The following is a 57,199-nucleotide window of genomic DNA, read 5'->3' as shown; positions in this document are numbered from 1 at the left end:
AAGCTGGTGAAGCGGAAGCGGCGCTGCAACGCACGCTCGGCCTCGCGCGTGGCCACCAGCACGGCAACCTGACCGTCGAGGGCCTTGTCGAGTTCGGGCACGATCACCGCCAGATCGTCGGATTCGGCCAGCCGCCACCAGTCACCCGCGAGCAGCACCATCGAAAGCGGGTGAACGCCCGCCACCGCGTCGAGCGTCTCGGCATCGACAAGGGCATAGCCATGGCGCGCGATCAGCGAGGCCAGCAGCGGCGAATGGGCCGTGCGGTCAGGGGCGGTACTGGCGGGCGCCACATCTGTCGGCACAGGAGAGGGAACGGGGGCATTGGGGATCATCGGGTCGGCTCCGGGAAGGGTAGCAAATGGTCGGGAAGATGGGGCTCGCGGGCGAGCAGGTCGGCAAAGGCGGCGTCGAGATCGACCGGTTCGCCGCGCAGCAAAGCATCGAGCGCACGGACGGCAGAAACGGCCTGAAGCGCGCTTTCCTCGTCCATCGTCTCGCGCGCGGCGTCGAGGAAGGTCATCAGCCAGGTGCCCGGCGCCACAGCGCCCACCAGCGCCATGTCGATATGGTGCAACGGGCCGTCAGGGTCGCAAGGATTGCGGCACAGCGCCACGCCGCTCCCCATCTCGACCACCTGCATGGGCAGCCCCACGCACATCAGAGCATGACCCGCAAATTGGGGCCGCCCAGAATCGCGCGCAGTTCGGCCTCGTGGGCTTCGGCGCTGGGCGGGCCGGCCCACTGGTCGCCTTCGAGCACGCGGGTATCCCCCAGACGCGGCGCCACCGCGTCGTCGGGGCGCTCTTCCTCATAGCGCTCGATCACCATTTCGAGGCTGCCCAGCCCCTGTTCGGGCGCGAGGGGCTCCGCACGCAAGGTGGCATGAACCCCGCGCGCGGCCAGCCAGTCGAGCGCAGCAGCAATCGCCACGTCCATCTTGGCCTTGACCGTATCACGCAGCGAGCCGCCGAAGTCCTCGATCTCCTCGGGCTGGACACCCACGAGCAGGAGTTCCTCGGGCGCCTCGCCCATCATCTCGGCCATGGCCAGAACTTCCTGGAAGCCCGTCTGGTGGAGAGAGACCTTCTTGGCGCCCATGAAGCTGGGCACATCCGCGCCCTCGACCAGCTTGAGCGTGGCGGGCGGCAGGCCATAGTCGACCGCATCGAAGACCACGAGCATGTCCGCGTCGCGAATGTCCTGCACGAGGTAGATGCCCTGCGTGCCGCCATCGGCGAGCCGCACATTGTCATCGAACGACCAGTAGCGGTGGAGATGCTCGACCGCGCGGACGCCAAAGCCCTCGTCGGCCCACAGAAGATTGCCAATACCCAGAATCAGCACGCTGGGCCGTGCATCAGGCCGTTCATGGGCCCGTTCATGGGGCAGTGTCGCTTGCATCGGTCTCTTGCTCCCCAGCCCGCCCCCTTTGCGGCGCGCGGAAGGAACGGGCCGGGAGGTCGGGTCTGTCTTGCGCCCCTTTTGGGAAAGGGCATGATCGGCAAGAGAGGTAAGCAAGGGCGATGCCAAATCAGCACCACGCCAAAAAACACCGGATCAGGCAGGTGGAAACAGAGCATCCATCGGCACTGCACGTTTTCCTTCCACTCTGCGCAGGCCATTTCTCCATCGCAAATACGATCAAACACTTTCCACCATGGAAAGGAATAATGGAAACCTGATTTCCAGTTCGACACAAAAAAGGGGAGCCAGATGGCTCCCCTCCTTCCACATCCCGCCCCATTCGGTACAGGGGGGTAGCGCAAGTCGATCAGTCGATCGGCGTGACCTTGCGGTTCTTGCGCCAGCCCGAGATCATCGAGGTGATGATCGCCTCGCGCGAGAGAATGTCCTCGCGCACGGCGGCATAGATGTGCATCAGCACGAAGATCACCATCGCCCACATGCCGAAATGGTGCAAAGTGTGGATGGTGAAGCTGTTGCCGCCAACCAGCAGCAGCACCGGCCCGGTGAAGACGGTGTGGATCCAGCCCGCGCCTTCTCCCTCGCCATAGAGGGCAAAGCCGGTGATGATCATGAAGATCACGACCCACATGAACATCACGTGCATCGAGATGATCGCCAGCGGGTTGTGCCCGATATAGCGGCGGGGCGAATGCTCGGCCTTGAGGTAGCTCACCGACTCAAGCCAGACCCCGCGCCAGAACTTGCGCGAGAAAAACGGCGGCCGGATGATTTCCCGCGAGAAATAGTTGCCCACGAAGCTCCAGTAGAGCCGGAACAGGATCCCCACCGCCATGATCTGGCCGCAGGCAAAGTGGATGAAACGGATCCAGCCGAACAGGTAGTGCGCCGAAGGCTCCCCCGTCAGCGCCGGAGGCGGCGATCCGATCAGGTAGCCGGTCAGGAACAGCCCGACGATCGCGGCAGCATTGATCCAGTGCCAGGCGCGCACGGGCGCCTCGTAGACATAAACCATGCCGTCACGGGTAATTTCCGCGTCGATTTTTGAGGATTTGATGAAACGCTTGGCCATCACGCCCTCCCCGGATCAGGCTGCGAGCAGCGCGAGCCCGGTCGCACCGAGCGCGAGGCCCGCCACCACACGGCCCTGCGCGCGCGCAAAAATGCTGCGGCCAGCCAGCCAACCGGCAGCATGGAGCAGCGCCGAAGAAGCCAGGAAACCGGCAAAATAGGCCGGCAGCGAACCGGTCGCCTCAACCCCGTGGGCCATGCCATGGAGCAGGCCCGTTGCCGCGATCAGCCCCAGCGCAAGGCGCGAGGGCAGTTGCGCGGCCATGACCAGCATGGCCCCCAGGATCAGCACCGAGGCGGCCACCATGGTTTCCAGACCCGGCACCGCCCCGACGGCGACACCAAGGCCAGCCCCGGCGGCGAGCGCCGCCATGAAGGCCACCGGCGCCTGCCAGGCCTGACGCGACGAGCGCGTGGCAGCCCAAAGGCCCACGGCGACCATCGCAGCCAGATGGTCGACCCCGGTGAACGGATGGATCAGCCCCGACAGCAGCGTGCCGTCGTCGTGGCCGGGGTGCGCGAGCGCGGGCGTGGCGCTGGCCAGCAGGGCCGGCGCTGCGATCATCATCTTGGAAAACTTACGCATATCTCAAACTCCCTTGGCGTCTTGCGACACCACCGCTCAGCGCACTTTGACTTCGGCCAGTTCCTTGCCGTCCGGCCCCATCACGTGGGTCGAACAGGCCAGGCACGGGTCGAAGCTGTGCAGCGTGCGCAGGATTTCGACCGGCTCTTCGGCGCGCTCCACCTTGGTGTTGAGCAGCGAGGCCTCGAAAGCCCCGATGTTGCCCTGGTTGTCGCGCGGCGACCCGTTCCAGGTGCTGGGCACGACGCACTGGTAGTTGTCGATCTTGCCCTTCTTGATGCGAATCCAGTGGGCGAGCGCACCGCGCGGCGCTTCGGAGAAGCCCACGCCCTTGACTTCGTCGGGCCAGGTCGAGGGATCGAACTTGGCGGTGTTGGCGGTCGCCGTGTCGCCCGCCTTGATGTTGGCGATCAGCTTGTCGAGGAAGTACTTCTGCTTCTCGGCAGCCCACTGCGCCTCAAGCGCGCGCGCGGCGGTACGGCCCAGCGTCGAGAACATCGCTTCCATCGGCACGTCGAGCGCGCGCAGCAGGCCATCGACCTGCTCCTTGATGTCTTCGCGGCCCTGCTGGTAGCCGATGATGTAGCGCGCAAGCGGCCCCACTTCCATCGCATGGCCGCGCCAGCGCGGGGCCTTGATCCAGCTGTACTTGGCGCTTTCGTCGAGTTCCTCGATGCGGGTCGAGGTGCCCTTGGCGTTCTTGCCCAGTTCGTAGTGCGGCTCGGTCACGCCGTCCCACGGGTGGAGGCCCTTGCTCTCGTCCTCGTACTTGTACCAGCTGTGCGGCACGAATTCCTGGATCTGCTCGGGATCGGCGAGATCGACCGGGTGGATCTCGGACAACTTGCCATTGATGATCGCGCCGTGCGGCATCAGCAGGTTCGACGGGCTGTAGTCGTTGGCCTTGTCGGGAATGCAGCCATAGGCCATCAGCGACTTGTTGGCGATGCCGCCACCATAGAGCCAGTCCTTGTAGAACCCGCCGATGGCGATCACGTCGGGCACATAGACGTTCTTCACGAAGTCGATGCAGCGCTGGGTGATCGAGATCACGTAGTCGAGGCTCGCCATGTTGATCGGCGCGCCCGCGGCCATGTCGCCATCGAGGTTGATGGCGCAGGGAACCCCGCCCACCAGCCAGTTGGGGTGGATGTCCTTGCCGCCGAAGATCGTGCGCACGCGCATGATTTCCTTCTGGAAATCGAGCGCTTCAAGATAGTGCGTGACGGCCATGAGGTCGGCTTCGGGGGGAAGCTTGTAGGCCGGGTTGGTCCAGTAGCCGTTCTTGAAGGGCCCAAGCTGGCCGCTTTCGACGAACTTGCGCAGGCGCGTCTGCACGTCGCGGAAATAGCCGGGCGACGAATTGGGATGCGAGGGCGAGACGCTCTGCTGGAGAACGCTGGTCGCCTTGGGATCGGCCTTGAGCGCGTTGACCGGGTTCACCCAGTCGAGCGCATGGAGGTGGTAGAAGTGCACCAGGTGGTCATGCACCTGAAGCGAGAGCTGCATGATGTTGCGGATCGAGTTCGCGTTCTCGGGAATGTCGATCTTGAGCGCGTTTTCGACCGCACGGACGCTGGTGAGCGCGTGGGTGCCGGTGCACACGCCGCAGATGCGCTGGACGAAAGCCCAGGCGTCGCGCGGGTCGCGGCCCTTGAGGATCACCTCAAGCCCGCGCCACATCGTGCCGGTCGAAACGGCGTTGCGAATGATGTTGCTGCTGTCGATGTTGACTTCGCAGCGCATGTGCCCCTCGATGCGGGTGACCGGATCGATGACCAGTCGTTTGCCGCCATTGTCGAGGGTAAAGCCGTTGGGGGTGGCAAGCGTCGTCATCAGTCCTGTCCCTCGAAATCGTGGGTTTTCGTGCCTTCATGGGCCGCATCATCGGCGGCGGGAGGCGTCATGTTGCGGGCCGCAGCGTTTTCGCGCGCGTGCTTGACCGCCGTGACGGCGGCATGGGCGGCCGTGGCCAGCCCCACCGTACCGGCCGCCGCGACACCGATGGTGTCGGCATTGCCCTCGATGCCGAAGCCCGAGACGGTTTCGAGGCGGTTGTAGAACGAGCCCTTGTCCCAGAAGCCGTCTTCCGAGCAGCCGATGCACGGGTGCCCGGCCTGGATCGGGAACGAGAGACCACCGTTCCAGCGCACCGTCGAGCAGGCGTTGTAGGTCGTCGGGCCCTTGCAGCCGACCTTGTAGAGGCAATAGCCCTTGCGCGCGCCCTCGTCGTCGAAGTGCTCGACGAACTGGCCCGCGTCGAAGTGCGGGCGGCGATAGCACTTGTCGTGAATGCGCTGCGAATAGAACATCTTGGGGCGCCCCTGAAGGTCCAGCTCGGGGAAGCGCTCGAAAGTGAGAATATAGGCGATGACCGCGGTCATCACTTCGGCGATCGGCGGGCAGCCGGGCACCTTGATGATCGGCTTGGCCGGAAGGCCGGGCACCTTGTGGATCGGGGTGGCCTGCGTGGGATTGGGCCTCGCGGCCTGAACGCAGCCCCAGCTCGCGCACGAGCCCCAGCTGATGATCGCCTTGCAGTGGTCGGCGGCTTCCTTGAGCTGCTCAAGGAACGGACGCCCGCCGATGATGCAGCTCATGCCTTCCTGGTTGAGCGGCGGATTGCCCTCGACCGCGAGGATGAAGTTGCCATCGTACTTCTCGATGGTTTCCTTGACGATGGCTTCGGCCTGGTGGCCGGCGGCGGCCATCAGCGTGTCGTCATAGTCGAGCGAGATCATCGAAAGGATCACGTCCTTGGCCAGCGGATGGCCCGAACGGATGAAGCTTTCCGAGCAGCACGTGCATTCCAGACCGTGCATCCACAGCACGGGAATGCGCGGCTTGGTCTCCATCGCATTCTGGATTTCGGCGGCATAGGCGGGCGGCAGGCCAAGCGCCGCGGCGGTCAGGCTACAGAATTTGGTGAAGCTGCGCCGGGTGATGCCCTGTCGGCGCATCACGTCATAGAATGTCTCGGTGGCCATGCGTACCTTTCCTCGCACGGCGGGCCTCAGGGGAGGATTGGCGGCCCGCTCCATGTCTTCGATTGACAGAAGTCAAAGCAATTGCCGTGCCAGATGCGCCCAAGCCCGGAACTTGGCCGATGCGCTGTTGCAAAACACTCTCAGTTGATCACCTTCCTTCCACCACCGGCAAGCAACCTTCCATGCCCGGCTCCCAGTGCGCCCGCCCCCGGAAAGACCGTGACCGGCCCGTTACAAACGCGACCGGCCCCGCCAAAACTGGCGTTCCAAAACAGAAACCTGGCCCCTTCATGCAAAAAGAGCGCGTCCCCCATCGCAGGGGAACGCGCTCTTTTTGATGACGGAGCAGGGGCGCACCGGTCAGGACCGGCACGCACCCCGCACCGGAATTACCGGAGGTCGAGAACCACGCGACCTTCGATCTGGCCCTTTTCCATGCGCTCGAACACTTCGTTGATGTCTTCGAGGCGGGCGGTCTCGACCGTCGCGCGGACCTTGCCGTCCGCCGCGAAAGCCAGAGATTCCTGGAGGTCAAGGCGCGTGCCCACGATCGAACCACGCACGGTGATGCCGTTGAGCACGGTGTCGAAGATCGGCAGCGGGAAGTCGCCCGGCGGCAGACCGTTGAGCGCGACAGTACCGCCGCGCGCAGCCATGCCCAGCGCCTGTTCGAAGGCCTTGGGCGAAACCGCCGTCACCAGCACGCCCTGTGCGCCGCCGCAATGGGCCTGCACGAAGGCCGCCGGATTTTCCTTGAGCGGGTTGACGGTCAGTTCGGCGCCCAGACGCGTCGCCAGTTCGAGCTTGGCATCGTCGACATCGACCGCAATCACCTTGCGGCCCATGGCCTTGGCATATTGCACCGCGAGGTGCCCGAGGCCGCCGATGCCCGAGATCGCCACCCAGTCACCCGGCTTGGTGTCGGTGACCTTGAGGCCCTTGTAGACGGTCACGCCCGCGCACAGAATCGGCGCGACTTCGACCAGATCGAGGCCAGCCGGAACGTGGCCGACATAGTCCGCCGCCGCCAGCGCATATTCGGCGAACCCGCCATTGACCGAATAGCCCGAGTTTTCCTGCTCGTGGCACAGGGTTTCCCAGCCGCCCAGGCAGTGCGTGCAGTGGCCGCAGGCCGAGTGCAGCCAGGGAACGCCGACCAGATCGCCTTCCTTGACGTTGGTCACGCCGGTGCCCAGCGCCACGACATGGCCGATGCCTTCATGGCCGGGAATGAACGGCGGCTTGGGCTTGACCGGCCAGTCGCCATGAATGGCGTGAAGGTCGGTATGGCAGACGCCGCACGTCGCGATCTTGACCAGGATCTGTCCGGGGCCCGGGGTGGGCACGGGCACTTCCTCGATCACCAGCGGCTTGCCGAATTCGTGCGCCACCGCGGCTTTCATCATCTTCGTCATTGCAGCATCTCCATTGCCCTGCATTGAAACTGTAAATGTACATCCGAAACGGACAAAACATTGGGATCCGTCAACGACCGGCCCCTCGCCTGCCTCCCTCCGGCTTGAATCGCGCCAGTTCCCGGTTCACTCCGGCGGTTCAGTCCATCGCCCCGAAGGCGCCAGCGCGAAAATCGGCGTAAGCCTGGTGAATTTCCCCGACCGTGTTCATCACGAACGGCCCATGCGAAACGATCGGTTCGACGATGGGCGCAGCGTGGCCGAACAGGATCACGCTGTCTTGCTGCGCAGCAATCGTGACCCGCGCGCCGGGCGTCAGTTCGACGAGGTGGAACGCACGCGCGCTCTCGCCCTCAACCACGACCTCGCCCGACACGACGTAGAAAAACACATCACGCCCGGCGAGCCCCTCGAACACGAGCCTCCCGCCCGCCGCGATGGATGCAAACGTCATGAACACGCCGGTCAGCGAGTCCACCGGCCCCGTCATCCCGCCGCGCGTGCCGGACACGAGATGGACTTTCGCCCGCCCCTCATCCTCGACAAGAACGGGCACCTGATCGGCCTGAACCCCGACATAGCGCGGCGTGGTCATCTTGAGGCGCGCGGGCAGGTTCACCCAGAGTTGCAGGATTTCGAGCGGGCCGCCCTTGCGCTTGAAGTCCTCCGACGAGATCTCGGCATGGATCAGCCCGCTTCCCGCCGTCATCCACTGGACGCCGCCCGCATAAATCGTGCTTTCGTGGCCGCCGGTATCGCGGTGGGTCAGTTCGCCTTCGAGAATGAAGGTCACCGTCTCGAAACCGCGATGGGGATGCGGCCCGAACGGCAGCCCCCGGTTGGGCGCGCCATAGACCTGCGGCCCATGGTGGTTGAGGAACAGGAACGCCCCCAGATTGGGCAGGGCCGGTCCGGGCAACGGGCGATGGGTGACCAGATCGCCGATGTCGTCACGCAGGGCCGGATGCAGCCGGTGGATTGTGCAGGGAATATCCATGAGGGAGGCGGTATGACCTTGTTTCAATGAAGCATCCGATGACAACGGCTCATTCCCCGGAGGGATGCCCGGCCTGCCACGCCGCGAAGTCGGGCCGCTCGAACTGGAGCGAGGCGTCGTTCCGGGCATACCAGCCGCGCCCGTGCATCCGCGCCACCAGATCCATCGCCATCGTATCGACATGAAGGCGCGCGGGATCGACAAAACGGTCGGCGATATGGAAACGGAGCACTTGCCCCAGAACCACCGTGGTCTTGCCCGCCTCGGTCGCCTGGAACAGCCTGCACTCCATGGCCACCGGCGCGCTGGCGATGCGCGGGGGCGCCACGAGGCTGGAGGGCACCAGATCGAGCCCGGCATGGGCCGCCTCGTCAAAGCCGGGCGGGGCATCGATGGCGGTGAAATTCATCAGCGGGGCATCGGCCTGCGACACCAGGTGGACGACGAATTCGCCGGTTTCGAGAATGTTGGCGGCGGTGTCCTTGTGGGCGCCATCCGGGCGGCGCATCAGCCCCATGGCCAGAAGCGGCGGATCGGCCGAGACCATGTTGAAGAAGCTGAAGGGCGCGGTATTGCACGCCCCCTGCCGCGACAGACTGGTGATCCAGGCAATCGGGCGCGGCGTGATCGAGGCGCTCATCAGCTTGTAGCGGTCCGCCCCGGACAGGACAGAAAAATCGAACTCCACGGACCAAAAGCCTCCATCGCCCCTGCGTTGCCAACAACTCTGGCCCGACAGAAGGCGCGCCGTTGCGCCACCTGCCGGGCAAGAGCTAGGCACGGGGAACGAAAAGACAAGGGCGCGCAAGATGTTGCACAGCCCCTCCTGTCTTCAGAACGAAACACGTCCCTTCAAAAAGAAGCTGCGTCCGGGCTCGGGATAGCCATCCGCGAGCGAATAATTGTCGTCAAACAGGTTGCGCACCCCCAAACCGAGCTGCAAACCCTTGCGCACGGTGTAATCTACTGAAATATTTCCCAGAACATAGGACCCGGTGCGCAAATAGGTATTTTGCGAGGTGACCAGCGGCGACCACTGGCTTGACGCGACCGCAATGTTGGGCATCACGTCGAGCCCGGCCAGCGGAGTCCAGCGCAGATAGGCAAAGCCCTTGTGCTCGGGCACCCCGGTCAGCATGAAATTGGGCACCCGCGTCGTCGCCTCGGCAGCCGTGATCGTGAAATCGCGGTGGGTCCAGGTGTAGTTGCCGCCCAGTTCGAGCGAGGGCAGAAGCTTCGCCGAGACATTGAGTTCGAGCCCGTAGTAATCGCCATCGCCCAGATTCTGGCGCTGCATGGTGGTGCCGGTGAAGCCCTCGGGCTGCACGGCGACAATGGCATCGGCGACATGGCTGTAGAACGCCGCGCCCTCGACATTGACCCCGCCAAAATCGTGGCTTGCGCCCAGATCGACATTGGTCGCCCGCTCAGCCTTGAGCGTGGGGTTCGAGGCCGCCGTGCCGAACTGGGTGCTGAAACGCTCGAACAGGGTGGGAAAGCGCACGCGCGAGGACACGCTGCCATGGACCCGTGTGGCCCGGTCAACCGTCCAGACCAGCTGCGCCTGCCCGTTGAGCGCGCCGTCGTTACGCAGCGGATAGTTGATCAGCGCGCCATTGGCATAGTCCTGCGCCTTGATCAGGTTGCGCCAGTCGTAGCTGCCACCCAGCGTCAGTTCGACCGCAGGGGTGATCGACAGATGGTTTTCGAGCGCGAGGCTCCAGGTGTCCTCGCTCGTCACCTGCTGCGGCTCGGTCGCGCCCGAGGGGAAGCCCTGCTGCCACTCGATATGCCGGTCGCGGCGATAGAACAGGGCAAGGCTCAGCTTGTCTGCCGGGGTCAGCGCCACGTCGAGTTCGCCCGATCCGCCCCAGGCCTTGTCGGCATAATAGCTGTTGAACGCATAGCCGCGCGTCTGCGTGGTCTGGGTGATGCCATCCCACGACGAGAGCAGGTTGTCGAACGAGTTGAGATAGGCTCGGGTCTTGAAGGTCGCCTTGTCGCCCAGCGCCGTGGTCGAGAGGAAATAGAGGCTGTCGATGTTCCAGTAGGGCCAGGTCCAGTAGCGCTGGCTCGACGCCAGACTGGTGACCGGCAGCGGCGCGTTCTTGTCACCTTCCTGACGGGTGTAATTGATGCTGTATTCATCGGTCGCATTGGGGGTGAAGCCGATCTTGGCGTTCACGCGCCAGTCGCCGCTGCGCGAAAAGGCACGGTGCCCTTCGGGCTGGGGCGATCCGGCGACGGCGCGATAGCCGCCCGCCAGATCCCAGTGATCGGTGAAATTGCGCGCGATGGAGGCTTGCGCATACCACTTCTCGTGCGCCGTCCCCAGCCGGGCATAGACCGAATAGCCGCCATATTCGCCCTCGTGGCCAAGGTTGAGCTGGCCACCGGCCTCCCCCTCGAAGGCGCGGGTCGGACGCGAGGTGACCAGATTGATCGCCCCGCCCATCGCGCCCGGTCCGTTGAGCACCGAGGCATAGCCCTTGGCCACCTGCACTTGCGCAATGTCGGTCGTCAGGAAGCGCCCGAAGTCGAGCCGGTTGTCGGCGGGCAGGTAGACGCGGATGCCATCGATCGAGAGCGGCACCTGAAAGCGGTCGAACCCGCGCACGAAGATCAGCCGTTCGTTGCGCGTACCCCCGCTGTTGCCCCCGGTCACACCGGGCAGGAGGTTGACCGCATCGTCGAGCGTGACGCGGGCAAAGGCGCGCATGGCCGCCGCGGTCAGGGTCTCGCTGCCGATCTGTGGCCCTTGCGGCGCGGTCGCGGTGACCACGATCTGGCCCAGCGCGAAAGCCTTTCCGTCGGTCGCCGCCGAGGCGGCATCATCGGCCCCAGTCGCCGACTCAACATCCGACCCGGTATCCGGCGCCATGTCGGCGCGCGCCTGAACGATACCCGGCATGGCGAGGCTGGCGCAGATCGCCAGAGACGCGAATTTCATGAAAGCCCCCTCATGTTATGGTCATTCGGCGCAAGCACATGCTATATCCCGCAATGCATAGCAATCTGCTATATTCCAAGAAACACAGCAAGCCGAAGGACCACCATGCATCCCCCCAGCCATGCCCTTCTCCGCCTGTCCGCCTCGGCGCTGGCCACGTTATTGGCGCCATGGGCCGGCCTGGCCATGGCGCAGGACATGCCCGCCACCACGCCTGCCCCGGCGCCCGCCTGCGCGGCTGAACCGGCCGCCCCGCCGCCCGCCTTCGCCGCGTGGAGCAATGCCACCGCGATGGACGCCGCCACCGACGAACCCGGCCTCGCCATGGCCTCGCTCGCGCCGGGTGAGGCCGAAAAGCTGACCCTGCGCCCCACGCCCGACGTGCATTACCTGCTCCGCCCCGAAAAGCCGGGCGGGACGGTCAGCTTTGGCGGCATGGTCCGCCTTCAGGTCGCCAAGGCGGGCACCTATCGCGTGGCGCTCGGCTCGGGCGCGTGGATCGACCTGCTGCGGGCGGGCAAGCCGCTGGTCTCGGCAGCCCATGGCCACGGCCCGGCCTGCACCGGCATTCGCAAGATCGTCGATTTCGCGCTCGATGCAGGCGATTATGTCCTGCAAGTCGCCGCCAATGGCACGCCCGAGGTCACCGTGCTGGTCGTGCCGCAGGACTGACTTCCCATGCGCCTCGCTTCATTCTCGCTCGCCGCACTGGCAGGCGCCCTCGTGCTCGCGCCCCGTGGCGGGCAGGGAACGCCGGTTCCCGCCCCCCATTCTCTTGTGGCCGCGCGCGTCGAACTGGGGCGGCGACTGTTCTACGACGCCGATCTCTCGGCCAATGGCACGATGGCCTGTGCCACCTGCCATGAACAGCGCCACGCCTTTGCCGATGGCAATACCACCCATCCGGGCGTGACGGACGAACCCGGCCTGCGCAATGTGCCCGGCCTCGCCAATGTCGGGCGCTTTGCCCGCCTGACCATGGCCGATCCGGCGATGACCACGCTCGAACGGCAGGTCGAAACGCCGTTGTTCGGCACCCATCCGGTGGAAATGGGGATGAAAGGCCGGGCGAGAGAATTTGCGCGACGCCTGGGCGGACAGGCCTGCTACAAAGCGATGTTCGCGCGCGCCTTTCCCGCGCAGCAAGGCCGGATCGATACGGGCACCCTCGCCCTCGCCCTCGCCGCGTTCGAGCGCACGATCACCGCAACCCGTGCCCCCGTGGATCAGGGGCCCCTGCCCCCTGCCGCAAAGGCGGGCAAGGCCCTGTTCGCGCGCCACTGCGCGGCCTGCCACGCCGGGCCGGACTTCACCGACTTTGCCTATCATCGCATCGACCTGACGCCCGATCAGGCCGAACGCGGACTGATGGACGCCACCGGACGCGAGGCCGACCGGGGCGCCCTGCGCACCCCCTCGCTGCGCAATGTCGCCCTTACCGGCCCCTGGTGGCACGATGGCAGCGCGCCGAGCCTTGCAAGCGCGATTGCCCGCCACCACCTTGATCTCGCGCCCGGCGCCACCGCGCCGCTGATCGCCTATCTGGACGCGATGACCGATCCGACGCTGATGACCCGCGCCGATCTGGACATGCCCGCCACGGCCTGTGGGCAGCCGCTATGACAAATCCTCATGCCACGATGAAAATCACATAGTGGTGTGACATCCTGCTTGCGCATCACATTCCGATGTGACAAACGGCACCCATGTCCACTGACCTCATCGAACGCGTCCGCAAGCTCGTCGTCGAGGGCGGCATGTCGCGCGCCGGGCTCGCCCGCGCCGCCGGCCTCCACGCCAACACCTTGCGCGAATGCACCTCGCCCGGCTGGAACCCCACCGCCGACACCCTCGCCAAGCTCGAACGCGTGCTTTCCGAAGGCGACGAAGGCCCCGCCATCGCCACCATCGAGGAAATCATAGAGGAAGCCCGCAACGGGCGCATGTTCATCCTCGTCGACGACGAGGACCGCGAGAACGAGGGCGACCTCATCATCCCCGCGCAGATGGCCACGCCCGATGCGATCAACTTCATGGCCACCCACGGGCGCGGCCTGATCTGCCTGACGCTCACCCGCAGCCGCGTCGAGGAACTCGGCCTCGAACTGATGAGCCGCCACAACGGCACCCGCCACGAAACCGCCTTCACCACCTCGATCGAGGCCCGCGAGGGCGTCACCACCGGCATTTCCGCGCACGACCGCGCCCGCACCGTGACCGTCGCCATCGATCCGTCCAAGACCAAGGCCGACATCGTCACCCCCGGTCACATCTTCCCGCTGATCGCGCGCGACGGCGGCGTTCTCGTCCGCACCGGCCATACCGAAGCGGCGGTCGACATCGCGCGGCTCGCCGGGCTCAACCCGTCGGGCGTGATCTGCGAGATCATGAAGGACGACGGCACGATGGCCCGCATGGACGACCTCGTCCCCTTCGCGCGCCGCCACGGCCTCAAGATCGGCACGATCCGCGACCTGATCGCCTATCGCCGCCGCCACGACCATCTTGTCGAGCGCATTGCCGACGTGCCGTTCACCTCGGACTATGGCGGCGACTGGCGCGTGCTGACCTATCGCAACAAGGTCGACGGCACCGAAAGCCTCGTCCTGCAAAAGGGACAGGTCGAAGCGGGCAAGCCCACGCTCACCCGTGTCCATTCGTTCTCGGCGCTCGACGACCTGCTCGGCCGCCCCGGCGCGCGCAAGCGCACGCTCCAGCGCGCGATGGACGAGATCGGCCGCGAGGGCGCAGGCGTGATCGTGCTGCTTTTCCCCAGCGCCGACAGCGACCCCCTGCGCGGCGGCGCGCCCAAGGAAGACATGGACTTGCGCGTCTATGGCATCGGCGCCCAGATCCTCGCCGACCTCGGCATCCAGGACATGATCCTGCTCACCAATTCCCACCGTACGCTTGTCGCGATCGAAGGCTATGGGCTGACCATCGCGGGCGAACGCCCGATTCCTGCGGAGTAAGTCTCTTGGCCAAGTTCCTCATCGTCGAAGCCCGCTTCTACGACCACCTCAACGACAAGCTGGTGGCCGGCGCGCGCGCCGCGCTCAAGGCAGCGGGCCACAAGGCCGAAGTCATCACCGTGCCCGGCGCGCTCGAAATCCCCGCCGCCATCGCGCTGGCCGAAGGCAGCGGCGACTATGACGGCTATGTCGCCATCGGCGTGGTGATCCGGGGCGAAACCTACCACTTCGAGATCGTCGCGGGCGAAAGCGCGCGCGGGATCATGGCGCTGACGATGGACGGCATCGCCATAGGCAACGGCATCCTGACGGTCGAGAACGAAGAGCAGGCCCTCGTCCGCGCCGACCCGGCCCAGAAGGACAAGGGTGGCGAAGCGGCCAAGGCGGCTGTCGCGCTCTACGACCTCAAGCAGAAGTTCGGCTGAACATCCCAGCCTGCAAGCGCATGAAAAAGGCCGGGTGGTTTCCCACCCGGCCTTTTTTTGCGTCCTTGATCCGAAAAGATCAGATCAGGCGGCCAAAGCAGCCCTTGCCCGCATAGCGCGCGGCCAGGCCCAGTTCTTCCTCGATGCGGATGAGCTGGTTGTACTTGGCAAGCCGGTCCGAACGGGCGAGCGAGCCGGTCTTGATCTGGCCGCAGTTGGTGGCAACCGCGAGGTCGGCGATGGTCGCGTCCTCGGTTTCGCCCGAACGGTGCGACATGACGGCGGTATAGCCCGCGCGCTGCGCGATGCTCACGGCTTCGAGCGTTTCGGTCAGGGTGCCGATCTGGTTGACCTTGACCAGCAGCGAGTTGGCCAGACCCTTGCCGATGCCCATCTGGAGGCGCTTGGGATTGGTCACGAAGAGGTCGTCACCCACGAGCTGGACGCGCTTGCCGACCTTGGCCGTCAGCGCGGCCCAGCCTTCGAAGTCGTCTTCGCTCATGCCGTCCTCGATCGAGAGGATCGGATAGGCGTCGCACAGCGCGGCAAGATAGTCGGCCATGGCTTCGGGGCTGAGCGAGAGGCCTTCGCCGCTGATCTCGTACTTGCCGTCGCGGAAGAATTCGGTCGCCGCGCAGTCGAGCGCGAGCACCATGTCCTCGCCCGGCTTGAACCCGGCCTTTTCGATCGAAGCCATCACGAAGTCGAGCGCGTCGCGGGTGCTGGCAAGGTTGGGGGCAAAGCCGCCTTCGTCGCCGACCGCGGTGGCCAGACCCTTTTCATGGAGGCCCTTCTTGAGGGTGTGGAACACTTCCGCGCCCCAGCGGACGGCTTCGGCCAGGCTCGGCGCGCCGACCGGCATGATCATGAATTCCTGGAAGTCGATCGGGTTGTCGGCATGTTCGCCGCCGTTGATGATGTTCATCATCGGCACGGGCAGGACATGGGCCGAAACGCCGCCGACATAGGAATAGAGCGGCAGGCCACGCGCATCGGCAGCCGCCTTGGCCACGGCCAGCGAGGTACCCAGAATGGCGTTGGCGCCGATGCGGCTCTTGTTCTCGGTGCCGTCAAGCTCGATCATCGCCATGTCGATGTCGCGCTGGTCTTCGGCGTCGAGGCCGAGCAGGGCTTCGGCGATCTCGTCGTTGACGGCTTCGACCGCCTTGGTCACGCCCTTGCCCAGGAAACGGCTCTTGTCGCCATCGCGCAGTTCGACGGCTTCGTGCGCGCCGGTCGAGGCGCCCGAGGGCACGGCAGCACGGCCAAACGAACCGTCATCGAGAAGAACGTCGACTTCGACAGTGGGATTGCCCCGGCTGTCCAGGATTTCGCGGGCGTGAATGTCGATGATCACGGTCATGGAATCGGCTTCCTCTTTGCTTTCGGGTATAGGGCTTTCAAGTGCAGGCTCACCCTTAAACCCGCTTCGGGCAGCGAACGACGGCATAAGTTTCTCTGAACTCCGGCCGGCTTGGCCGGCTCCTATCGGCTGGAACCTTGCCAAGCAAGCCGCGTTGGCTTGTAAGAGGCCGAGTTGCGACAAATAATGGTGCAGCGCAGCGCAAGATGTGCCACCGCAGCGCCATGCCCGTCCATGCCGGTGCCCGGCAGGTCATTGTTGCACACGAATTTTCGATTCCGGCAGGCCGCCCTGCCCAGAGAGAAAGGAATTCTCATGGCCGACTCCGAACCTGAAAACGCGCTCGCCACAACAGGCGCCGTGACCGGAAGTGGCCCTGGCACTGCCCTGACCCCGGCCCCGACTCCCGCTCCAGCCCCCGCCACCGCATGTGGCAAGGCCCGCGAGATGGTGGGCGGCATCGTGGACAAGGCCGCCGACACCGCCATCGACTGGACCGAGGAAGCCAAGGCCATCGCCATCGAGGTCAAGGATGTCGCCATCGACAAGGGCGCCCACTTCGCCCACGAGGGCAAGGCCTATGCCAGCGACGCGCTTGCCTATGTCGGCCAGGCCCTGGCGGGCGTGACCGAGACGCTCGACCAGAAGTTCGGCGTGAAGTACGGCGACATCGCCCGCACGGCGGCCCGCTCGGCCGAGGAAAGCGCCGACAAGCTCGCCTCCAGGGACTTTGCCGAACTGGGCGAGGATATCAAGGATCTGGTCCGCGCACGGCCCGTCGCCGCGCTGGGCGTGGCCGCTGTCGCCGGCTTCCTCGTCGCCCGGATGTTCCGCAGCAAGCCGCAAACTGAAACCGCACAGGCCGAAGCGCCCGAAGCCAAGGCTGCCGATGCCAGCCAAACCCCTGCCGCCCCCGAAGCGGAAGCCGACAAGAATGCCTGAGGCCATGATTGCAATGCAAAAGACCACACTCGCGGGGGTTGCCCGCGCATGACCCAGGCCACTGAACCCGAGGCACAGCCCCGGCAACCGGACACGCAGGACGCCCCCGCCTCGCTGGCAGACCGCATCCGCGCGATCATCAGCCATGGCGAGGAAGTCTTCTCCGCCGAGATCGCCCTGCAAAAGGCACGCGCGGGCATCCTCGCCAGCCGTGGCAAGCGCGTGGCCATCGGCCTCGTTCTGGGCGCCGTGTTCGGCGCCCTGCTGGCAATCGCGCTGGTGGTCGGCCTGCTGCTCGCGCTGGCCCCGCTGATCACCCCGTGGGGCGCGCTGGGCGTTGTCGGGCTGGCACTGGCGCTGATGGCGGCGCTGAGCCTGCTGGTTGCCCGCCACGCCTTCAACGAGGCACGTGACCTGCTGCTGGGCCAGCGTAATGCCACCAAGGACAATCTGGACACCACCGGGAAGGAGGCTGGCCAATGAGCATCGAGCAAACCCTGCGCGAAGCCGAAGCCGAACGGGCCCGCGCGTGGCAAGGCCTGCGTGACGAAGTGAGCAGCCTGCGTCAGGACCTGACCGACCGACCGATCCCCCAGCGCCTGCGCGAACGCGCGATCGACAAGATGGTCGACGCCATCGACGGCGCGGGCACGATGGTTCGCGACAATGCCCCCGCGCTGGGCACGACGCTCGCCCTGCTCGCCGGTTGGTCGCTGCGCCGCCCGCTCCTGCGCGCGGCAGGCTGGCTGTGGGAACGCCGCCCCTTCGCCAAGCGTTGACACGACAAAGCTCATCCGGAGATTCATGGTGACCGAAGAAACCCCGACCACTGGCCCGACCACCTCTATCGTGCCGACCTCGCCCACCGGCGACACCCGCGCAGTCGAACCCACCCCCATCGAAAAGGCCCGTGCCAAGGCCGCCGAACTGGGCGGCAATGTCCGTCAGGCTGTCGAGCAGCATCCGATGGCCGCCCTTGCCGGTGGCCTTGCGCTTGGCCTCGTGGTGGGCGGCGCCATTCTGGGTGGCCGTGCCATGCGCCGCCGCAAGGCTTCGCCCATCGCCGCGGCAGCAACTGCCGCAGGCCTCGGCAAGAAGGCCACGGCCCTCGCCGCCTTCGCCGCCGACGTGGCGAGCAGCTATGCCCACAAGGCGGGTGACGCGGGCCGCGAAGGCATTCACAAGCTCGAAGACCTGAGCCACGACACGGGAGCGCGCCTGCACGAACGTTCGGTCGAAGCCCGCAAGATCGCGGGCGAACTGGCCGAAGTGGCCACCCACGCCGCGCGCGACGCTGCCGAATTGGCAATCTCCCGCGCGAGCGAACTGGCCGCCCGCCTCAAGCACTGATATCGTTTCTCATTATACAGCCGGAAGGCCAAAAGGTCAGATTTTCGCAAGCGGCGGCGCGCATCTTGCAAGCCATCCGATGCCTGCCCCCTTGCGAACCGGGCCATATTTTGCCATCGGCATGGCTGCATCCCCCAAGGAAGGGCCACAATGCAGAAACTCCATCTTGTGATGGGCGGCCGGGTCAAGGACCCGCAGACCCTCGAATTCGTCGATCTCAAAGCCATCGATCTCGTCGGTGTCTACGAAGACTATGCCTCTGCCGAAGAAGCCTGGCGCTCCGCTGCCCAGCGTACGGTCGATGATGCCGAAATGCGCTATGTGGTGGTCCACCTCCACAAGCTGCTCGATCCGGCCCAGCCCGAAGACTGAGCTGTCCTTCACGGACATGAAAAAGGCCCCGGAAACATCGGTTTCCGGGGCCTTTTTGCGTTCTGTCGAAACGAGATCAGATGAACTCGATCTTCTGGACGAGGTAGCACTTGTCGCCCGAAGGAACCGTCACTTCGACCTCTTCGTCGACCTTGCGGCCGATCAGCGCGCGGCCCAGCGGCGAGCTGTAGCTGATCCGGCCACGCTTGGCATCGGCCTCGGCCTGGCCGACGATCTGGTAGCGCACGGGCTTGTCATCGTCGTCGAGCAGGGTCACCGTCGCCCCGAACACGATGCGATCGCCCGAAAGCGTCGTGGGGTCGATGATGTGGGCGCGGCTGATCTTGTCTTCCAGATCGGCGATCGTCGCCTCGACCTGGCCCTGGCGTTCCTTGGCGGCGTGATATTCGGCGTTTTCCGAAAGATCGCCGTGGGCACGCGCTTCCTCGATGGCATCGACGATTCTGGGACGCTCATCGCGCAGCAGCTTGAGCTCGGCGGTCAGCTTTTCGTAGCCTTCCTGGAGCATCGGCAGCTTTTCGACACTGGCCATCCGTAGTCCTTCTCTTTCCATTCCCTGCCCCGGCAGCGGGCACACAGGAAAAACGTTCCCCTGCCAGACCGGTCAAACCGGCCTGGCCCTCATTGGCCGCTGCGGAAGGGGAACACAAATGCGGTCAACGATAATAGTCTTGCAGCGGCTTCACTTCAAGTTCGGCACTGCGCAAAGCCTCGATCGCTTCGGCCGCGGCCACCGAAGCGGTGGCGGTGGTGAAGTAGGGCACCTTGCCATTGAGAGCCGACCCACGGATCGATTGCGAGTCCTTGTGGCTCTGCCAGCCTTCGGTGGTGTTGAAGATCAGGGCAATCTTGCCGTCGATGATGCGGTCGACGATGTGCGGACGGCCTTCGGCCACCTTGTTCACCAGTTCGACCTCGACGCCCTCGGCCTTGAGGAAACGCGCGGTCCCGCTCGTCGCGACAATCTTGAAGCCCATGTTCGCCAGCTTGCGCACGCCGGGCAGGACGACCGCCTTGTCGGTATCCTTGACCGAGACGAACACCGTCCCTTCGAGCGGCAGGCGCATGCCCGCACCCAGCTGGGCCTTGGCAAAGGCCACCGCAAAGTTGCCGTCGATGCCCATGACCTCGCCGGTCGACTTCATCTCGGGCGAAAGCACCGGATCGACGCCGGGGAAGCGCGCGAACGGGAACACCGCTTCCTTGACCGCCATATAGTCGATGTCACGGCGGATTTCCGGCAGGTCGGCCAGACGCTCGCCCGCCATCACGCGTGCGGCATACTTGGCCACCGGCTGGCCCACAGCCTTGGCCACGAAGGGCACCGTGCGGCTGGCGCGCGGGTTCACCTCGATCAGGTAGACCTCGCCATCCTTGACCGCGAACTGGATGTTCATGAGGCCGCGCACGCCCAGCGCCTGGGCCAGCAGGACGGCCTGACGCTCCATTTCGGCGATGATTTCGGCAGGCAGGTTGTAGGGGGGCAGCGTGCAGGCGCTGTCGCCCGAGTGGATGCCCGCTTCCTCGATGTGCTGGAGCACACCGGCCACGCGCACGGTCTCGCCATCGGCCAGCGCGTCGACATCGCATTCGATGGCGTCGCGCAAGTACTGGTCGATCAGCACCGGGCTGTCACCCGAGACCTTCACGGCAGTCGTGATATAGTCTTCGAGCTGGGCCTGGCTGTCGACGATTTCCATCGCACGGCCACCGAGCACATAGCTCGGACGCATCAGCACCGGGTAGCCGATGCGGCTGGCCACCGCGATGGCTTCCTCGCGGCTGCGGGCAATGCCGTTGGCCGGCTGGCGCAGCTTGAGCTTCTCGACCAGAGCGGCAAAGCGCTCGCGGTCTTCGGCAAGGTCGATGGCGTCGGGCGACGTGCCCAGGATCGGGATGCCCGCGTCTTCGAGCGCCTGTGCCAGCTTGAGCGGGGTCTGCCCGCCAAACTGCACGATCACGCCGACCAGTTCGCCGTTGGACCGCTCGATGTCGAGGATTTCGAGCACGTCTTCACCGGTCAGCGGCTCGAAGTACAGACGGTCCGAGGTGTCGTAGTCGGTCGAGACGGTTTCGGGGTTGCAGTTGACCATGATGGTCTCGAACCCGGCTTCTTCCAGTGCAAAACACGCATGGCAGCAGCAATAGTCGAACTCGATCCCCTGGCCGATACGGTTGGGACCGCCGCCCAGGATCACGATCTTGCGACGGTCGCTGGGGGCCGCCTCGTTCTCCGGCTCGCCGAACAGGCCGCCTTCGTACGTCGAGTACATGTAGGGCGTAACCGCCTCGAACTCGGCCGCGCAGCTGTCGATGCGCTTGAACACCGGGCGCACACCCAGCTTGTGGCGCAGCGCGCGCACTTCCGCTTCGCTCGTCGCGCCGGCCATGGCCGTCACGATATCGTGGACGAGGCCCGAGCGCGCATGGTTGGCGCTGCCCTTGAGGTGGGCCGAACGCACCGCCAGCTTGGCGAGGCGCTTGTCCGAGAAGCCCATGGCCTTGACGCGGCGCATGCCCTGCGCCGTGACGGGCAGGCCATTGGCGATGATGTCCTCTTCCTCGGCGATGATCTCGGCGATGTGACGCAGGAACCACGGCTCGTACTTGGTGACGGCGTGAACGTCCTCGACCGAAAAGCCCTCGCGGAAAGCCTGGCCGACGACGAGCAGGCGCTCGGGCGTGGCGCGGCTGAGCGCGGCGTTGATCTCGTCGCGCGAGGCGCCTTCGAGTTCGTCGTAGCGGTTGAAGCCGTCGAGCCCGGTTTCGAGGCCGCGCAGCGCCTTCTGGAGCGATTCCTTGAGGTTGCGGCCAATCGCCATGACTTCGCCGACCGACTTCATCGCCGTCGAGAGCAGCGGCTCGGAACCCTTGAACTTTTCAAAGGCGAAGCGCGGGATCTTGGTGACGACGTAGTCGATGGTCGGCTCGAAGCTGGCAGGCGTCGCGCCGGTGATGTCGTTGGTGATCTCGTCGAGGGTATAGCCGACGGCCAGCTTGGCCGCGACCTTGGCGATCGGGAAGCCGGTGGCCTTCGAAGCGAGCGCCGAAGAACGCGACACGCGCGGGTTCATCTCGATCACGATCAGGCGGCCATCCTTGGGATTGACCGCGAACTGTACGTTCGAACCGCCTGTTTCCACACCGATTTCACGGAGCACCGCGATCGATGCATTGCGCATGATCTGGTATTCCTTGTCGGTCAGCGTGAGCGCCGGGGCCACCGTGATCGAGTCGCCCGTGTGCACGCCCATCGGATCGACGTTCTCGATCGAGCAGATGATGATGGCATTGTCGTTCCGGTCACGGACGACTTCCATCTCGTATTCCTTCCAGCCGAGGAGCGATTCCTCGATCAGGACTTCGGTCGTCGGCGAGGCTTCGAGACCGCCGCGCACGATCTTGATGAACTCGTCCTTGTTGTAGGCAATGCCGCCGCCCGTGCCGCCGAGCGTGAAGCTCGGACGGATGATCGAGGGCAAGCCCGTGGTTTCGAGCACCGCGAGGGCTTCCTCGACCGTGTGCGCCACGCCCGAACGCGCCGATTCGAGGCCGATCTTGTCCATCGCATCGCGGAACTTCTGGCGGTCTTCGGCCTTGTCGATGGCTTCGGCATTGGCGCCGATCATGGTCACGTCATACTTTTCGAGCGTACCATCCTGCGCGAGCGCGAGCGCGGTGTTGAGCGCGGTCTGCCCGCCCATCGTCGGCAGCACAGCGTCCGGGCGCTCCTTGGCGATGATCTTGGCGACGACCTCGGGGGTGATCGGCTCGACATAGGTGGCGTCGGCCATTTCCGGGTCGGTCATGATCGTCGCCGGATTGGAGTTCACCAGGATGATGCGGTAGCCCTCTTCCTTGAGCGCCTTGACCGCCTGCGTGCCCGAATAGTCGAACTCGCAGGCCTGGCCGATGACAATCGGCCCGGCGCCGATAATCAGGATCGAGGAGATGTCAGTGCGCTTGGGCATACGAGGGCCTTTATTCTTGGTTCTTGCGACCGCCGTGCCGGGCACGGCTTGAAGTGTTCAATGGTTTTTCAGCGTTTCCGGGCGGTTAGCCCAGCATTCCGACAAACTTCTCGAACAAGTAGAAACTGTCTTGCGGTCCGGGCGAAGCCTCGGGGTGATATTGCACGCCAAAGGCCTTCTTGCCCGCAATGGCGATGCCGCAGTTCGAACCGTCGAACAGCGAGACATGGGTCTCGATCACGGTTTCGGGCAGCGCGCCGGGGGTGTTGTCGATGGCAAAGCCATGGTTCATCGAGGTGATTTCCACCACGCCATCGTCCTTGCGCTGGACCGGGTGGTTGGCGCCGCGATGGCCCTGGTTCATCTTGGTCGTGCGCGCGCCAGCGGCAAGGCCGAGCATCTGGTGGCCAAGGCAGATCCCGAAGATCGGCATGTCAGCGGCCAGCAGTTTCTGGATCACCGGCACGGCATAGGCGCCCGTCGCCGCCGGATCGCCCGGCCCGTTCGACAGGAACACGCCCGCCGGCTTGAGCGCGAGGATCTCTTCGGCGGTCGTCTTGGCCGGAACCACCGTCACATCGGCGCCTGCGGCGACGATATTGCGGAAAATGTTGTCCTTGGCGCCGAAATCCATCGCCACGACATGCGGGCGGCCAGAATCTCCGGGGGCGGTTCCCTCGGGAAGGGTATAGCCCTCGCCCAGATGCCAGAGCGAGCCTTCCCACTCTTCGCGATCCTTGCGGGTCACGGCAATGGCAAGGTCGAGGCCTTCGAGGCCCTGCCAGGCGCGCGCCTTTTCCAGCAGCGCGGGCAGGTCGAACGTGCCTTCGGGGTTGTGCGCGATGACCGCGTTGGGCGCGCCCGACACGCGGATGCGGCGGGTCAGCGCGCGGGTATCGACACCCGAGATGCCGATGCGCCCTTGCGCTTCCATCCAGGCCTGGAACGTGCCCTGGGCGCGGAAATTGGCGGGTGCGGTCACGTCTTCGCGGACCACGCAGCCCACGGCGCCGGGGACGCCATGGCTTTCCATGTCTTCCGCGTTGGTGCCGACATTGCCGATGTGGGGGAACGTGAAGGTCACGATCTGCGAGGCATAGCTCGGATCGGTCATCACTTCCTGATAGCCGGTCATGGCGGTGTTGAAGCACACTTCGCCGACGGCTTCGCCCACGGCGCCAAATCCGCGGCCCCACGCGACTTGACCATCGGCAAGCACGAGAACACCCGTGGCTCCGTCAGGTTGGGGCGCAAGCGAAAAGGCGGGGTCGGCCATGATGTGGGGTCGCTCCGTTGGCAGGGGGAATAACGATGTTGCTAAGAGCCGCCCGCTAAGCCCCATTCCTGCCAGCGTCAACCTAGCGGTGCGAGAAAGTTTGTCCTAGAGCGATTCCTTTGCCGCCACATGACGGCCCCACCCCACAGGAACAATGACATGATCCGCGACACGATCAAGGCTGCGCAAGTGGCTTCCATGAAGGCCGGCGACAAGAGCCGCCTGGCTGCCGTCCGCCTGATCCTGGCCAAGCTCAAGGACAAGGACATCGAGCTGCGCACCGCCGCCACTGTCCCCGACGACGACGCGCTGGTGATCGACGTGCTCCAGAAGATGGTCAAACAGCGCCGCGAATCGATTGCCCTCTATGTGCAGGGCGGTCGCCCCGAACTCGCCGAAGTCGAGCAGGCCGAACTGGCCGTGATCGAGGAATTCCTTCCCGCCCAGCTCTCGGACGAGGAAGTCTCAGCCCTGATTCTCGGCATCAAGGAAGAACTGGGCGCCACCGGCATGAAGGACATGGGCCGCGTCGTCGCCCAGCTCAAGGCCCGCCACGGCACCCAGATCGACATGGGCAAGGCCAGTGGCCTGGTGAAGGCCGCGCTCGCCTGATCATGATGCGCGGGGCAGCCCCTCCACCACGCCCTGCGGGCGCGCGCGCCTTCCCCGCCAGCGGGGAGGAGCAGGACCACCTGATCCTCCCCCACGCCGTGGGGGAGGTGACAGGCCGCAGACCTGACGGAGGGGGCAACAGCAGGCCATGAGCCTTTCCCCACAATGGCTGGACGAACTGCGCAGCCGGATCGCGCTCTCGGGCGTGATCGGGCGGTCGATCCGCGTCCAGAAGGCGGGGCGCGAGTTCAAGGCCTGCTGCCCGTTCCACAACGAAAAGACGCCCAGCTTCACGATCAACGACGAAAAGGGCTTCTACCACTGCTTCGGCTGCGGCGCCCATGGCGACGTGATCCGCTGGATGACCGACCATCAGGGCCTGCCCTTCATCGAGGCGGTCAAGGAACTGGCCGCGCAGGCGGGCATGGACATGCCCGAAATGGACCGTCAGGCCGCGCGCCGCGCGCAGGAAGCCAAGACGCTCCACGACGTGATGCAGGCCGCGCAGGATTTCTTCGTCGAGAGCCTGAAGGGCCCCGGCGGCGAGGCTGCGCGCGCCTATCTGGCCTCGCGCGGGTTTCCGGCCCACATCATGCGCGAATTCGGCTTCGGCTATGCGCCCGACAGCCGCACCGCGCTCAAACAGGCGCTGTCCCGGTTTCCCGAGGCCATGCTGGTCGAGGCCGGACTCCAGATCGTGGTCGAGGGCAAGACCCCCTACGACCGCTTTCGCGGGCGCCTGATGCTGCCGATTGCCGACCAGCGCGGGCGGATCATCGCCTTTGGCGGGCGCATCCTGACGGCGGACAAGACTGACGCCCCCAAGTATCTGAATTCGCCGGACACTCCGCTGTTCGACAAGGGCCGCACGCTCTACAATCTCCACCGCGCCGCGCCCGCCGCGCGCTCGGCCTCGCGGATCGTGGTGGTCGAGGGCTACATGGACGTGGTGGCGCTGGCCGCCGCTGGCCTGGCCGAGGCGGTCGCCCCGCTGGGCACCGCACTCACCGAACACCAGCTCGAACGCCTGTGGCGCGTGACCGAATGCCCGACCCTGTGCTTTGACGGCGACAGCGCGGGCAAGCGCGCGGCGATGAAGGCCGTGGCGCGCGCCCTGCCCCTGCTGCGCCCCGGCCACTCCCTGCGCATCGTCACCCTGCCCGACGGGATGGACCCGGACGACGTGGTGAAGAAGCGCGGGCGCGAAGCCATGCTCGGCCTGCTGGGCGAGGCGCGCAGCCTCGTCGACGTGCTGTGGGAGGGCGAACGCGACGCCGCCCCCCTCGCCACGCCCGAGGACAAGGCGGGCCTCAAGGCGCGGTTGCTCGACCATTGCGAGACGATCCAGCACCCCGACATCAAGGCCCTCTATCGCCGCGAACTGCTCGACCGTTTTGGCGAACTGGCCTTTGCCCGGCGCGAGCGCGCGCCATTTGCGCCCCGGAGCCCAGCCCGTCCGGCACAGGGCGCCCGAACCGGGCGGGGGGGATGGACACCCCCGCCCCCGCCGCTGGCCCCCGAAACCGCCACGCGCCTGACGCAAAAGGTCGGCTCGGGCGATGCGCTGCTGGCCGCCGTGCTGGCGGGCCTCGTCATCCATCCCCAGGCGCTTGCCCGGCACAGCGAGACACTCGCGCGCATCCATCCGGCCCACCCGGACATGGCCGCCCTGCTCGACACCCTCCTCGTATTTTCCGAATCGGGCGAACCGCTTGAAAGCGCCGCCTTGCGTCCCATATTGGAGGCACGGCAGCTTCGGTTGCCGACGGCAGATGACTACGACGGATTGCGATTCGGCTTTCTGTCAGGGCAAAGTGCCACCGCACTCGACGAATTGGCCGAAGCGATCGAGCTGATCGTCGAGCTTCCGGCGGTCGAACTGGCGCTGACGCAGGCCACAGAGCGTTTTGAAACGGAAATATCCGACGAAAGTTTTGCCGAACAGCAACGATTGCTGCAACGAAGGCTGGCTTTGCTGGCCCGGTTGGGGCAAATGGGTCGCACTCGTGCATCGTTATAATAGTCAGCATGGGGCTGCCGCCAACGCGCTGGCGCTCCGCAGGACGGGCCATAGCGGCACGATCAAAGGGTGGTATCGGGGTTAATGGCTTCCAACGACAAGACCGATAGCGGCGATGCACCGCTGATCGACCTTAACGAGGCTTCGATCAAGAAGCTGATCGCGCGGGCAAAGCGCCGCGGGATCATCACATACGATGAACTGAACGAAGCCCTCCCGCAAGACCAGATGTCCTCCGAGCAGATCGAGGACATCATGGCCGCGATCTCGGAAATGGGCGTCAACATCGTCGAGAGCGACGAAGACGCGGTCGATCCCGAAGAACGCGAGCCTGAAGAGGCCGAGGACACCGACACCGGCATGGACGACCGCCCGGTCGTCGAGAAGCGCAAGGAAACGGTCGAGCGGACCGACGACCCCGTGCGCATGTACTTGCGCGAAATGGGTGCGGTCGAACTGCTCAGCCGCGAGGGCGAAATCGCCATCGCCAAGCGCATCGAGGCCGGTCGCGACACGATGATCATGGGCCTGTGCGAAAGCCCGATCACCTTCCACGCGATCATCCAGTGGTCCGAAGCCCTCAACGCGGGTGAAATGCAGCTGCGCGAGATCCTCGATCTCGACGCCATGCTGTCCAAGGAACCCCAGCCCGAAAACCTCTCGGAAGACGGCGAGGACGCCGACGGCGAAATCAGCGAGGCGACCGCGGGCCCTTCCTTCAAGGAAGAGGAAGACGTCGAGGAAGAGGAAACCGAGGACGAAGACGACGAGCTGCGCGAGCGCCGCGCCCGTCCGGCCGAGGAAGAAGAGGAAGACAACACCCTCTCGCTCGCCCAGATGGAAGCCACGCTCAAGCCTGCCGCGCTTGAACGCTTCGCCGAAATCACCAGCCTGTTCCGCACGTTCGAGCGCCTTCAGGGTGAACGCCTCGATTCGCTGGGCCTGGGCCTGGCCTTCCCGGCAGCCAAGGAAGCCGACTATCACCGCCTGCGCGAGGAACTCACCGCGCAAGTGGAAAGCGTGCAGTTCCACGCCTCGAAGATCGAATACCTGGTCGACAACCTCTATGCGTTCAACCGCCGGCTGACGACGCTGGGCGGGCAGATGCTGCGTCTGGCCGAACGCCACAAGGTGAGCCGCAAGGACTTCCTCGATCACTACGTCGGGCGCGAACTGGACGAAGGCTGGCTCCAGTCGCTGGCCAATCGCGACAAGAAGTGGGCGGCCTTTGCCGCCAACGAAGCCAATGGCGTCGAGCGCATCCGCGCCGAGGTTTCGGACATCGCTTCGGCGACGGGCATGCAGCTGGCCGAATTCCGCCGCATCGTGAACATGGTCCAGAAGGGCGAGCGCGAGGCGCGCATCGCCAAGAAGGAAATGGTCGAGGCCAACCTGCGCCTCGTGATCTCGATCGCCAAGAAGTACACCAACCGTGGCCTCCAGTTCCTCGACCTGATCCAGGAAGGGAACATCGGCCTGATGAAGGCGGTGGACAAGTTCGAGTATCGCCGCGGCTACAAGTTCAGCACCTATGCGACCTGGTGGATCCGTCAGGCGATCACCCGCTCGATCGCCGATCAGGCGCGCACGATCCGCATCCCGGTCCACATGATCGAGACGATCAACAAGCTCGTGCGCACCAGTCGCCAGTTCCTCCACGAGCAGGGCCGCGAGCCCACGCCCGAGGAAATGGCCGAGCGTCTGTCGATGCCGCTCGAAAAGGTCCGCAAGGTGATGAAGATCGCCAAGGAGCCGATCTCCCTCGAAACGCCGATCGGCGACGAGGAAGATTCGCATCTGGGCGATTTCATCGAGGACAAGAACGCGATCATCCCGGTCGACGCGGCGATCCAGGCCAACCTCAAGGAAACCGTCACGCGGGTTCTGGCCAGCCTCACCCCGCGCGAGGAACGCGTTCTGCGCATGCGCTTTGGCATCGGCATGAACACCGACCACACCCTCGAGGAAGTCGGCCAGCAGTTCTCGGTGACGCGCGAGCGTATCCGCCAGATCGAGGCCAAGGCCCTGCGCAAGCTCAAGCACCCGAGCCGCAGCCGCAAGATGCGCTCGTTCCTCGATCAGTAAGCCCTTCTCGTCCGTTCATCACCGATGAGCGAATGACAGCAAAAGGCGCCCGGTCCTTCCGGGCGCCTTTTTTGCATTTTCGCCCGGCCACGGGCCAGACTGTGACATTCCCGCACCAGTTGCATATGAAACGAAAAAATTGGAGGGACAGCGAAATCTCCCTGCCACAAACCGATTTTATCGGCTCGCCATCCACAGCGGCCGTTACCGGCCTGTTCATACGCGAGGGGGAAAAATGCGTATCATCTCGACGGCGACCGCCCTGCTGACAGGCGTTGCCCTGGCCTCGATGCTGCCCGCAGCCGCCATGGCGCAGGCCCCGACGGCATCGGGTGCGCCTGAAGCCCCTGCCGATCCGATGGGGACCATCGGCGAACCGATCATCGTGAGCGCCGAACACCGTCAGGAAAACATCCGTGACGTGCCGGTCTCGGTGGCCGTGATCAAGCCCGAACTGCTGCACGACCTCCAGGCTGGCGGCGCGGACACGCTGCTCTCGCTGGCCGGCCGCGTTCCCAGCCTCAATGTCGAATCGAGCACGGGCCGCATTTTCCCGCGCTTCTACATTCGCGGCCTTGGCAATATCGACTTCTACCTCGGCGCCTCGCAGCCGGTGTCCATCATTCAGGACGACGTGGTCATGGAACACGTCGTGCTCAAGTCGAACCCGGCCTTCGACATCGCGCAAGTCGAAGTGCTGCGCGGCCCCCAGGGGTCGCTGTTCGGTCGGAACACCACCGCAGGCATCGTCAAGTTCGACAGTGCCCAGCCCACCGCCACCTGGCAGGGCCAAGGGTCGGTCAGCTGGGGCAGCCGCAACAGCGTCAACATCGATGGTGGCGTGGGCGGGCCGCTGACCGCAGACGGACGGATCAGCTTCCGCCTCTCGGGCCTCTATCAGCACCGCGACAACTGGATCAGCAACACCTACACCGGCCCGAGCGACGACGGCACAGTGCCCGGCCACAATGTGATGGGCGGCTTCAACGAGCGCGACGTGCGCCTGCAACTGCTCGCCCGGCCGACCGATACGCTGACCCTGCGCCTCTCGGGCCACTATCGCGATTATGACGGCACCGCCTCGATCTTCTATCGCGGCTCGATCCGCCAGGGCACCCATACCGTTCCGCAGGACCTCGACCTCACCAGGGTTTCCTACGACGAGGCCCAGAACAATCCCCAAGCCTACAAGACCAAGGGTCTCTCGCTCAAGGCGGTGCAGGAAATCGGCAGCCTCACGCTGACCTCGATCACGGCCTATGAATATTCCCATGGTTCCAGCCGGGGCGACACCGATGGCGGCGCGGCGGCCGATTTCGGCGGCAGCGGCAGCAACATCTGCGCCGCCGGTTGCGGGGAATCGCGCGGGGTTCTGCGCTCGCTAAACCAGTGGAGCCAGGAACTGCGCCTGGCCAGCCCCGATACCGGCCGCTTCCGCTGGCAGATCGGCGGCATCTATTTCGATTCGCGCGACTATACCGAATTCGACCAGCGCGCCTATTTCCTCACCAGCAAGGCGCTGGGCACGACGCCCAACCCCAACAACTGGGTCCTGCTCCACAACGTCAACACCAGCTGGGCCGTGTTCGGCCAGGCCAGCTACGACCTGACCGACAAGCTGCGCCTGACCGGCGGCGTGCGCGTGAGCAACGACACCAAGAACACCACCCTGCTCAAGACCGCCGATACCGTTTCCGGCGCGGTCACGTTCCCGGCCAGCGCCGCGCGCCACACCCGCCTTGCCGATACCGAGCCCAGCTTCGACGTGAGCCTGCTCTATCGCGCGAACACCGATCTTTCGTTCTATGCCCGTGTCGCGCGCGGTTTCCGCGGGCCGACCATCCAGGGCCGTTCGGCGGTGTTCAATGCGCCGTTCACCACCGCGAACTCGGAAAAGAACACCTCGTGGGAGGCGGGTATCAAGAGCGCCTGGCTCGACAACACGCTGACCTTCAACCTGACCGGCTTCTACTACACCGTCACCGACATCCAGCTCAACGGCAACGACAGCAACGGCAATGGTGTGCTGTTCAATGCCAACAAGGCGATCGGCTATGGCGGCGAGGCGGAAATCGGCCTGCGTCCGTCGCGCAACTTGCGCTTCGACCTGGGCGTGAGCGTGCTGCACACCGAAATCAGGGACAACAGCGTCTATACCCAGGTCGGTGCCGCGGGCGGGGTCATGTCGGAGACCGTGCTCAACCCGACCCTGCGTGTGGGCAACGCCTATTACGCGCAGATCAACGGCAACCCGCTGCCCAATGCGCCGCGCTTCAACCTCAACCTGCAAGGGCGCTACGACCTGCCGCTGACCGGCTCCCTGCGCGCTTTCGTCGGCGCCGACTTCAACCTTCAGGGCTACACGATGTACGTCCCCTACAAGTCGGTCGAATATACCTCGGACGGCAACTACGAACTGGGCGCCAAGGCCGGCCTGGCCTGGGGCCGCTATGAACTGGCGGTCTTCGCGCGCAACCTGACCGATCGCCGCAACCTGATCGGGGTGATCGACACCTCGAACTATCGCGCGGGGATCTACAACGATCCGCGCGTGGTCGGCGTGTCGCTCAGCGGCGCGTTCCGCTGATGAAGGCTGCCTGATACGACAAGGACAGGAGCGGGGCGGCCGCAACGCCGCCCCTTTTGCCTTGATTTGGCAATGCATTATGGATGCATTGGCGCTTGACCGGCGGGGTCTTCATCGCCCAGACCCTGCCCCGGAGATCGGGCGTTCTGCCTGGACCGGCGAACGAGGAACAGATGCGCGCAACCACCAACCGCCTGATGCTTGTCGGCGCCATGTTCGCCATGGCGGCATCATCGCCCGCTTTGGCATCGGCTTCTCCTGACCCGGCGCCTGCCCCCAGCCCCCCTCCGGCTGCGGCTCCCCTGAACCCGGCGGACATGCAGGTCGCACGCGACATCATCGCCATCGCCATGCCCCCCGAACAGCGCGTCGCCATGATTCAGAGCTTTTCCAATACCCTGCTCGGCGCGATGAGCGCGAACATCCGCAGCCAGATCGCCGTCGACGATCCCGGTCTCAACCACATCATCGACACGATGCTGGCGCAAGTTCCAGAGCGGATGAAGCCGGTGTATGAACGCAACATCCCGGTGCTGGCCGAAACCATGGCCCGCGCCTACGTGCGCCATTTCTCCAGCGAAGACCTCCACGCGATCCTGGCCTTTGCCCGCACCCCCGCAGGCCAGCATTACCTGTCACGTTCGCTTACCGTGGCGCAGGATCCCGAAATCGTGGAGGTCTACAAGACCATGAACCGCGACGGCATGATCCTGGGGCAAAACCTGTCGAGAGACTATGCCGGTGAAATCTCGGCCTATCTCAAAGCGCACCCCGAGGTCGCGGAAAAGATCGCCGCCGCGCATGGTCAAAAGGCGGGCACGCCACCCCCTCAGCATAAGCCCGATTAATCTGGCGTAACAGGCATAATGGGTTTAGGGGGACGCCATATCCCCGTCACAGATAGCCAGAAAACCCAACCCATGCGCATTGCCATTGCTTCCGACCATGCCGCCACCGGCCTCAAGGCCGATCTCGTCCAATGGCTGGGCGAACTGGGCCACGACGTAGCCGACCTCGGCCCCCAGGCGGGCGAAAGCGTCGACTATCCCGACTACGGCTACAAGCTGGCCCAGGCCGTGGCCAGCGGCCAGGCCGAGCGCGGCATCGCGCTGTGCGGCTCGGGCATCGGCATTTCCATCGCGGTCAACCGCAATCCGGCGCTGCGCTGCGCGCTGGTCGGTGAACCGCTTTCGGCCAAGCTCGCCCGCGAACACAACGACGCCAACGCCATCGCCATGGGCGCCCGCCTGACCGGGCTCGACATGGCCAAGGCCTGCGTCGAAGCGTTTCTGTCGACCGAATTTGCCGGCGACCGCCACGTTCGCCGCGTCACCAAGCTTTCCAACCCCGCGTTCTAAGAGGAGCCTTCCCGATGTCTACCGCCACCGCACCGTCGGAAGTCCGCAAGGCCGGCTTCTTCACCGAGCATCTGTCCTCGGCCGACCCGGAAGTTTTCGCCGCCATCCAGGGCGAACTCAAGCGCCAGCAGAGCAAGATCGAGCTGATCGCGTCTGAAAACATCACCAGCCTGGCCGTTCTGGAAGCCACCGGCTCGGTCTTCACCAACAAGTACGCCGAAGGCTATCCGGGCAAGCGCTACTATGGCGGCTGCGAATATGCCGACATCGTCGAAACGCTGGCCATCGAACGCGCCAAGGCGCTGTTCGGCTGCGAATTCGCCAACGTCCAGCCCAACTCGGGCAGCCAGATGAACCAGGCCGTGTTCCTCGCCCTGCTTCAGCCCGGCGACAGCTTCATGGGCCTCGACCTGAACTCGGGCGGCCACCTCACCCACGGTTCGCCCGTGAACATGAGCGGCAAGTGGTTCCACCCGATCCCCTATGGCGTGAGCGCCGACGATCACCTGATCGACATGGACGAAGTGGCCCGCATCGCGCGCGAAACCAAGCCCAAGCTGATCATCGCGGGTGGCACCGCCTACTCGCGCATCTGGGACTTCCCCCGCTTCCGCGAGATCGCCGATGAAGTCGGCGCGTACCTGATGGTCGACATGTCGCACTTCTCGGGCCTCGTGGCTGGCGGCGCGCACCCCTCGCCGTTCCCCCATGCCCACGTGGTGACCACCACCACCCACAAGAGCCTGCGCGGCCCCCGTTCGGGCGTGATCCTCACCAACGACGAGGCGCTGGCCAAGAAGTTCAACACGGCGGTCTTCCCCGGCCTTCAGGGCGGCCCGCTGATGCATGTCATCGCGGCCAAGGCCGTGGCCTTCGGCGACGCGCTGCGCCCCGAATTCAAGGCCTATGCCCATCAGGTCGTCGCCAACGCCCGCGCGCTGGCCGCTTCGCTGGCCGATGCGGGTCTCTCGATCGTCTCGGGCGGCACCGACAACCACCTCATGCTGGTGGACCTCTCGGCCAAGGACGTGACCGGCAAGGCCGCTGAAAAGGGCCTGGGCCGCGCCTTCCTGACCTGCAACAAGAACGGCGTGCCCTTCGACAAGCGTTCGCCCTTCGTCACCTCGGGCATCCGCCTGGGCGCCCCGGCGGGCACGACGCGCGGTTTCCGCGAGGACGAATTCCGCCAGATCGGCCAGCTGATCGCGCAGGTGGTTGACGGCATGGCCCGCAACGGCGAGGAAGGCGACGGTCAGGTCGAACAGCGCGTTCGCGACGCCGTGACCGACCTGTGCGCCCGGTTCCCCATCTACCCGGAGCTTTGATCGATTGCGTTGCCCGTTCTGTGCCCATGACAACAGCCAGGTGAAGGACAGCCGGCCGACCGAGGACAACACCTCGATCCGCCGGCGGCGCCAATGCGAAAGCTGCGGCGCCCGTTTCACCACGTTCGAACGCGTCCAGTTGCGCGAAGTGCTGGTTGTGAAAAATCTGGGCGACGGGAGTGTCGCGCGGCGCGAGCCTTTCGATCGCACCAAGATCGAAAAGTCCGTGTCGCTGGCCTGCCGCAAGCGGCCGGTCGAGCAGGAACGCATCGACCAGCTGATTACGGGCATCCAGCGCCAGATCGAAACCATGGGCGACGCGGAAGTCTCGTCCAAGATCATCGGCGAGATGGTCATGGACGGGCTCCGCCAGCTTGACAGCGTGGCTTATATCCGCTTCGCGAGCGTCTACCGCGACTTTTCCGAAGCACGCGATTTCGAGGAATTTGCCTCGACCGTGCGTGAAGTCGCCAAGTAATATTCAGATAAAGCAGTGACGTTCAGGTAAAGTGCGCCCAGGCCAGTGACCAGCAAGACCCCCGTTATCGTTCTCGTTCGCCCCCAGTTGGGCGAAAACATCGGCAAGGCCGCGCGTGCCATGCTCAATTTCGGCCTGGCCGAAATGCGGCTGGTATCCCCGCGCGATGGCTGGCCCAATCCTTCGGCAGGCCCGGCGGCCTCGGGCGCGGACATCGTCCTCGAAAACGCGCAAGTCTACGAGACCCTCGCCGATGCCGTCGCCGATTGCGCCCATGTCTATGCGACCACCGTGCGCAAGCGCGGCGTGACCAAGCCGGTCATGACGCCCGAGGAAGCCGCCCGCGCGATCGTCGCCGAGGAAGGGCGCAGCGCCTTCGTGTTCGGCCCCGAACGGTCGGGCCTTGAAACCGACGACGTGGCGCTGGCCCGCACGATCCTGACGGTGCCCATCAATCCCGAATTCGGCTCGCTCAACCTCGCGCAGGCGGTGATCCTGTGCGCCTATGAATGGTCGAAGCAGCACGCGGCGCGCGATGGCGCGGCCAGCGACCTCGTCCAGCCCACCGTCGAAGACCTGCTGCCCCCTGCCCCGCAGGAGGAATTCGAAGGCATGTTCGGCCAGTTGTGCGACCTTCTGGAGCCGCGCGGCTACTTCCAGCCCGAAAGCCGCGCCGCCTCCACACGCCGCACCTTGCGCACCATGCTGACCAAGCCGGCATGGAATCACCTGGAAATCCGCACCTTGCGCGGCGTTCTCTCGACCCTGCGCCGAACTCCGGGCGAAAAACCCGCGCAAGACTGAACTTCCGCACTTGACTCAGAGGGCATCGCCTGTTCTAGGCGCGCCTTCGCAATTGGCCCCGCACGTCCGGTGAAGTGGTGGCCGCATCTGGCAACAGGCCAGATGGTGCGGTTCCGGACAGCCACTCAGGAAGGCCTCTGGCCCTCCCCCAACAAACGCAAGTTGAAAGGAACGAACACGTGTCGAAGCGTCATTCGTCCAAGTACAAGATTGACCGTCGCCTTGGTGAAAACATCTGGGGCCGTCCCAAGAGCTCGGTGAACCGCCGCTCGTATGGCCCCGGCCAGCACGGCCAGCGCCGCAAGAGCAAGGTTTCGGACTTCGGCATCCAGCTGCGCGCCAAGCAGAAGCTCAAGGGCTACTACGGCGACGTGACCGAAAAGCAGTTCAAGAAGACCTACCAGGAAGCCGCCCGCATGAAGGGTGACACCGGTCAGAACCTGATCGGCCTGCTCGAACAGCGCCTCGACATGGTCGTGTACCGCGCCAAGTTCGCGCCGACCATCTTCGCGGCTCGCCAGATCGTGTCGCACGGCCACATCCGCGTGAACGGCGTGAAGTGCAACATCGCCAGCCGCCGCGTGCGCCCCGGCGACGTGCTGACGCTGGGCACCAAGGCCAAGGAAATGGCCCTGATCGCCGAAGCGCAGGCACTGCCGGAACGCGAAGTTCCCGACTACGTGTCGCAGGAAGGCACCGACAAGGTCACCTACGTCCGCGTTCCGACGCTCGACGAAGTGCCCTACCCGGTGAAGATGGAACCGAACCTGGTCGTCGAATTCTATTCGCGCTGATCGGTCGGTCTGCATCGCAGCCCACTACGGAAAAAGGCGGGGTCTCCCCCGCCTTTTTTTGTGCCCGCAACAAAGCCCCCTTTTTCAGATCCAGTCGAGATCGGGCCCGACGGGCACGATGCCATTGGGATTGAGCGCGCGGATCGAATAATAGCCCTGCTTGATGTGTTCGATGTTCACCGTCTCGCGGATACCCGGCAGCGTCAGGATGCGCTTGAGATAGGCACTGAGCGCCTCATAGCTGGCCAGCGGGCGCTGGTTGCACTTGAAGATGCCGTGATAGGCCGGATCGAAACGCACCAGCGTCACGAAGAGGCGGATGTCAGCCTCGGTGAAACGCTCCCCGAACAGGTAAGGGCCCGTGGTGGCCAGACGCTCCTCCAGCCAGTCGAGCGTGACAAAGACCCCATGAAAGGCCTCGTCATAGGCTTCCTGCGTCGTGGCAAAGCCGGCGCGATAGACGCCGTTGTTGAGGGTGTCATAGACCCGCGCATTGAGCGCATCGATTTCGGGCAGCAGATCGGCGGGCGAGAGGTCGAACGTCGGATCGGCCAGATCGCCGAAGCCCTTGTCGAACATCCGCAGGATTTCAGCCGATTCGTTGCTGACCATCGTGTCGCGCTCCTTGTCCCACAGGACCGGAACCGTCGCGCGGCCCGTGTAGTGCGGGTCTGCGCGGGTATAGATCTCGTGGATATAGGTCGCACCGAACAGCGGATCGGCGGTGGCGCTGGGAAAAGTGCCAAAGCGCCACCCCTGCTCGGTCAGCGCCGGCTCGACGACCGAGAGGCTCACCACATCCTCCAGCCCCTTGAGCGAGCGCGCCATCAGCGTGCGCGAGGCCCATGGGCAGATCAGCGCGACGATCAGGTGATAACGCCCGGCTTGCCCCGCAAAGCCGCCCTCGCCGCTCGGGCCCGGCGCGCCGTCCGGGGTCACCCAGTGGCGAAAGCCCGAAACCTGACGCACGAACCCGCCCTTGGCATCGGTCGCCTGAACCGGCTGCCAGTCACTCGTCCACTTTCCATCGACCAACATCGTGTCTTGCCTCCTTGGGCACAAAAAAGGGGCGCCGCAGCCAGCCGGCGCGGCGCCCCATGCATTCGGTCCGGGTTGGAACCGGAAAGATCAGGCCTGCTTTTCGAAAGCCGCCGAGATCTTCAGGCGCACTTCGTCGCTGACGAAGGGCACGTACTTCGAGACGCCGAATTCCGAGCGCTTGAGCGTGCCGGTGGCCGAAAAGCCGATGGTGAAGGCCTTGCTCATCGGGTTCACGCCCGAGCCGCCAAAGGTGGCATCGAGGGTCAGCGGACGGGTCACGCCGTGCATGGTCACGTCGCCTTCGATGCGGGCGGTGCGCTCGCCGGTCTTGGTCACCTTGTGGGCGACGAAGTGGATCGTCGGATACTTGGCCGCGTCGAACCAGTCGGCGCTGGTCAGCTCGCCATCGAGCGTGGCGTTGGTGGTCGAGATGCCCGAAACCGGCAGCGACACATCGAGCTTGGTGACCGCAAGGTTCGCCGGGTTGATCGTCAGCGAGCCGGTGGCGCCGGGGATCACGCCGAAGAAGTCGTTGAAGCCAAAGTGGTTGACGGTGAATTCAGCCAGGGTGTGGTGGGTTTCGACGGCGTAAGTGCCAGCCTGAACGGTCGAGGGCGCGCTCGAAGCCTGGGCCGAAACCAGCGCGGGAGCGCCCAGCACGGGGAGCGAGAGGGCCAGGGCCAGGGCGGCGAAAGTCTTGCGGTTCATGAGAAGACGTATCCTCGTGTGTGAAGGTCGTGTGTGAAATGCTGGCCCCATGATGGCCTTCGAACCACAAGATGATAATAGAGCGGATATGACTATCTCTTTTTACCCGGAGTAGGAAATCATGGCCGACCGGTTGACCGGTATCGAAGTCTTCGTGCTGGCCATGCGGCTTGGCGGGCTCTCGGCGGCGGCGCGCGCGCTGCACATGTCGCCAGCCATGGCTGCCAAGCATCTTTCCGCGCTCGAACAGCGCCTTGGCACTGCCCTCGTCCACCGCACGACCCGGCGCCTCTCGCTGACCGAAGCGGGCGCGGCCTATCTCGACAAGGCCGAGCGCATCCTGGGCGAACTGCGCGAGGCCGATGCCGAGGCCGCCGCGCAGAGCGTGACCATCGAGGGCCTGCTGCGCGTCAGCGTGCCCGCCTCGTTCGGCGTGCAATACCTTGGCCCGCTGGTCGCCGCCTTCACGCAGTTGCACCCGAAGATCACCGTCGAACTGGGCCTGAGCGACCGCCACGTCGATCTGGTCGAGGAACGCTGGGACGTGGCGATCCGCATCGGCATCCTTGAGGACAGCAGCCTGATCGCGCGCAAGCTGGCCGACATGCATCTGGTGATCTGTGCTTCGCCAGCCTACCTCGCCCGTGCGGGCACGCCCGAAAAGGTGACCGACCTCGCCCATCACGACTGCCTCGGTTTCACGCTCTCGATGCCCGGCACCTATACCTGGCGTTTTGGTGTCGATGGCTCGATCCGGCAGGCCATCCGCGGCTCGCTCCATGCCGACAACGGCGAAGTGCTGGTCGAGGCTGCTGCGGCGGGTCTCGGCCTCGTCTATGGCCCGCGCTTCATCGCCGCGCGCGCGCTGCGCGAGGGGCGTCTTGTCGAGGTCGCGCTCGACCACCCCCTGGCCCCGCTCGGCGCCATTCACGCCCTCACCCATCCGACCCGCAGGCCTGCCGCCAAGACCCGCGCGTGGATCGAATTCCTGGCCGGAGCACTGCCCCGCATGGCTGACCAATGGTGATAAGAATATTTCAGTATTTCAAGAATTTCATGCAAAACTCAGGTCGTCGCAAATTGGCCACGCTTGCCACCTGAAGACGGGAACCGCCCCCCGCCTTGTGGCATTGTAGGGCCATGCAGATGTATCGCTTCGTCACGCCGCATCGCAGCGGCAAATGGTACCCCGATCTGGAAACCGCCCAGGCACAGGCCAACGCCATCGGCGCGGGCTTCCTCGACACCCGCACCGGCCAATTCGTCCAATATCCCGACACCCGCATGGAAACACAAACCCTCGCGGATGATGGCGACCAGATCGCCGCCTAGGCATCAGATCACGGATTCAGGCCCATGGCCTTGCGCAACAACGCATCGCTGTCGCTCAGGATCCGGGTGCGGGCCTGCTGGCTTTCGAGCTGGTGATCGAGGCCCTTGAACTCGACATAGGCGGCCAGATGGCCGGTCGGGCGCAGCCTGTCGGCCATCTCGCGCGATTGCGCGACCGGCACATTGAGATCCTGATCGCCATGGAACAGGAGCACCGGCACGGTGAAAGCCCCGGCATTGAGCGCAGGCGATGCCCCCTTGAGCGAATCGCCCTCGCCAATCTGCCGACCGACGATCACACCGGTCGTGTAGGCCATCTGGTCGTCGCGCAGACGCGGCAGGTCGGTCACCGGGGCCACCGCCACGATGGCCTTGAACAGGCCGGGATCGACCACCCCCGATTGCAGCGCGGCATAGCCGCCATAGGACCAGCCCACGATCCCCAGCTTGCCCGGCGCGGCAATCCCCTGCGCCAGCAACCAGCGCCCCGCATCGTCGATATCGGCAATGGCCCGCGCCCAGGAGTGGAACGCGTTCCCGTTCTGCCAGTCGACCCCATAGCCTGAAGATCCGCGATAATTGGGCTGAAGCACGGCATAGCCGCGCAGCGCGTAGAACTGGACCAGCCAGTCGAACCCCCATTCGTCGCGCGCACTCGGGCCGCCATGGGGCATGACGATCGCCGGGAGGCCTTTTCCGCTGGAATCGCCCGGATTGTGACCCGGCGGAAGGGTCAGATAGGCCGGGATCATCGTGCCATCGGCAGCGCGATAGCTGATCGCCTGCATCGGGGCGAGCTTCACGCCCTCCAGTTCGGGGCGCAGGCCCAGCACCTGTTCGAGCTTGCGGGTCTTCTTGTCGAAGACATAATACATGCCCGGATCGGTATCACCGCTTGCCAGCAGCAGCAGTCGGCTTTCATCGGCGGAAGCATCGACGAAGCTGATCTGGGGCTGTCCCGGCAAGGCCTTGTGCAAGGCGGCAGCCAGTTTGGCGAGTTCAGGATCGAAGAATTCGACCACCCGCTTGTCCGTCGCGTAGCTGACCCCGACCACACGACGGCTACGCCCGATGGTGACCAGATCGTCGACATCGACATCGCTGCGCCCGAGGACGCGCTCGCGCGTGAGCGAACCGTCGAGCTTGATCCGGTAGAGCGCCGTGCGCCCCTCCTCGCCCGTGCCGAAGCCATAGGCCACGTCGAGCGTGGGGTCGACCGCAAGGGGAACGAACCCCTTGACCGAAGAACCATTGCTGTCATCGGTATGGCCCAGAAGGTTCCAGTCACCCGTCCCGGCCTTGCGATAATACCAGTTGAGCTTGCCGGTCTCGTAACCCGTGGAATTCTGCACCTCGCGCGCGATGATGCGGACATGGCCGATCCCGTCAGTCAGGTAACCGGCCGCATCGACCCGTCCCATCTGCACGGTGCGGCGCTGGAGAGTGGTAACATTGACCGATACAACGCCGAGCCCTTCCTGCGTCTGGGCAAGGTGCGTGCCGGTCGACATTTCCGGCACGAACGAGTGGGTCATCAGAACCTGGCCCGGCTTGTCCCCCGTCCAGTCGATCACCGCGTCACCGTGGTAGTCGAAGCCGAGCGCCCTGTCCGTCTGTCGCTGCGAGACGACCGTCAGATGCCCGCCATCGCTGTCGATCGCCACCATGCGCGCATAGCTGATCGGCGTCCCGACATTGGCTTCGTAGATCCTGATCCGGCAGAACAGGCGCTTGTCAGTCGGCCACGAACACCCAAAAAGCTTCTCCCCGGCGCGCGGGCTGGCCAGCACCGAACGAGGGGTGCCGCCAGCAACCAGATCGGCGACCATGACCTGCTGTCCCGCGCCATCGGGGACGATGAAGGCAACATGGGTGCCATCGGGCGACATGCTCATGTCCGAAACCGCCACGCGCGCGCCAAAGGCCTGCGCCAGAGCCGCCCCTTCCGCCGGAGCGGCCCCTTTCGTCGGAGCGGCATGGGCAACCGTGGAGCGGACACCCCCGCCGCCCATCGCTGCCACGACCAGCGCGGCGCAACCCGCGCCCCGCATCCACCCCCTGAACCCCACTGCCAGCCCCCTCATCACCGATGATCGATCAATCGGCGAAGGGTAGCACGGCGCCATGCCCGGGCAATGTTTTACTGCAATAAATATCCATATTGCAGCAATTTAGCTGTCACCTTTGGAAATAATCCCGTCGGAAATCGGCCGCGAAGGCGGCAAAGCGGTCCTGCGCGATGGCGGCGCGCATGGCGGCCATCAACTGCTGGTAGAACGAGAGGTTGTGCTCGGTCAGCAGCATCGCGCCAAGCATCTCGCCCGACTTGTGGAGGTGATGAAGATAGGCGCGGCTGTACTTGGCACAGACCGGGCAGGTGCAGCGTTCGTCGAGCGGGCCGGTATCCTCGGCATGGCGGGCATTGCGCATGTTGAGCGGGCCGTTCCAGGTGAAGGCCTGCCCGTTGCGGCCCGAGCGCGTGGGCAGCACGCAGTCGAACATGTCGACCCCGCGCTCGACCCCGCCGACCAGATCGTCGGGCTTGCCCACGCCCATCAGGTAGCGCGGACGGTCTGCCGGAAGCTGGCCCGGCGCGAAATCGAGCGTGGCAAACATCGCCTCCTGCCCCTCGCCCACGGCAAGGCCGCCGATGGCATAGCCGTCGAAGCCGATGTCGCGCAGGGCGTCGGCGCTGGCCTGGCGCAGCCCTTCGTCGAGCGCGCCCTGCTGGATGCCGAACAGCGCCGAACGCTCCGCGTGCTCGCCGCCGCTGTCGAAGCCGTCGCGGCTGCGCTTTGCCCAGCGCATCGACATTTCCATCGAGCGGGCGATCACGTCGCGCGACTGGTCGGCGCGCGGGCATTCGTCGAAGGCCATCACGATATCCGAGCCGAGCAGGCGCTGGATTTCCATCGAGCGTTCGGGGCTGAGCATGTGGCGCGAGCCGTCGAGGTGGCTGGCAAAGGTCACGCCTTCCTCGGTGATCTTGCGCAAGTCCGACAGGCTCATGACCTGATAGCCACCGCTGTCGGTCAGGATCGGGCGGTCCCAGCCCATGAACGCATGAAGCCCGCCCAGCCGGGCCATGCGTTCGGCACCGGGGCGCAGCATCAGGTGATAGGTATTGCCAAGGATGATGTCGGCGCCGGTCGCGCGCACGTCTTCCACCTTCATCGCCTTGACGGTGGCTGCGGTTCCCACCGGCATGAAGGCGGGCGTGCGGATGTCGCCCCGCTTCATCTGGATGGTGCCGGTGCGGGCCTTGCCGCTGGTCGCGTGGATCTGGAAATTGAAACGGGTCATCGTGAAGCGTGCCGGCTATCCGCAGGAAAAGAACTGTTGCGGGCCTTAGGCGCAAACGCCAAGGGGTGCAAATGCCGCTCACGATCCTTGCCCTGATGGCCCAGGCTGCCGAAACGACCCAGACGCTGGCCTATCACCCGCCCTTGTGGATCTATCCGGTGCTGACCGCGGTGGCGATGATCACCGGGTTCGTCGATTCCGTGGCCGGTGGCGGCGGGCTGATCATGATGCCGGTCCTCTTCACGCTGGGCCTGCCCCCGCACATTACGCTGGGCACCAACAAGCTCCAGTCGATGTGCGGAACGGCCATGGCGACCTTTCGCTATTACCGCGCGGGGCTGTTCACGCTGTCGGGCAACCTGGCCTTGCTGGGCGTGACCTTTGCCGGGGCGCTTGCAGGCACGCTCACGATCCAGCATTTCGACGGGCGCGTGCTGGCGCTGGTCGTGCCCGTGCTGCTGATCGGGGTCTCGCTCTATACCGTGCTGTCGCCGCGCATGGACGATACCGACCGCCACGACCGCGTCGGACAACGCGGCTTCCTGCCGGTCGCCAGCGCGATCGGTTTCTACGACGGCTTCTTCGGGCCGGGCACCGGGCAGTTCTTCACCACCGGGCTGGTGGCCTTGCGGGGGCTTGGCCTGACACGGGCCACGGGCCTGACCAAGCTGCTCAACCTCACCAGCAATCTGGCCGGGGTGATCCTCTTTGCGCTGGGCGGGCAGATCCTGTGGGTTCTGGCGCTGTGCATGGCCTGCGGATCGATGTGCGGGGCCTGGATGGGCACCCATTTCGCCACGCGCCTTGGCGCAAGGCTGATCCGCCCGCTGCTGATCACGGTCAGCCTCGGGCTGACCGGGCGCCTGTTGTGGGGCTGGTTTGCGGGCTGAAGCGCCCTGGGAAAACCCCGCTGTTTTTCAGGCTCGCGCCAGTGCCGGCGGCCCGGCCTTTCCGGCCATTCCCACCACGGTATCCCGGCGCATCTGCTGGCCGCCCAGATCGGGGCGCACCATCCGGTCGCGCGTGCGCCAGCGGTTGACCAGCCCCGAAAGCGCCTGCGATTCCTCGGCCATCGCGCGGGCGGCGGCGCTGGTCTGCTCGACCATGGCTGCATTCTGCTGGGTCACCTGGTCGATCTCGCCCATCGTCGCGCTCACTTCACCCAAAGTCTCGACCTGCTTGGCGGTATAGTCGGCGATCGTGCTGATCGTGGTGCCGATGCCGTTCACGTCGCCCAGGATCTCGCCCAGCAAAGTGCCCGACTGCTTGACCAGATCCACCCCGCCGCGCACCTGCTGGCCCGAAGCATCGATCAGGGCCTTGATGTCGCGCGCGGCTTCGGCGCTGCGCTGGGCAAGCGCCCGCACTTCGGAGGCGACGACGGCAAAACCCTTGCCCGCCTCGCCCGCCCGCGCCGCCTCGACCCCGGCATTGAGCGCCAGCAGGTTGGTCTGGAAGGCGATCCCGTCGATCACCCCGATGATCTGGGTAATCTCGCCCGAGGAGCGTTCGATTGCCCCCATCGCCTCGACCGCCCGCGCAACGACCGCCCCACCCTGCTCGGCCTTGCCAAGGACCTGCGAGGCCTGGCTGCGCGCATCGGTGGCGGCACGGGCCGTCTGGCGCGCGCCATCGACCACCTTGTGCATCGCGGCGGTCGTTTCCTCGACGCTGGCCGCCTGACGGGTGTTGCGCATGGCCAGATCATGCGCGGCACTCTGGATTTCGCCGATGGTCCCGGCCAGACTGGTCGCGCCCACGCGCACCGTCCCCATGGCCTTCATCAGCATCGCCACGGCTTCGTTGTAATTGGCGCGAAGAACCTGATATTTCTCGGGCAATTCCTCGTGGATGCGGTGTTCGAGATCCTGCCGCGCGAGATAGTCGAGCGCACTGGCAAAGACATCGACGACCTGCACCTGCTGGGCCAGTTCCTCTTGCGCTGCGGCATGGGTCCGCGCCTCGACCCCCTGCTTGATGTCGAGCAGGGCCCGGCTGATGGCCCCGATCTCGTCGTGGCGGTCATGGCCGGGCACTTCGGCATCGAGTTGCCCGTCGGCCATCCGCTCCATCGCCTGAACCAGCCGCTTGATCGGCACCAGCACCCGCTGGCGCAGGACACAGGCCAGCACGACCGCCATGACCAGGGCCAGACCACCCCCGATGGCCAGCCCGATCCTGGTCCGATCAGCCGCTCGCGCGGCATGGGCCGCCCGCGCGAGCGCCACCTTGCGGTTGTAGGCGATCTGGCCATTGAGGGTCTTGCGCAAGTCGACCGCCACCTTGACCATCGGGCCGCGATAGATATGCGCGGCAGCCGGTATGTCGCCCCGCAAGGCCATGTCGCGCACGCCCAGCGTCTGGGCGCGCAGAATCTTCCATCCGGCCTGAACCTTGCTGAAAATCGCGCGTTCGGCAGGGTCGCGCAGCCGCGTGTTGTAGGCGGCCAGCCCCTTGTCGGCCGTGGCAATGTTGTCGATGATATCCTTGTCGACGCTCAGCACGTCGGAGGGCTGCTCGGCGGTGACCTGCAAGCCCTGCTTGATCCGCGCCACGTCCATCGCGCGCGAGATGTCGGCCAGCTGGATCGTGCTGGGCAATGAATCCTCGGTGACGCTGCGAAACTCGTGCGATACTTCCGCAAGCCCTGTCACCCCCGACCACAACATCAGCGAGGTGAGCACGACCGTCATCAGCGCGCCCAGATGAATCACCCGTGAAATGGTCACATGCATCGCACTCGGCCCGATCCTGCTATCCGCTCACCGGGAAGGTGCGCACCCGCACGCCAAGATTGCGTTGCGGCAGGATCGGGGAAAACACCCAGTCGAATGCGGGCCAAAACGCTCCCGCACCTGCGCCCTGCAGATGCGCTCTGGAGATTCTCAGGGCAGCAGCAGGCTGGAATCACCGTAACTGTAGAAACGATAGCCATTGGCGATGGCATGGGCATAGGCGCCCTGCATCGTCTCCAGCCCCATCAGCGCCGAGACCAGCATGAACAGGGTCGACTTGGGCAGGTGGAAATTGGTCATCAGCCCGTCGATGGCCTTGAAGGTATAGCCCGGCGTAATGAAGATCGAGGTATCGCCGGTGAACGGGTTGATCGTCCGGCTTTCGTCTGCCGCGCTTTCGAGCAGGCGCAGCGAGGTCGTCCCCACCGCGATGATCCGCCCGCCTGCCGCGCGCACGGCGTTGAGGCGCGCGGCGGTCTCCGCGTCGATCGTGCCCCATTCGGCGTGCATCTGGTGGTCGAGGGTATCGTCGGCCTTGACCGGCAGGAACGTGCCCGCGCCGACATGCAGGGTCAGCGTCTCGTGCCCGATCCCCGCCTGCGCCAGCGCGGCCATCAGTTCGGGGGTGAAATGGAGCGCCGCGGTGGGCGCGGCAACCGCACCGTCCTTGTCGGCGAACATCGTCTGGTAATCGCTGCGATCCTGCGCATCGGTCGGGCGCTTGCCCGCGATGTAGGGGGGCAGCGGCATTCGCCCGGCGCGTTCGAGCAGGACTTCGACCGGCTCCTCGCCGGGGAAGAACAGGGTCCAGCTGCCGTCCGCATGGCGGGCCTCGGCCATGGCGGTCACCTGCGCGCCAAAGGCGATGGTGTCGCCCTCGCGCAGGCGCTTGCCGTTGCGCACGAAGGCCTGCCAGCGGCGCAAGTCGATCCGCTTGTGCAAGGTGGCGCCGATCCGCGCCTCGCCGCGCTGGCCTTCGAGCTGGGCCGGGATCACGCGGGTATCGTTGAACACCAGCACATCGCCCGCGCGCAGCAGCGAGGGCAGGTCGCGCACACCCAGATCGGCCAGAGGGGCCCCTCCTGCCACATGGAGCATCCGCGCCGCATCGCGCGGACGCGCGGGGCGCAGGGCAATGGCCTCGGGGGGAAGGTCGAAATCGAACAGGTCAACGCGCATGGGCTGGCGCGCTAGCCGCATGGCCCGGCAAGGGCAAGCCCCCGGCGCCCCTCCGGCCTGCGCCCGCCCCGATCAGTTCGAGCCGGACTTGCTGAGCATGTCCGCCGTGATCGCCCCGCTCTGGACCGGCGCGGCAGGCGCCGGGCGCGGCTTGTGATCGGCCAGGATCGAGGCCTGGACGATTTTCGTCGGGTTCTTGGGCGGTTCGCCCCGCACGATCGTGTCGACCGCATCCATGCCGCTGATCACGCGCCCAAAGTTGGTGTACTTGTGATCGAGCGCAAAGCGCGGATAGAACACGATGAAGAACTGGCTGTTGGCCGAGTTGGGATCGTTGGTGCGGGCCATCGAGACCGTCCCGCGCATGTGCGGCGCATCGTTGAATTCGGCCTGGAGGTCGGGCAGCTTGGAGCCGCCCTGCCCGGTGCCCGTCGGGTCGCCGGTCTGGGCCATGAAGCCCTCGATCACGCGGTGGAAGATGATCCCGTCATAGAACCCCTGCCGCACGAGGGTCTTGATCCGCTCGATATGATGGGGCGCCCATTCTGGCATCAGCCGGATCAGCACGCGCCCGCCGTTCGACAGGTCGAGCACGAGTACGTTCTCGGGATCGTGCGCGGGGTCCGTGTCGATGGCATAGGTGATCTCGTGCTGGGGCACGAACTTGTCGACCTTGAAGGGCTTGACCGGCTCCTTGTTCCCCTGGCTCTGCGCCATGGCCGGGCCCGACACCGCCAGGCTGGCGACAAGAGCAGCGCCCATCAGGGCCTTGGAAAACGAACGGGCGATCATCAAGCCTGACACCTTGCTGGAATACGGGAAACGGATCGAATACGAGAAATGCCGATTAAGGCCGGGGCACTGACACTGCAATGAACGTTTGGCAACACCGGCCAGCACAACACTGCCAGCACCAGGGTTCCCTGCGGGAGCCTCAATAGTCTCCCCGGCGCCCCAGATGCGCAACCCGCGCCACCACTTCGTCGCGCACGGTCGGCGTCACGAAATGGGAAATATCGCCACCGAACAGCGCGATTTCCTTGACCAGCTTGGAGGCGATGGGCTGAAGGCTCACGTCTGCCATCAGGAAGACCGTCTCGATCTGGTCGTTGAGCTGCTGGTTCATGCCCGCCATCTGGTATTCGTACTCGAAATCGGCAACGGCGCGCAGCCCGCGCACGATCACGCTGGCCCCTTGTGCCTCGGCAAATTTCATCAGGAGCGCGTTGAACCCGACCACCTCGACGTTGTCGATGCCCTGATCGGCCATTTCGCGTTCCACCATGACCATGCGCTCTTCGGGCGTGAACATGGGGTCTTTCGAAGGGTTGGTGGTGACCCCGACGATCAGCCGGTCGACCAGTTTGGCGCCCCGGCGGATTATATCGAGATGGCCCAGCGTAATCGGATCGAACGTGCCGGGATAGATGCCGATTTTCGGCTCCATTTAGCGATCTCTTTCCACGATGAAGCGCGCCAGCGCGCGCAGAAGATCGGCCTCGGGGCCATGGCTGGCCAGATGGGCGACCGCCTGTTCGACGAGCAGGTGCGCCTGCTCGCGCGCGCGGTCCGGGCCGAGCAGCGAGAGAAAGGTTTCCTTGCCCGCCGCCGCATCCTTGCGCAGCGCCTTGCCGGCAGCCGCCTCGTCACCCTCGGCATCGAGCAGGTCGTCGGCGATCTGGAAGGCAAGGCCGATATCGCGGGCATAACCACGCAGGTGCGTGCGCCCTTCGGGGGCCAGACGGCCCAGAACAGCCCCCATCTCGACCGCCGCGCCCAGCAGGGCCCCGGTCTTGAGCTGCTGGAGGCGGGTGACAGTGGGCAGGTCGAACGTCGTCGTCTCGGCCACGATGTCCATCATCTGCCCGCCGCACATGCCGTGAAGACCGCTGGCCGTGGCCAGCGTGCGGACGAGTTCGATCCGCGTGAACGGATCGCCGCTCGTGGCCGGATCGCTCAGCAGTTCGAAGGCGAACGCATGGAGCGCGTCACCCGCCAGAACCGCCGTCGCTTCGTCAAAGGCCTTGTGCACGGTGGGCTTTCCGTGGCGCAGCGCGTCGTCGTCCATGCAGGGAAGATCGTCGTGGATCAGCGAATAGGCGTGGATAGCCTCCAGCGCGGTGCCCACCCGCACCGCCGCCGTGCGGTCGACCCCGAACATCGCGGCGGTCGCACAGACCAGCAGCGGGCGCAGCCGCTTGCCGCCACCGATGGCCGCATAGCGCATCGCCTCGACCAGCCGGTCGCGCGGGTCCGCCGCCATCGGCAGGAGCGCGTCGAAACAGGCGTCTACCTCGGCCTGGATCGCGGCGAGCGCGGGGCCCAGCAGGGCCTGACCGTCTGTCGCGGTCCCCATGGGATCAGGCGCCGTCGAACGGGCGCGTGCCCGCAGCGCGGCCCTCGCGGTCGGCCACCACGGCCTCGATCCGCGCCTGGGCGGCATCGAGCCGAGCCTGGCAGGCCCCGCGCAGAGCCTCGCCCCGCGCGTAGAGGTCGATGGATTCGTCCAGAGGGGCCTCTCCGCTTTCGAGGCGGCGAACCACGACTTCCAGCTCCTTGAGCGCATCCTCGAAGCTGAGCGCGGCGATGTCTTGTGTGCTTGCCATCGCCCCTAGCAATGGCCGGGCCCGGCCTACCGGTCAAGCGCCGACATTCAGTACCCCCGCGCATAACGCGTGCATAATCAAAAGCCCTGCCCCGAACTGCCCGCTCCCCCTTCTCTCCCCCTAGCGCAAACGCGCGCACGCGGCTAAGGGCGCTTTCCATGTCGCAGATCACCGCTGAAATCGTCGCCGCCCACGGCCTGTCGGAAGAAGAATATGCGCGCGTGCTTGGCGCGTTGGGCCGCGAGCCCAACCTCGTCGAGCTGGGCATCTTCTCGGTCATGTGGTCCGAACACTGCTCGTACAAGTCGAGCCGTATTCATCTCAAGAAGCTGCCGACCACGGCCCCCTGGGTCATCTGCGGCCCCGGCGAGAACGCCGGCGTGATCGACATTGGCGATGGCCAGGCCGCCATCTTCAAGATGGAAAGCCACAACCACCCCAGCTACATCGAACCCTATCAGGGCGCCGCAACCGGCGTCGGGGGCATCCTGCGCGACGTCTTCACGATGGGCGCGCGCCCGGTGGCCAACATGAACGCGCTGCGCTTTGGCCGCCCCGACCACCCCAAGATGAAGCACCTCGTCCAGGGCGTCGTCGCGGGTATCGGCGGCTATGGCAACTGCGTGGGCGTGCCCACCGTTGGCGGCGAAACCAATTTCCACAAGGCCTACGACGGCAACATCCTGGTCAACGCGATGACCGTGGGCGTGGCCGATACCGACAAGATCTTCTATTCGGCGGCCACCGGCCTTGGCAATCCGATCGTCTATGTCGGCTCGAAGACCGGGCGCGACGGCATCCACGGCGCGACCATGGCCAGCGCCGACTTCGACGAAAAGAGCGAGGAAAAGCGCCCGACCGTGCAGGTGGGCGACCCCTTCACCGAAAAGCTGCTGATCGAGGCCTGCCTCGAACTCATGGCCACCGACGCCATCGTCGCCATCCAGGACATGGGCGCGGCGGGCCTGACCTCCTCGTCGGTCGAAATGGCCAGCAAGGGCGGCGCGGGCATCCGGCTCGACATGAACAAGGTGCCGTGCCGTGAAGAGGGCATGACGCCCTACGAAATGATGCTATCGGAAAGCCAGGAGCGCATGCTCATGGTTCTCCAGCCGGGCAAGGAAGGCATGGCCGAGGCCATCTTCCGCAAGTGGGAACTCGACTTCGCGGTGATCGGCGAAGTGACCGACACCGGCCACATGGTGCTCGAATTCAACGGCGAAGTGGTCTGCGACATTCCGCTCGACCCGCTGGCCGACGATGCCCCGCTCTATGATCGTCCGCACGTCAAGCCCGCCAAGCCCGCCCCGCTGGGCGCCTTGCCGGAAAGCGCGGACATCGCCGCCGATCTCGTCACGCTGATCGGCTGCCCCGATCTTGCCAACCGCCGCTGGATCTTCGAGCAGTACGACAGCCAGGTCGGCGCCGATACGCTCCAGAAGTCGGGCGGAGACGCTGCCGTCGTGCGCGTCCACGGGACGGACAAGGCGCTGGCGATCAGCACCGACTGCACCCCGCGCTATTGCTTTGCCGACCCCTACGAAGGCGGCAAGCAGGCCGTGGCCGAGACCTTCCGCAACATCTGCGCGGTCGGCGCCACCCCGCTCGCGATCACCAACTGCCTGAACTTCGCCAACCCGCAGCGCCCTGAAATCATGGGCCAGATCGTGGGCTGCCTCGAAGGCATGGGCGATGCGTGCCGCGCGCTCGACTATCCGATCGTCTCGGGCAACGTCTCGCTCTACAACGAATCCAAGGCCACCGGCGGCGGCTCGGCGATCCTGCCGACCCCGGCCATCGGCGGCGTGGGCCTGATGCTCGACCACGACAAGATGGCCACCATCGCCTTCAAGGCCGAGGGTGAAACCGTGTGGCTGCTCGGGCCCCAGGGCACCCATCTGGGCCAGTCGCTCTACTTGCGCGAAATACTCGGCCGCGAGGAAGGCGAAGCCCCCAGCGTCGACCTCGCCCTCGAACGCCGCAATGGCGAACTCGTGCGCGAATGGATCATCGACGGCAAGGTTACCGCCGTTCACGACCTTTCGGACGGTGGCCTCCTCGTCGCGCTCACCGAAATGGCGCTGGCGGGCAAGATCGGCGTCACGCTCGACGCCCCGCTCACCACCGCACAGGCCTTTGGCGAAGACCAGTCGCGCTATGTCGTCACGACCCGCGCGGATGTCACCCTCGAAGGCGCCACGCGCCTTGGCACGACGGGCGGCAGCAGCGTTGCGGGCGTGAGCCTCGACACCCTGCGCGAAGCCAACGAAGCCTTCTTCCGGGACTGGATGGAGGGCTAAGCCCCTCCACCACGCGTTCCGCGCGGTCCCAAAAGAAAAAAAGATCCTCCCCACAGCGTGGGGAGGTGGCAGGCCGCAGGCCTGACGGAGGGGCCAGCCCCTCAGCGCAGCAAACTGTCGGGATCGACCCCTTCACTGCGCCAGACCGCATGGGCCCGCGCATAGGCCGTGCCCGGCACGATCCCCAGCCGACGCCGCGCCTCGTCCAGATCGAGCGGCAGCAGCGCGCGAATCGATTGTTCCATCATGCGCGGGCAGCGCGCCCCGCGCCGCTTCGCCTCGCGCACCGCGGCAAAGACCGGCGCCCGGCTCCGGAGGCGCAAGCGCATCTGCAAGGCCGCCATCCACGCGATGAACAGATGCCCCGGCGCGGGCTGCTGGGGATAAGTGAACGCCAGCACGCAAGCCTCGCCCAGCGCATCGCGGCCATAGCCGGTGAGCACGTGCAGCAGGTCGTGCACGTCGCGCAAGCGGTGCATGTACCACTGGAAGCGGTCGTTGTAGCGCGGCCTTCCGGCCAGAAACCGCTCAGCCTCGTCGACGAGCCCCTGTGCGGTCAGCCCCTCGCTCTCCATGAAGTCGCAATAGGCCCAGCCCAGCGTGCCCGGCCCCATCGCGCGCAAGGCGGCATGATCGTCGAGGATCACGGGCAGCCAGGGCTCGGCGAGCGCAAGGGCATGGCCCTTCTCGCTCGCCAGAAACCGCGTTCCCGCCTTGCCCCCGCCCCGCCACGGCAAGGCGGCGAAGATCCCGAACACTTCGGCGGTGTTTTCGGTATTGTGCATCAGCCGCCGGAAATGGCCCCAGGCCTTGAGCGGGCGCAGGCGCGGCTTTTCCCGCGCGGGATCAATCAGCGGCAGGTCCGCAAAATCGCTCCGACGCGCAGGCATCAATCGATCACCCAGTCCTCTTGCGGAATGCCGAAGAGTTCGAGGATCGCGGTCAGGTCGCCCCGGTCGATCCGGCCATCAGCCGCCGCACGGGCCTTGGGCTTGGCGTAATAGGCAATGCCGAACGTGGCGGCCTCGATCATCGGGATGTCGTTGGCGCCATCACCGGTGGCCAGGCTCACCGTCGCGGGCCCGAGCCGCGCGGTCTCTTCGAGCAGCACGGCCTTCTTCACCCCCGAATCGACGATCCCGCCTTCGAGCTTGCCGGTCAGCTTGCCATCAACGATCTCCAGACGGTTGCCCACCACGCGCTCGAAGCCCAGTTCGGCGGCCACCGGATCGGCGAACGAGTGGAAGCCCCCGGTCACCAGCACCGTGTGGCACCCGCGCGACTTGAGCGTCGCAACAAGGGTGCGCGCGCCGGGCATGGCTGCGATCCGCTCGTCGAGGCACTGGTCGATCGCACCTTGCGAAAGCCCGGCCAGAAGGCCCACGCGCTCGCGCAGCGCGGATTCGAAATCGAGTTCGCCCTGCATCGCGCGTTCGGTGATGTCCGCGATCCGGGCCTTGAGGCCAGCGAAATCGGCCAGCTCGTCGATGCATTCCGCCGCGATCATGGTCGAGTCCATGTCCGAGACGAACAGGCGCGGTGTCTCGATGATCCGGTCGGAAATCAGCATGTCGCAGGCCGGGAAGCAGTGATCGAGGATCGTGCGGACTTTGGCCCTGTCTGCCGGTTGTTCGCCGTCGATCACCTCGATTTCGACGACCGAATCGGAAAAGTCGAGCATCCCGGCGCCCGCCACCTCGAAACCGGCGTCCTCGATCAGTTCCATCGCGCGCGCAAGATTGTCACCAAGCGTCTCCGGGTCTGCTATCAGACGGGCAATGAGCACTGAGAAATCCCTTTCACATTCTGGCCGTGGCCCCTCACATTCCAACCTGCCCCTCGCAAGGGCCGACCAGAACCGGGCGCTGGCGCTCATTGCAGGGCCGACCGCCAGCGGCAAGAGCGATCTTGCCGTCCGTCTCGCGCTGGCGCAGCAGGCGCGGGGCCGCAAGGCCGTGGTGATCAATGCCGACAGCGCGCAAGTCTATGCTGACCTTGCCGTCCTGAGCGCCCGCCCGAGCGAGGCCGAGATGCAGGGCGTGCCCCACCGCCTGTTCGGCGCCTGGGACGGCGCCACATCCTGTTCCGCCGCCGACTGGGCACAGGCCGCCCGTGCCGAAATCGAACAGGCCCACGAACAGGGCGCCCTGCCCATCCTCGTGGGCGGAACCGGCCTCTATATCCGCACCCTGCTCGACGGGATCGCCCCCGTCCCAGCCATAGACCCCGACATTCGCGCCGCCGTCCGCGCCCTGCCCGTGGACCTTGCCCATGCAGCCCTCGCCCGCGAAGACCCCGAGCGCGCCGCCGCGCTTCACCCCGCCGACACCACCCGCGTCGCCCGCGCGCTCGAAGTCGTGCGCTCGACCGGTCACCCCCTCGCCCACTGGCAGGCCCGGCGCGAGGGCGGGATCGGCCATGCGGTGGCCCTGCGCCCCCTTGTCCTGCTCCCCGAACGCGACTGGGTCTACGCGCGCTGCGACCGCCGCTTTGCCATGATGTGGGAAGGCGGTGCCCTCGCCGAAGTCGAGGCCCTGCTCGCGCGCCGGCTCGACCCTGACCTGCCGGTCATGCGGGCCATCGGCGTGCCCGAGATCGCCGCGTTTCTGGCCGGAACCCTCGACGCCGACTCTGCGATATCCTCCGGCCAGCAAGCCACGCGCCGCTATGTCAAACGGCAGTTCACCTGGCTCCGTCACCAGATTCCGGTCGATTGGCCCCGATTCACGAACGAAAATTACCTTGACACACCGCATATAGCAGCATTATTTCAAAACTAGCAGATTGACACGACCGTTTGTGTCAATTAGCAAGCCGTCAATTGCCTGACATTTGTCAGGTGCCCGAGTAGGGAGAGACGGCCCGGCACAGGTACCCTGTAGCCGGGCCGCAGTTTTTGAGGGTTTGGGCCGGCACAGGTACCCTGTAGCCAGCCACAGTTTTTGAGGGTTCAGGCCGGAGTAACCGGTCTGCGGTTTTTGTGAAATAAGGGCGCTCTTGCGGGCCCCCTGAAAGCAAGGAAACAAGGTCGTGAAAAGCGAGCGCAGCGGCGCTGAAATCCTGGTCGAAAGCCTGGTCGCCAAGGGCGTCGAATATGTGTTCGGCTATCCCGGCGGCGCCGTGCTTCCGATCTATGATGCGCTGTTCGGCGATGAACGCATCCGCCACATCCTCGTCCGCCACGAAGCGGGCGCCGCCCACGCCGCCGAGGGCTATGCCCGCGCGACCGGCAAGCCGGGCGTCGTGCTCGTCACCTCGGGTCCGGGGGCGACCAATGCCGTCACCGGCATTGCCGATGCGTTCCTCGATTCGATTCCGCTCGTCGTCATCACCGGGCAGGTGCCCACCGCGCTGATCGGCTCGGACGCGTTCCAGGAAGCCGATACCGTCGGCATCACGCGCCACTGCACCAAGCACAACTATCTGGTGAAGGACCCCGCGCAACTGGCCGCCACCATCGACGAGGCGTTCCGCATCGCCACCGAAGGCCGCCCCGGCCCGGTCGTCGTCGACATTCCCAAGGACGTCCAGATCGCCTCCACGCGCTGGAGTGGTCATGCCCCGCAGGCCCGCAACCGCTACAACCCGCAAGTCGAAGCCCCGGCGCAAGGCATCGCCGAAGCGGTCGCCCTGCTCGCCAAGGCCAAGGCGCCGGTATTCTACACCGGCGGCGGCGTGATCAATTCGGGCCCCGAGGCCACGCGCCTGCTGCGCGAGCTTCAGGCCCTGACCGGCGCGCCCGTCACCTCGACCCTGATGGGTCTGGGGGCCTTCCCGGCTGCCCACAAGGACTGGCTGGGCATGCTGGGCATGCACGGCACGTATGAAGCCAACATGGCGATGAACAAGGCCGATCTGGTCGTGTGCATCGGCGCCCGCTTCGACGACCGCGTGACCGGGCGCCTCGACGCGTTCTCGCCCGACAGCATCAAGATCCACATCGACATCGACCGCGCCTCGATCAACAAGACCGTTCAGGTCGATCTGCCGCTGATCGGCGATTGCGCCCGCGTGCTGCGCCAGATCATCGAGGGCTGGCTCGAAGCCGGGCACACCGCGCAGGACCTGACCGCCTGGCACGAGCGGATCGACGGCTGGCGCGCACGCCAGAGCCTGGCCTATCCCAAGCGCACCAACGGCGAGATCATGCCCCAGCTGGCGATCGAGCGCCTCTACGAGCTGACCAAGGACCGCAACCCGGTCATCAGCACCGAAGTGGGCCAGCACCAGATGTGGGCCGCCCAGCACTTCCACTTCCAGGACCCGAACAAGTGGCTGACCTCGGGTGGTCTTGGCACGATGGGCTATGGCCTGCCCGCCGCCATCGGCGCGCAGGTCGGCTGCCCGGATTCGCTGGTCATCGACATCGCGGGCGATGCCTCGATCCAGATGAACATCCAGGAACTGGGCACCGCCACGCAGTTCCGCCTGCCGGTCAAGGTCTTCATCCTCAACAACGAGTGGATGGGCATGGTCCGCCAGTGGCAGGAACTGACCTATGAAAGCCGCTATTCCAGCTCGTACTCCGATGCGCTGCCCGATTTCGTGAAACTGGCAGAAGCCTATGGCTGGAAGGGCATCCAGATCGACACGCTCGACGAGCTTGACGCAGGCATCCAGGCCATGATCGACCATCCCGGCCCGGTGATCGTCGATTGCCGCGTGACCAAGGAAGCCAACTGCTTCCCGATGATCCCCTCGGGCGCGGCGCACACCGACATGCTGCTCTATGGCGATCAGGTCGCCGGGACCATGGACGACGAAGCCAAGGCGCTGGTCTGAACAGATTTTAGAGTCGAGACACGCTTCCCATGATGAAGATCAAGATCCCGGCGCAAGAGCGCCATGTGCTGACCATCACGGTCGACAACGAGGCAGGCATTCTGGCCAAGATCGCCGGGCTGTTCACCGCGCGCGGCTACAACATCGACAGCCTGACCGTGGCCGACATCACCGACGAGCACGACGTCAGCCGGATCACCATCGTCACCCACGGCCCGCCCGCGGTGATCGACCAGATCCACGCCCAGCTCGAACGGCTCGTGCCCGTCCACAAGGTGACCGACCTTACCGAAGTGGGGCCCTACGTCGCGCGCGAACTCGCGCTGATCAAGGTCTCGGGCAAGGGCGAGAACCGCGTCGAGGCGCTGCGCCTGGCCGACGTGTTCCGCGCCCAGGTGGTCGACACCACCACGTCGAGCTTCATCTTCGAGCTGACCGGCGCGCCCGAGAAGATCGACACCTTCGTCTCGCTGATGAAGGAACTCGGCTTGGTCGAAGTCGGCCGGACCGGCATCGTGGGCATGATCCGCGGCACTCAGGCAGTCTAAGCTTTTTCTTTTTATTTCAAATTCATAAACAGAAACCCGCTCCTTCGCGGCCTTGCGCCGCGATCCATTTTCCCCGATAAGCGCTGCGCTTTTCCGGCCCGATGGATGCCCACGGCAGGACGACCCAACCAAGGACGAGTACCATGAAGGTTTACTACGACGCCGATTGCGATCTGAACCTGATCGCGGGCAAGAAGATCGCCATCCTCGGCTATGGCAGCCAGGGCCACGCCCACGCGCAGAACCTGCGCGATTCGGGCATCAAGGAAGTGGCCATCGCGCTGCGTCCCGGTTCGGCCAGCGCCGCCAAGGCGGAAGCTGCCGGCTTCAAGGTTCTCGCCAACGCCGAAGCGGCCGCCTGGGCCGACATCCTCATGATCCTGGCGCCCGACGAACATCAGGCCGCGATCTATGCCGACGACATCCACGCCAACCTGCGCCCCGGTTCGGCGCTGGCCTTTGCCCATGGCCTCAAC

At 65.5% G+C, this 57,199-nt stretch carries 54 protein-coding genes (2 of these 54 running past the window's edge); 27 read left to right on the top strand and 27 right to left on the bottom strand.

Annotated features, from left to right (window positions below; translation table 11 throughout):
* The 11 genes from SBI20_RS00750 to SBI20_RS00700 form a co-directional block, all read right to left on the bottom strand.
* A protein-coding gene (locus tag SBI20_RS00750; protein WP_317973229.1) for a thioredoxin domain-containing protein crosses the window boundary here: on the bottom strand, positions 1–335 show its 5' portion. The gene continues 169 nt to the left of window position 1, outside the view; only the first 335 of its 504 coding nucleotides appear in the window; the start codon lies at positions 333–335; its stop codon lies beyond the left edge, outside the window.
* On the bottom strand, positions 332–661 hold the full coding sequence (locus tag SBI20_RS00745; protein ID WP_317973228.1) for a HypC/HybG/HupF family hydrogenase formation chaperone: 330 nt from the start codon (positions 659–661) through the stop codon (positions 332–334). The genes SBI20_RS00750 and SBI20_RS00745 overlap by 4 nt, the downstream gene beginning before the upstream one ends.
* The gene (locus SBI20_RS00740) at positions 661–1,404 is read right to left on the bottom strand and encodes a HyaD/HybD family hydrogenase maturation endopeptidase (RefSeq protein WP_317973227.1); all 744 of its coding nucleotides are present in this window, start codon (positions 1,402–1,404) and stop codon (positions 661–663) included. Before SBI20_RS00740 ends, SBI20_RS00745 begins: the two co-directional genes overlap by 1 nt.
* A 370-nt stretch (positions 1,405–1,774) precedes the next feature.
* On the bottom strand, positions 1,775–2,500 hold the full coding sequence (cybH, locus tag SBI20_RS00735) for a Ni/Fe-hydrogenase, b-type cytochrome subunit (protein WP_317973226.1): 726 nt from the start codon (positions 2,498–2,500) through the stop codon (positions 1,775–1,777).
* A gap of 15 nt (positions 2,501–2,515) precedes the next feature.
* Positions 2,516–3,085 (bottom strand): HupE/UreJ family protein, encoded by a 570-nt coding sequence (locus SBI20_RS00730; protein ID WP_317973225.1) that lies wholly within the window; start codon positions 3,083–3,085, stop codon positions 2,516–2,518.
* Between the two features lie 36 nt (positions 3,086–3,121).
* Complete coding sequence (locus tag SBI20_RS00725; protein ID WP_317973224.1) at positions 3,122–4,921, bottom strand: nickel-dependent hydrogenase large subunit; 1,800 nt, start codon at positions 4,919–4,921, stop codon at positions 3,122–3,124.
* Positions 4,921–6,072 (bottom strand): hydrogenase small subunit, encoded by a 1,152-nt coding sequence (locus SBI20_RS00720; protein ID WP_317973223.1) that lies wholly within the window; start codon positions 6,070–6,072, stop codon positions 4,921–4,923. The genes SBI20_RS00725 and SBI20_RS00720 overlap by 1 nt, the downstream gene beginning before the upstream one ends.
* Before the next feature lie 389 nt (positions 6,073–6,461).
* Entirely contained in the window at positions 6,462–7,487 is a 1,026-nt protein-coding gene (gene adhP / locus SBI20_RS00715; RefSeq protein ID WP_317973222.1) for an alcohol dehydrogenase AdhP, read from the bottom strand.
* Positions 7,488–7,626: 139 nt separating this feature from the next.
* A complete protein-coding gene (locus SBI20_RS00710) occupies positions 7,627–8,484 on the bottom strand; it encodes a pirin family protein (RefSeq protein WP_317973221.1) in 858 nt (285 codons plus the stop codon).
* Between the two features lie 49 nt (positions 8,485–8,533).
* On the bottom strand, positions 8,534–9,172 hold the full coding sequence (locus tag SBI20_RS00705) for a flavin reductase family protein (RefSeq protein WP_317973220.1): 639 nt from the start codon (positions 9,170–9,172) through the stop codon (positions 8,534–8,536).
* Positions 9,173–9,316: 144 nt separating this feature from the next.
* Positions 9,317–11,434, bottom strand: a complete 2,118-nt coding sequence (locus SBI20_RS00700; protein ID WP_317973219.1) for a TonB-dependent receptor plug domain-containing protein — start codon at positions 11,432–11,434, stop codon at positions 9,317–9,319.
* 105 nt (positions 11,435–11,539) lie between these two features.
* Here SBI20_RS00700 and SBI20_RS00695 point away from each other — a divergent pair, with 105 nt between their 5' ends.
* The 4 genes from SBI20_RS00695 to ribH all read left to right on the top strand — a co-directional run bounded on the left by SBI20_RS00695 (position 11,540) and on the right by ribH (position 14,831).
* Positions 11,540–12,106, top strand: coding sequence for a hypothetical protein (locus SBI20_RS00695; protein ID WP_317973218.1), 567 nt, complete (start codon positions 11,540–11,542; stop codon positions 12,104–12,106).
* 6 nt (positions 12,107–12,112) lie between these two features.
* Complete coding sequence (locus SBI20_RS00690; protein ID WP_317973217.1) at positions 12,113–13,057, top strand: cytochrome-c peroxidase; 945 nt, start codon at positions 12,113–12,115, stop codon at positions 13,055–13,057.
* Positions 13,058–13,140: 83 nt separating this feature from the next.
* Entirely contained in the window at positions 13,141–14,406 is a 1,266-nt protein-coding gene (ribB, locus tag SBI20_RS00685) for a 3,4-dihydroxy-2-butanone-4-phosphate synthase (RefSeq protein WP_317973216.1), read from the top strand.
* 5 nt (positions 14,407–14,411) lie between these two features.
* Positions 14,412–14,831, top strand: coding sequence for a 6,7-dimethyl-8-ribityllumazine synthase (gene ribH / locus SBI20_RS00680; protein WP_317973215.1), 420 nt, complete (start codon positions 14,412–14,414; stop codon positions 14,829–14,831).
* Between the two features lie 79 nt (positions 14,832–14,910).
* Here ribH and eno read toward each other — a convergent pair whose 3' ends face one another.
* Complete coding sequence (eno, locus tag SBI20_RS00675; protein ID WP_317973214.1) at positions 14,911–16,194, bottom strand: phosphopyruvate hydratase; 1,284 nt, start codon at positions 16,192–16,194, stop codon at positions 14,911–14,913.
* Positions 16,195–16,509: 315 nt separating this feature from the next.
* Between eno and SBI20_RS00670 the strand changes: the two genes are divergently transcribed.
* The 5 genes from SBI20_RS00670 (at position 16,510) to SBI20_RS00650 (ending at position 18,858) form a co-directional block, all read left to right on the top strand.
* Complete coding sequence (locus tag SBI20_RS00670; RefSeq protein WP_317973213.1) at positions 16,510–17,136, top strand: hypothetical protein; 627 nt, start codon at positions 16,510–16,512, stop codon at positions 17,134–17,136.
* A 48-nt stretch (positions 17,137–17,184) separates the two neighbouring features.
* Positions 17,185–17,619, top strand: coding sequence for a phage holin family protein (locus SBI20_RS00665; protein ID WP_317973212.1), 435 nt, complete (start codon positions 17,185–17,187; stop codon positions 17,617–17,619).
* Positions 17,616–17,915: a hypothetical protein gene (locus tag SBI20_RS00660; protein WP_317973211.1), complete on the top strand. Its 300-nt coding sequence runs from the start codon at positions 17,616–17,618 to the stop codon at positions 17,913–17,915. The genes SBI20_RS00665 and SBI20_RS00660 overlap by 4 nt, the downstream gene beginning before the upstream one ends.
* A gap of 25 nt (positions 17,916–17,940) precedes the next feature.
* A complete protein-coding gene (locus tag SBI20_RS00655) occupies positions 17,941–18,486 on the top strand; it encodes a hypothetical protein (protein ID WP_317973210.1) in 546 nt (181 codons plus the stop codon).
* A 150-nt stretch (positions 18,487–18,636) separates the two neighbouring features.
* Complete coding sequence (locus SBI20_RS00650; RefSeq protein ID WP_317973209.1) at positions 18,637–18,858, top strand: DUF4170 domain-containing protein; 222 nt, start codon at positions 18,637–18,639, stop codon at positions 18,856–18,858.
* A gap of 76 nt (positions 18,859–18,934) precedes the next feature.
* Here the strand turns inward: SBI20_RS00650 and greA are convergent, their stop codons facing one another.
* From greA to carA, 3 genes are all read right to left on the bottom strand, one after another.
* Positions 18,935–19,411, bottom strand: a complete 477-nt coding sequence (gene greA, locus SBI20_RS00645) for a transcription elongation factor GreA (protein WP_317973208.1) — start codon at positions 19,409–19,411, stop codon at positions 18,935–18,937.
* Positions 19,412–19,535: 124 nt separating this feature from the next.
* The gene (carB, locus tag SBI20_RS00640) at positions 19,536–22,850 is read right to left on the bottom strand and encodes a carbamoyl-phosphate synthase large subunit (RefSeq protein ID WP_317973207.1); all 3,315 of its coding nucleotides are present in this window, start codon (positions 22,848–22,850) and stop codon (positions 19,536–19,538) included.
* Positions 22,851–22,935: 85 nt separating this feature from the next.
* Entirely contained in the window at positions 22,936–24,126 is a 1,191-nt protein-coding gene (gene carA / locus SBI20_RS00635; RefSeq protein WP_317973206.1) for a glutamine-hydrolyzing carbamoyl-phosphate synthase small subunit, read from the bottom strand.
* Between the two features lie 159 nt (positions 24,127–24,285).
* On the opposite strand from carA, the gene SBI20_RS00630 reads away from it, so the two are divergent.
* From SBI20_RS00630 to rpsD, 10 genes are all read left to right on the top strand, one after another.
* Positions 24,286–24,738: a GatB/YqeY domain-containing protein gene (locus SBI20_RS00630; RefSeq protein WP_317973205.1), complete on the top strand. Its 453-nt coding sequence runs from the start codon at positions 24,286–24,288 to the stop codon at positions 24,736–24,738.
* A 148-nt stretch (positions 24,739–24,886) separates the two neighbouring features.
* Entirely contained in the window at positions 24,887–26,758 is a 1,872-nt protein-coding gene (gene dnaG, locus SBI20_RS00625) for a DNA primase (RefSeq protein WP_317973204.1), read from the top strand.
* Between the two features lie 84 nt (positions 26,759–26,842).
* Positions 26,843–28,843, top strand: a complete 2,001-nt coding sequence (gene rpoD, locus SBI20_RS00620) for an RNA polymerase sigma factor RpoD (protein ID WP_317973203.1) — start codon at positions 26,843–26,845, stop codon at positions 28,841–28,843.
* A 235-nt stretch (positions 28,844–29,078) separates the two neighbouring features.
* The gene (locus tag SBI20_RS00615) at positions 29,079–31,430 is read left to right on the top strand and encodes a TonB-dependent receptor (RefSeq protein WP_317973202.1); all 2,352 of its coding nucleotides are present in this window, start codon (positions 29,079–29,081) and stop codon (positions 31,428–31,430) included.
* A 95-nt stretch (positions 31,431–31,525) separates the two neighbouring features.
* Entirely contained in the window at positions 31,526–32,278 is a 753-nt protein-coding gene (locus tag SBI20_RS00610) for a DUF2059 domain-containing protein (RefSeq protein ID WP_317973201.1), read from the top strand.
* Positions 32,279–32,350: 72 nt separating this feature from the next.
* On the top strand, positions 32,351–32,788 hold the full coding sequence (gene rpiB / locus SBI20_RS00605; protein WP_317973200.1) for a ribose 5-phosphate isomerase B: 438 nt from the start codon (positions 32,351–32,353) through the stop codon (positions 32,786–32,788).
* A gap of 14 nt (positions 32,789–32,802) precedes the next feature.
* Entirely contained in the window at positions 32,803–34,113 is a 1,311-nt protein-coding gene (gene glyA / locus SBI20_RS00600; RefSeq protein WP_317973199.1) for a serine hydroxymethyltransferase, read from the top strand.
* Positions 34,114–34,117: 4 nt separating this feature from the next.
* Positions 34,118–34,591 carry a transcriptional regulator NrdR gene (gene nrdR / locus SBI20_RS00595; RefSeq protein ID WP_317973198.1) on the top strand — a complete coding sequence of 158 codons (474 nt, stop codon included), beginning with the start codon at positions 34,118–34,120 and terminating at the stop codon, positions 34,589–34,591.
* A 45-nt stretch (positions 34,592–34,636) separates the two neighbouring features.
* Positions 34,637–35,395 (top strand): RNA methyltransferase, encoded by a 759-nt coding sequence (locus SBI20_RS00590; protein ID WP_317973197.1) that lies wholly within the window; start codon positions 34,637–34,639, stop codon positions 35,393–35,395.
* A gap of 179 nt (positions 35,396–35,574) precedes the next feature.
* Complete coding sequence (gene rpsD / locus SBI20_RS00585) at positions 35,575–36,189, top strand: 30S ribosomal protein S4 (protein ID WP_317973196.1); 615 nt, start codon at positions 35,575–35,577, stop codon at positions 36,187–36,189.
* Positions 36,190–36,273: 84 nt separating this feature from the next.
* On the opposite strand, the gene SBI20_RS00580 is transcribed toward rpsD, so the two are convergent.
* Together SBI20_RS00580 and SBI20_RS00575 are read right to left on the bottom strand one after the other, a co-directional pair.
* On the bottom strand, positions 36,274–37,227 hold the full coding sequence (locus tag SBI20_RS00580; protein WP_317973195.1) for a glutathione S-transferase family protein: 954 nt from the start codon (positions 37,225–37,227) through the stop codon (positions 36,274–36,276).
* A gap of 90 nt (positions 37,228–37,317) precedes the next feature.
* Positions 37,318–37,938, bottom strand: coding sequence for a YceI family protein (locus tag SBI20_RS00575; protein WP_317973194.1), 621 nt, complete (start codon positions 37,936–37,938; stop codon positions 37,318–37,320).
* Positions 37,939–38,059: 121 nt separating this feature from the next.
* On the opposite strand from SBI20_RS00575, the gene SBI20_RS00570 reads away from it, so the two are divergent.
* Positions 38,060–38,965, top strand: coding sequence for a LysR family transcriptional regulator (locus SBI20_RS00570; protein ID WP_317973193.1), 906 nt, complete (start codon positions 38,060–38,062; stop codon positions 38,963–38,965).
* A gap of 119 nt (positions 38,966–39,084) precedes the next feature.
* Positions 39,085–39,270, top strand: a complete 186-nt coding sequence (locus SBI20_RS00565; RefSeq protein WP_317973192.1) for a hypothetical protein — start codon at positions 39,085–39,087, stop codon at positions 39,268–39,270.
* A gap of 8 nt (positions 39,271–39,278) precedes the next feature.
* On the opposite strand, the gene SBI20_RS00560 is transcribed toward SBI20_RS00565, so the two are convergent.
* Positions 39,279–41,321: an alpha/beta hydrolase family protein gene (locus tag SBI20_RS00560; RefSeq protein ID WP_317973191.1), complete on the bottom strand. Its 2,043-nt coding sequence runs from the start codon at positions 41,319–41,321 to the stop codon at positions 39,279–39,281.
* Between the two features lie 127 nt (positions 41,322–41,448).
* Positions 41,449–42,573, bottom strand: coding sequence for a tRNA guanosine(34) transglycosylase Tgt (gene tgt / locus SBI20_RS00555; protein ID WP_317973190.1), 1,125 nt, complete (start codon positions 42,571–42,573; stop codon positions 41,449–41,451).
* 71 nt (positions 42,574–42,644) lie between these two features.
* On the opposite strand from tgt, the gene SBI20_RS00550 reads away from it, so the two are divergent.
* Complete coding sequence (locus tag SBI20_RS00550) at positions 42,645–43,463, top strand: TSUP family transporter (RefSeq protein ID WP_317973189.1); 819 nt, start codon at positions 42,645–42,647, stop codon at positions 43,461–43,463.
* Positions 43,464–43,490: 27 nt separating this feature from the next.
* On the opposite strand, the gene SBI20_RS00545 is transcribed toward SBI20_RS00550, so the two are convergent.
* From SBI20_RS00545 to SBI20_RS00520, 6 genes are all read right to left on the bottom strand, one after another.
* Positions 43,491–45,308: a methyl-accepting chemotaxis protein gene (locus SBI20_RS00545; protein WP_317973188.1), complete on the bottom strand. Its 1,818-nt coding sequence runs from the start codon at positions 45,306–45,308 to the stop codon at positions 43,491–43,493.
* Positions 45,309–45,458: 150 nt separating this feature from the next.
* The gene (queA, locus tag SBI20_RS00540; RefSeq protein WP_317973187.1) at positions 45,459–46,487 is read right to left on the bottom strand and encodes a tRNA preQ1(34) S-adenosylmethionine ribosyltransferase-isomerase QueA; all 1,029 of its coding nucleotides are present in this window, start codon (positions 46,485–46,487) and stop codon (positions 45,459–45,461) included.
* Positions 46,488–46,559: 72 nt separating this feature from the next.
* On the bottom strand, positions 46,560–47,279 hold the full coding sequence (locus tag SBI20_RS00535; RefSeq protein ID WP_317973186.1) for a peptidylprolyl isomerase: 720 nt from the start codon (positions 47,277–47,279) through the stop codon (positions 46,560–46,562).
* Positions 47,280–47,421: 142 nt separating this feature from the next.
* Positions 47,422–47,934 (bottom strand): pantetheine-phosphate adenylyltransferase, encoded by a 513-nt coding sequence (coaD, locus tag SBI20_RS00530; RefSeq protein ID WP_317973185.1) that lies wholly within the window; start codon positions 47,932–47,934, stop codon positions 47,422–47,424.
* On the bottom strand, positions 47,935–48,843 hold the full coding sequence (locus tag SBI20_RS00525) for a polyprenyl synthetase family protein (protein ID WP_317973184.1): 909 nt from the start codon (positions 48,841–48,843) through the stop codon (positions 47,935–47,937).
* 4 nt (positions 48,844–48,847) lie between these two features.
* Positions 48,848–49,093, bottom strand: coding sequence for an exodeoxyribonuclease VII small subunit (locus SBI20_RS00520; RefSeq protein WP_317973183.1), 246 nt, complete (start codon positions 49,091–49,093; stop codon positions 48,848–48,850).
* 158 nt (positions 49,094–49,251) lie between these two features.
* Here SBI20_RS00520 and purL point away from each other — a divergent pair, with 158 nt between their 5' ends.
* Positions 49,252–51,393 carry a phosphoribosylformylglycinamidine synthase subunit PurL gene (purL, locus tag SBI20_RS00515; RefSeq protein WP_317973182.1) on the top strand — a complete coding sequence of 714 codons (2,142 nt, stop codon included), beginning with the start codon at positions 49,252–49,254 and terminating at the stop codon, positions 51,391–51,393.
* A gap of 101 nt (positions 51,394–51,494) precedes the next feature.
* Here purL and SBI20_RS00510 read toward each other — a convergent pair whose 3' ends face one another.
* Complete coding sequence (locus SBI20_RS00510; protein WP_317973181.1) at positions 51,495–52,283, bottom strand: Coq4 family protein; 789 nt, start codon at positions 52,281–52,283, stop codon at positions 51,495–51,497.
* Entirely contained in the window at positions 52,283–53,179 is an 897-nt protein-coding gene (serB, locus tag SBI20_RS00505) for a phosphoserine phosphatase SerB (protein WP_317973180.1), read from the bottom strand. Before serB ends, SBI20_RS00510 begins: the two co-directional genes overlap by 1 nt.
* Between serB and miaA the strand changes: the two genes are divergently transcribed.
* From miaA to ilvC, 4 genes are all read left to right on the top strand, one after another.
* The gene (gene miaA, locus SBI20_RS00500) at positions 53,172–54,173 is read left to right on the top strand and encodes a tRNA (adenosine(37)-N6)-dimethylallyltransferase MiaA (protein WP_317973179.1); all 1,002 of its coding nucleotides are present in this window, start codon (positions 53,172–53,174) and stop codon (positions 54,171–54,173) included. The genes serB and miaA overlap by 8 nt on opposite strands.
* 250 nt (positions 54,174–54,423) lie before the next feature.
* Complete coding sequence (ilvB, locus tag SBI20_RS00495) at positions 54,424–56,175, top strand: biosynthetic-type acetolactate synthase large subunit (RefSeq protein ID WP_317973178.1); 1,752 nt, start codon at positions 54,424–54,426, stop codon at positions 56,173–56,175.
* A gap of 29 nt (positions 56,176–56,204) precedes the next feature.
* On the top strand, positions 56,205–56,723 hold the full coding sequence (ilvN, locus tag SBI20_RS00490; protein WP_411911481.1) for an acetolactate synthase small subunit: 519 nt from the start codon (positions 56,205–56,207) through the stop codon (positions 56,721–56,723).
* Positions 56,724–56,866: 143 nt separating this feature from the next.
* Positions 56,867–57,199: the beginning of a ketol-acid reductoisomerase gene (gene ilvC / locus SBI20_RS00485; RefSeq protein ID WP_317973177.1), read on the top strand. 687 nt of this gene lie beyond the right edge of the window; 333 of the gene's 1,020 nt are visible here — the first part of the coding sequence; the start codon lies at positions 56,867–56,869; its stop codon lies beyond the right edge, outside the window.

This window comes from Novosphingobium sp. IK01, from assembly GCF_033242265.1.
Classification (GTDB): Bacteria; Pseudomonadota; Alphaproteobacteria; order Sphingomonadales; family Sphingomonadaceae; genus Novosphingobium; species Novosphingobium pituita.
The sequence above is the reverse complement of the archived record's forward strand: the minus strand, read 5'-3'. Positions and strand labels throughout refer to the sequence as shown.

Coding starts and splice junctions, on each gene's coding strand:
- SBI20_RS00690 (WP_317973217.1), top strand. CDS start 12,113: ATGCGCCTCGCTTCATTCTCGCTCGCCGCACTGGCAGGCGCCCTCGTG.
- adhP (WP_317973222.1), bottom strand. CDS start 7,487: ATGACGAAGATGATGAAAGCCGCGGTGGCGCACGAATTCGGCAAGCCG.
- SBI20_RS00580 (WP_317973195.1), bottom strand. CDS start 37,227: ATGTTGGTCGATGGAAAGTGGACGAGTGACTGGCAGCCGGTTCAGGCG.
- SBI20_RS00545 (WP_317973188.1), bottom strand. CDS start 45,308: ATGCATGTGACCATTTCACGGGTGATTCATCTGGGCGCGCTGATGACG.
- SBI20_RS00655 (WP_317973210.1), top strand. CDS start 17,941: ATGGTGACCGAAGAAACCCCGACCACTGGCCCGACCACCTCTATCGTG.
- SBI20_RS00650 (WP_317973209.1), top strand. CDS start 18,637: ATGCAGAAACTCCATCTTGTGATGGGCGGCCGGGTCAAGGACCCGCAG.
- SBI20_RS00730 (WP_317973225.1), bottom strand. CDS start 3,085: ATGCGTAAGTTTTCCAAGATGATGATCGCAGCGCCGGCCCTGCTGGCC.
- SBI20_RS00560 (WP_317973191.1), bottom strand. CDS start 41,321: ATGCGGGGCGCGGGTTGCGCCGCGCTGGTCGTGGCAGCGATGGGCGGC.
- miaA (WP_317973179.1), top strand. CDS start 53,172: ATGAGCACTGAGAAATCCCTTTCACATTCTGGCCGTGGCCCCTCACAT.
- SBI20_RS00660 (WP_317973211.1), top strand. CDS start 17,616: ATGAGCATCGAGCAAACCCTGCGCGAAGCCGAAGCCGAACGGGCCCGC.
- SBI20_RS00710 (WP_317973221.1), bottom strand. CDS start 8,484: ATGGATATTCCCTGCACAATCCACCGGCTGCATCCGGCCCTGCGTGAC.
- SBI20_RS00700 (WP_317973219.1), bottom strand. CDS start 11,434: ATGAAATTCGCGTCTCTGGCGATCTGCGCCAGCCTCGCCATGCCGGGT.
- SBI20_RS00565 (WP_317973192.1), top strand. CDS start 39,085: ATGTATCGCTTCGTCACGCCGCATCGCAGCGGCAAATGGTACCCCGAT.
- eno (WP_317973214.1), bottom strand. CDS start 16,194: ATGACCGTGATCATCGACATTCACGCCCGCGAAATCCTGGACAGCCGG.
- SBI20_RS00575 (WP_317973194.1), bottom strand. CDS start 37,938: ATGAACCGCAAGACTTTCGCCGCCCTGGCCCTGGCCCTCTCGCTCCCC.
- queA (WP_317973187.1), bottom strand. CDS start 46,487: ATGCGCGTTGACCTGTTCGATTTCGACCTTCCCCCCGAGGCCATTGCC.
- SBI20_RS00670 (WP_317973213.1), top strand. CDS start 16,510: ATGGCCGACTCCGAACCTGAAAACGCGCTCGCCACAACAGGCGCCGTG.
- glyA (WP_317973199.1), top strand. CDS start 32,803: ATGTCTACCGCCACCGCACCGTCGGAAGTCCGCAAGGCCGGCTTCTTC.
- SBI20_RS00740 (WP_317973227.1), bottom strand. CDS start 1,404: ATGCAAGCGACACTGCCCCATGAACGGGCCCATGAACGGCCTGATGCA.
- tgt (WP_317973190.1), bottom strand. CDS start 42,573: ATGACCCGTTTCAATTTCCAGATCCACGCGACCAGCGGCAAGGCCCGC.
- SBI20_RS00745 (WP_317973228.1), bottom strand. CDS start 661: ATGTGCGTGGGGCTGCCCATGCAGGTGGTCGAGATGGGGAGCGGCGTG.
- SBI20_RS00550 (WP_317973189.1), top strand. CDS start 42,645: ATGCCGCTCACGATCCTTGCCCTGATGGCCCAGGCTGCCGAAACGACC.
- SBI20_RS00725 (WP_317973224.1), bottom strand. CDS start 4,921: ATGACGACGCTTGCCACCCCCAACGGCTTTACCCTCGACAATGGCGGC.
- SBI20_RS00615 (WP_317973202.1), top strand. CDS start 29,079: ATGCGTATCATCTCGACGGCGACCGCCCTGCTGACAGGCGTTGCCCTG.
- SBI20_RS00510 (WP_317973181.1), bottom strand. CDS start 52,283: ATGCCTGCGCGTCGGAGCGATTTTGCGGACCTGCCGCTGATTGATCCC.
- ilvN (WP_411911481.1), top strand. CDS start 56,205: ATGATGAAGATCAAGATCCCGGCGCAAGAGCGCCATGTGCTGACCATC.
- dnaG (WP_317973204.1), top strand. CDS start 24,887: ATGAGCCTTTCCCCACAATGGCTGGACGAACTGCGCAGCCGGATCGCG.
- rpiB (WP_317973200.1), top strand. CDS start 32,351: ATGCGCATTGCCATTGCTTCCGACCATGCCGCCACCGGCCTCAAGGCC.
- coaD (WP_317973185.1), bottom strand. CDS start 47,934: ATGGAGCCGAAAATCGGCATCTATCCCGGCACGTTCGATCCGATTACG.
- SBI20_RS00570 (WP_317973193.1), top strand. CDS start 38,060: ATGGCCGACCGGTTGACCGGTATCGAAGTCTTCGTGCTGGCCATGCGG.
- SBI20_RS00665 (WP_317973212.1), top strand. CDS start 17,185: ATGACCCAGGCCACTGAACCCGAGGCACAGCCCCGGCAACCGGACACG.
- carA (WP_317973206.1), bottom strand. CDS start 24,126: ATGGCCGACCCCGCCTTTTCGCTTGCGCCCCAACCTGACGGAGCCACG.
- SBI20_RS00720 (WP_317973223.1), bottom strand. CDS start 6,072: ATGGCCACCGAGACATTCTATGACGTGATGCGCCGACAGGGCATCACC.
- greA (WP_317973208.1), bottom strand. CDS start 19,411: ATGGCCAGTGTCGAAAAGCTGCCGATGCTCCAGGAAGGCTACGAAAAG.
- cybH (WP_317973226.1), bottom strand. CDS start 2,500: ATGGCCAAGCGTTTCATCAAATCCTCAAAAATCGACGCGGAAATTACC.
- rpoD (WP_317973203.1), top strand. CDS start 26,843: ATGGCTTCCAACGACAAGACCGATAGCGGCGATGCACCGCTGATCGAC.
- SBI20_RS00695 (WP_317973218.1), top strand. CDS start 11,540: ATGCATCCCCCCAGCCATGCCCTTCTCCGCCTGTCCGCCTCGGCGCTG.
- purL (WP_317973182.1), top strand. CDS start 49,252: ATGTCGCAGATCACCGCTGAAATCGTCGCCGCCCACGGCCTGTCGGAA.
- SBI20_RS00535 (WP_317973186.1), bottom strand. CDS start 47,279: ATGATCGCCCGTTCGTTTTCCAAGGCCCTGATGGGCGCTGCTCTTGTC.
- ribB (WP_317973216.1), top strand. CDS start 13,141: ATGTCCACTGACCTCATCGAACGCGTCCGCAAGCTCGTCGTCGAGGGC.
- SBI20_RS00630 (WP_317973205.1), top strand. CDS start 24,286: ATGATCCGCGACACGATCAAGGCTGCGCAAGTGGCTTCCATGAAGGCC.
- SBI20_RS00520 (WP_317973183.1), bottom strand. CDS start 49,093: ATGGCAAGCACACAAGACATCGCCGCGCTCAGCTTCGAGGATGCGCTC.
- carB (WP_317973207.1), bottom strand. CDS start 22,850: ATGCCCAAGCGCACTGACATCTCCTCGATCCTGATTATCGGCGCCGGG.
- SBI20_RS00525 (WP_317973184.1), bottom strand. CDS start 48,843: ATGGGGACCGCGACAGACGGTCAGGCCCTGCTGGGCCCCGCGCTCGCC.